This is a genomic window from Shinella sp. G-2, from assembly GCF_050172695.1.
In the GTDB taxonomy this organism is placed as follows: Bacteria; Pseudomonadota; Alphaproteobacteria; order Rhizobiales; family Rhizobiaceae; genus Shinella.
In genome coordinates this window covers 1-56,060 of the sequence record NZ_JBBEYH010000019.1, presented here as the reverse complement: position 1 = coordinate 56,060, position 56,060 = coordinate 1, and the positions used below count along the sequence as shown (strand labels likewise).

Here is a 56,060-nt window from a genome sequence, read left to right as displayed (position 1 = left end):
TGTGAAATCGCAGTAAAACCCGTGGGATTAGACGGTGTTGAAGGCGCAGATCCGGCCTTAGAGTTGTTTCGGCCGGCCGCACCGCGCTGGCGGCCGAAGCTTGAAGCAGGGGGAATAACGACAATGGACGCAATGATGACCGACGTCACGGAAATATCGATCGACAGCTGCCGCAGCATCTGGGAGATGCGCTCCGACAGCTGGATATTGCTGGTCGACGATCTCGGCCGGCTCTCGGCCATCGCCCATGATCACCCCGACTTCGCCGTAACGCTCAAGCGGGTGACGCGCACGATCAAGGCGCTTTCCCCCATCGAGACCTACTGGGCCTTTCCCGGCGAGCGGGTCTTTTCGGAACTGAAGGGAATGGTCGAGCGGCGCGAGCTGGTCCGCGCCCATCTCGTTGCGCGGCGCATCCACCGCATGCTGGCCGGTCAGACCTATCGCCATGAAAGCGTCTCGCTGGAAAACGAGGCGGACCTGCCCTCGCAGATCGAAACCGACGAGGAGCGGCAGGCCCAGCTTTCCCGTCCGTATTTCGAGGTGCTGATCGTCGACGAGATGTCGCCCTCCGAGCAGGACGCATTGCGCCGCCGCGTGCAGCGCAAGCGCAGCGCCGATGACGACTTCGTCTTCGACATCGTCATCGTGCCGAGCTTCGAGGACGCGCTCATCGCGACGCTCGTCAACTTCAATCTCCAGGCCGTGGTCATCCGCTACGGCTTCCCGTTCCGCTCGCAGAACCATCATCTGACGGCGCTACGCCGCCTGCTCGACGGTCTGGACGCCGGCATCGAGGCGCTGCCCGAATCCGAGCGCGGCCCGCTGCTCGGCCGGCAGATCGCGCAGCTTCGCCCCGAGCTCGACCTCTACCTCGTCACCGACGTCAATGTGGAGGACATCGCCGCGCGCATGGGCGAAACCTTCCGGCGCGTCTTCTTCCGCGAGGAGGACCACGCCGAACTCTACCGCTCGATCATGCGCGGCGTCGCCGTGCGCCACCGCACGCCGTTCTTCAACGCATTGCGCGACTATGCCAAGCAGCCGACGGGCGTCTTCCACGCCCTGCCGCTTGCCCGCGGCAAGTCCATCCAGAACTCGAACTGGATCGGCGACCTCGCCCAGTTCTACGGCATGAACCTCTTCATGGCCGAGACGTCTGCCACGTCGGGCGGCCTCGATTCCCTGCTCGACCCCGTCGGCCCCCTGAAGCTCGCGCAGGAATACGCCGGGCGTGCCTTCGGCGCCAAGCGCACCTTCTTCGCCACCAACGGCACCTCGACGGCCAACAAGGTCGTCGTGCAGGCGCTGGTGCGACCCGGCGACGTCGTGCTGGTCGACCGCAACTGTCACAAGTCGCATCACTACGGGCTGGTGCTCGCCGGGGCGCAGGTCGGCTATCTCGATTCCTATCCGCTCAACGACTATTCGATGTACGGCGCCGTGCCCCTGCGGCAACTGAAACAGACGCTGCTGGCCTACAAGCATGCCGGCATGCTCGATCGCGTACGGCTGCTGCTGCTTACCAACTGCACCTTCGACGGCATCGTCTATGACGTCGAGCGCGTGATGATGGAGTGCCTTGCGATTGCCCCGCACCTCGTCTTCCTGTGGGACGAAGCCTGGTTCGCCTTCGCCTATTGCCACCCGATCTACCGCCAGCGCACCGCCATGGGCAGCGCCGCCAAGATCTCTGCCATGCTGCAGGACCCCGACTATGCCGAGCGTTACGAGGCCTTCCGCGCCGAATTCGACGAGGACGCCTGGGACGACGACGAGAGGGTGCTGAACACGCGGCTTCTGCCGGACCCCGCGAAGGCGCGGGTGCGCGTCTATGCGACCCATTCGACGCACAAGACGCTGACGGCGCTGCGGCAAGGCTCGATGATCCACATCTGGGACCAGGACTTCAAGGACAAGACCGAGGAGGCTTTCCACGAAGCCTACATGACGCACACCTCGACCTCGCCGAACTACCAGATCCTCGCCTCGCTGGACGTCGGCCGCCGGCAGGTGGAACTGGAGGGCTACGAGCTCGTCCAGCGCCAGCTCGAACTCGCCATGAGCCTGCGCGAGCAGGTGTTCAGCCATCCGCTGCTCAAGAAATACTTCCGCTTCCTCGGCGTCGGCGATCTCGTCCCGCCGGAATACCGTGAATCGAAGGCTGAATCCTATTTCGACGAGAAGACCGGCTGGAGCAATTTCGAAACCGCCTGGCGGACGGACGAATTCGCGCTCGACCCGACGCGTGCCACGCTGGAAATCGGCGCGACGGGCCTCGACGGCGATACGTTCAAGAACAAGCACCTGATGGATAAATACAATATCCAGATCAACAAGACCTCGCGCAACACCGTGCTGTTCATGACGAATATCGGCAGCACGCGCTCCGGCGTCGCCCATCTCATCGAGGTGCTGGTGAAGATCGCGCGCGACATCGACGAACGGGTGAAGGACCTGTCGATGGTCGAGCGGCGCATCCATGACAAGCGGGTGCGCTCCCTGACGCTCGAACAGCCGCCGCTGCCCGACTTCTCCGCGTTCCATCCGGCCTTCTGCCAGACGGCGCCGACGAGCAACATGGCAACCCGCGACGGCGACATGCGCACCGCCTTCTTCATGTCCTATGACGATACGAGCTGCGAATATATCGGCCTCACCGAAGCCGAGCGGGCGATTGCGGGCGGGCGCGAACTTGTCTCGGCGCTGTTCGTGATCCCCTATCCGCCCGGTTTCCCCATCCTCGTCCCCGGCCAGATCATCAGCGCTGCGATCCTCGAATATCTGCACGCGCTCGATGTGCGGGAAATCCATGGCTTCCGGCCCGAGCTCGGCTTCCGGGTATTCACGGAGAAAGCCCTGGAGTCCTATCGCGGCGCGCAGGACCGACAGGCAACGACATAGGGATGTCTATGCGAGACAAATACCAGTGAAGAACCAATGTTCCATATACAACTAGGCGGCTGGTATGGTCCCGCTGCGGCTTTCCAGCCGGTACCGCTGGCCCGGATAGATGATCCGTGCCGTCGAGACGATTCCGCGATCCGACCAGGTGCGGCGCCGGATCATCAGACAGGGCTCGGTCTTCAGGATCATCAGCAGCTTGCATTCCCAGGGCTGCGGAATGGTGGCTTCGACGACATGCTCGGAGCCGCTCAGAGGCGCGATGGCCGAGAGATAGGCATTGGGCGTGATGACGGAGAAATCCTGACCGAGATAATCGGGCGCGATACCGGGGTGGACGTATCGATCCTCGATCTGGACCGGCACGCCTTCCTCGCTGTGGACGATGAGCGAATGGAAGACGGGCGCGCCGATCTCGAGGCCGAGCGCATCCGCAACATCCGGCGGCGCCGAGGCTTTTGCCAGCGCAACCACCTTGGCTTCATGGACATGGCCGCGCTCGGCGATCTCCTCGGCGATGTTGCGAACCTCGAACAGGGCAGACACGCCCTTGCGTTCGGCGACGAAGGAACCGACCCCCTGGATGCGAACGAGTTCGCCCTCGTTCGCCAGTTCCCGCAGGGCGCGGTTGGCGGTCATCTTGCTGACGCCGAGCTCCATCACCAGCTCGTTTTCCGAGGGGACACGGTATTTCGGCGGCCACTCGCCGCTGTGGATCCTGTCGAGGATGATCTGCTTGACGCCGGCGTAAAGGGGGGTCGCGTCGTTCGCCGCCAGCTCTTTGCGCATTTCGCCGCCACGCTTCATCGTCACAATCCTCACCACCACGATCAATCGTCAAAAACCTAAACTTCCTTCTTGCATAACACAAATTTTTTCTTATGGTACCATATACAACTTCCCCGGAGCGCAAGCGATGGCGGCAAGCCGGCGAAAGATCGGCAGGCAACGACGACCAACAACCTGAGAGGAGCAATCACATGAAACTGCGGAATGTCATTCTTGCAGGCGCGGCCGCTCTGGCCACGCTTACGGCGCCGGCCCTTGCCAAGGACTGGAAGACGGCGACGATCACGCTCGAAGGCGCCTACGCGCCGTGGAACCTCACCAATGCCGACGGCACGCTCGGCGGTTTCGAGCCCGAACTGGCGAAGGTGCTCTGCGAGCGCGCGAAGATCGAATGCACGCTGGTCGCCTCCGACTGGGACGGCATGATCCCGGCGCTGAATGCCGGCAAGTTCGACGTGATCATGGACGCGCTGTCGATCACCGAAGAGCGCAAGCAGATCATCGACTTCACCATTCCCTATGCCGCCACCCCGGCAGCCTTCGCGACGGCGGCCGACAGCCCGCTCGCCAACGCCACCGGAACGGGTGCGATCGTCAAGATGACGCCCGGCCAGACCGGCGTGAAGGAAGTCGACGCCCTGAAGGAAGCCTTCGCCGGCAAGACGATCGGCATCCAGGCGGCGACCGTCTATGCCAAGTTCATCTACGACAATTTCGGCGCGACCTCTGAAATCCGCGAATACAAGACCGGCGCCGAGCGCGATCTGGACCTCCAGAACGGCCGTATCGACCTCGGCTTCGACGACGCCGTCTATTTCGGCAATGCTTTTGCCGCAGCGAACGGCGCGCTTGCCTTCACCGGCCCGGAAATCGTCGGCCCGATCTGGGGCGAAGGCGAAGGTCTCGGCATCCGCAAGGCGGATACGGATCTGCGCGACAAATTCAACGAGGCCATCAAGTCGGCTCTGGCCGACGGCACCGTGAAAGACCTGTCGATGAAGTGGTTCAAGGTGGACGTCAGCCCGCAGGAATAAGGCGGGATACGTCGTCGCGATTTGGGTTTCCGGCGGATCGCCGGAGACCCGGAACGCATTTGTCTTGATGCCGCAATCGACGGGACACGGACATGACAACCTTGGGACTCCTCGGCTTCGGCCAGAATGGGTGGGGCGCGCTGCTTCTGGTCGCCACGCTGATGACCCTCGCGGTGACGGCGACGGCGCTTTTCATCGGGGCCGTGCTCGGCACCCTGGTGGCGATCGCCAAACTGTCGGGCAACCTGCTGCTGGTCAGCCTCGGCAATATCTACACGACCGTGTTTCGCGGCGTGCCGGAACTCCTCATCATCTATCTCATCTATTTCGGCGGCTCGTCGGCTGTCACGGCGGTCGGCCAGTGGATGGGCTATGAAGGGTTCCTCGGATTGCCATCCTTCGCCGCGGGCGCGCTCGCCGTTGGCATCATCTCCGGCTCCTATCAGGCCGAAGTCTATCGCGGCGCCTATCTCGCCATCGCCAAGGGCGAACTCGAGGCAGCCTCGGCGATCGGCATGAACCGCATGCTGCGCCTGCGCCGGGTCGTCATGCCCCAGGTCCTGCGCTTCGCCATTCCCGGCCTCGGCAATGTCTGGCAGCTGACGCTCAAGGATTCGGCGCTGATCTCGGTCACCGGCCTTGCCGAACTGATGCGTACCAGCCAGGTGGCCGCTGGCTCGACCCGGCAATATTTCCTCTTCTACATCGTCGGCGGCATTCTCTACCTCGTGCTGACCAGCCTTTCGGACCGGGTGTTCAACGGTGCCGAACGGCGCGCGAACCGCAGCATGCCGACCGCAGCCATGGGGCAGGCCTGATGGATATCACCTTCCTCGCCTCCGCCATGGGTACGCTGCTCGCGGCCGTGCCCACGACGCTTCTGCTGTTCTCGCTCTCGGTGTTCTTCGGTTGCCTTCTGGCGCTGGTGATCGTGACCATGCGCGTCAGCAGCAACAAACTGCTGTCCGGCTTCGCCAAGGGCTACATCTTCATCTTCCGTGGCTCGCCGCTGCTGATCCAGATGTTCCTCGTCTTCTACGGGCTCGGCCAGTTCGGCGTCATCCGCTACTCCTTCCTGTGGCCGTTCCTGCGCGAGCCTGTCGTCTGCGCCGTGCTGTCGCTGGCGCTCTGCACGGCGGGTTACTCGGCGGAAATCTTCCGCAGCGGCATCCGTGCCGTCTCGCCGAAGGAAATCGAGGCGGCCCGTGCCATCGGAATGTCGGGCTTCCTTCTCGTTCGCCGCATCATCGCCCCCATCGCCTTCCGTCACGCCCTTCCGGCCTATTCGACGGAAATCGTGCTGATGATGAAGTCGACCGCGCTCGCCAGCCTCGTCACCGTCTGGGAGGTCACCGGCGTCGCACAGCGCCTGATCTCGCAGACCTACCGGACGATGGAGGTCTTCCTCTGCGCCGCGCTCATCTATCTCATCCTGAACTTCCTGATCCTGCAGGCCATGGCGCTGCTGGAACGTTCGCTCTCCAAACATCGCCGCGCGGCCCCGCCGGCGGCAGTCAAAGCCTGAGGGAGGCTCGACCGATGCCTGGTGTGACCCGCCTTTCAGTCCGCAACATCCGCAAGAGCTTCGGCAACCACGAGGTCCTGCGCGGCATTTCGCTCGATGCGCAGGATGGCGACGTGATTTCGCTGCTCGGCGCCTCCGGCTCCGGCAAATCGACGTTCCTGCGCTGCATCAACCTTCTGGAGACGGCGACCGACGGCGAGATCTTCGTCGACGGCGAACAGATCCGCATGGTGCACAAGAACGGGCAGAGCCGCCCGGCAAGCCAGAAGCAGGTGGACCATATCCGCTCCGAACTCGGCATGGTGTTCCAGAGCTTCAATCTCTGGTCCCACATGACCATCCTGCAGAACGTCATCGAAGGCCCGGTGCATGTGCTGAAGCGCCCCAAGGCCGAATGCATCGCCGAAGCCGAAGCGCTGCTCGAAAAGGTCGGCATCGCCGACAAGCGCCATGCCTATCCGGCCCATCTGTCGGGCGGCCAGCAGCAGCGCGCGGCCATCGCCCGGGCGCTCGCCATGAAGCCCAAGGTCATGCTGTTCGACGAGCCCACCTCGGCGCTCGACCCCGAACTCGTCGGCGAAGTGCTGCGCGTCATGCGCGCGCTGGCCGAAGAAGGCATGACCATGCTGGTCGTCACCCACGAAATGAGCTTCGCGCGCAACGTCTCCAACCGTGTCGTCTTCATGCGCCAGGGCCTGGTCGACAGCAGCGGCGCACCGGATGACATGTTCGGCAGCGGCGCGTCGCCGGCTTTCCGGCAGTTCATCGGCCATTTCGGAAACGGCCAATGAGCGTCCTTCTCGACGGCGGACTTTCCTGGCGGGAAGTCGCGCGGATCGGTGACGGCGAAGCGCTCGTCCTTTCCGACCGGGCAATCGCCCGTCTCGCACGGGCAAGAGACATCGTCGACGCCATCGTGGCAGCCGGCATTCGCGCCTATGGCGTCAATACGGGCGTCGGCGCGCTTTCCGATACCGTCGTCGACATCGCGTCGCAGAGCCGGCTGTCGCGCAACATCGTGCTGAGCCATGCCTGCGGCGTCGGCCCGCTGCTGGCGCCGCGCGAGGTTCGCGCGATCATCGCCGCGCAGATCGCCAATTTCTGCCACGGCCATTCAGGCGTGCGCCCGGCGGTCGTCAGCCATCTCGCGGCCTTCCTTGCGCAGGACTGCATTCCGGACGTTCCCGCGAAAGGCTCGGCGGGCTACCTCACCCACAATGCGCATACCGCCCTCGTCCTGATCGGCGAAGGCCATGCGCGGGTGCGCGGCGAGCACAGGACCGGGCGCGAAGCGCTTGCGGCCATCGGCCTTGCGCCGCTGGTGCTCGAGGCCAAGGAAGGCCTCAGCCTGGTGAACGGCACGGCCTGCGCCACCGGCCTCACGGCGCTTGCCCTGTCCCGCGCCGAACGCCTCCTCGACTGGGCCGACGCCATCGCCGCGCTCACGCTCGAAGCCGCCGGATGCCAGATGGCGGCCTTTGACGAAGCGGTCCTTGCGCTTCGCCCGTCCGCGGGCATTGCCAAGGTCGGTGCGAGGCTGCGCGCGCGGCTTGCCGGCAGCGGCCTGATCGCGGCGGCCGTCGGCAAGCGGACGCAGGATGCGCTCAGCCTCCGCTCCGTGCCGCATGCGCATGGCGCGGCCTGGGACGTGTTCGATCAGAGCGGCGGCGTCGTCGACCGCGAGCTTGCCTCCGTCACCGACAATCCCGCCGTCTCCGGCACGCCGGATAATCCGGTCGTCTCCTCGCAGGCCCACGCCGTCGCCCCTGCCCTCGGCCAGGCGGCCGACAGTCTGGCGATTGCAATCGCGCAGATCGCAGCGATGAGCGAACGGCGCATGGACCGCCTGGTCAATCCGCTGGTCAGCGGCCTGCCGCCGTTCCTCGCCAGCGATGCCGGCAGCCATTCGGGCTTCATGATCGCGCAATACACCGCAACGGCGCTCAGCAATGACAACCGGCGCCTCGCCGCCCCGGCCGCCACCGATGGCGGCATCACCTCCGGCCTGCAGGAGGATTTCCTCGCGCATCCGACGGCCGCGGCAAACAAGCTGCTGGCGATCCTCGACAATGCGGAGCATATCCTGGCGATCGAATTGATGGCCGCAGCGCAGGCGCATGATTTCCTCACCGGCAAGGGCAAGCGTGCCGCCGGCACGGAAATCCTGCATTCGATGGCCCGCGCCAGGGTGGCGCATTACGAGGACGACCGGCCGCTCGGCGCCGATATCACGGCGCTGAGGGCCTTGATCGCCGGGGAAACGCCGGCCGCATAACGGGAAAGGCAAGCAATGCCCGCAGAGTTCGACGTCGCCGTCATCGGTCTTGGCGCCATGGGAAGCGCGGCGGCGTCCTTCGCCGCCGCGCGCGGCGCGCGCGTCCTGGGGCTGGAAGCGCATTTTCCCGCGCATGCCCTCAGTTCCTCGCACGGCGACAGCCGGCTGATCCGGCTCGGCTACTTCGAGGATCCGTCCTATGTGCCCCTTCTCAAGCGCGCCTATGAAAACTGGCGCGCGCTGGAGGCGCGGCTGCGCGCGGACATCCTCACCGTCACCGGCGTGCTGCAGATCGGCCGTCCCGACAGCAAGATCGTCAGCGGCACCAAGGCGTCCTGCGACCTGCACGGCCTGACCCACGAAATCCTCGACAAGGGCGAAATGGCGCGCCGCTACCCGGCCTTCGCGCTCGAGGACGGCGAGATCGGATTGCTCGATCCGCAGGGCGGCTATATCCGGCCCGAAGCCGCGATCATGGGCTACCTCAAGCTTGCGGCCGAGGACGGCGCGGAACTGCATTTCGGCGAAAAGGTCGTGGCCATCGAGCCGGACGAGCACGGCGTCGATATCCGGACCACGACGGGCGCGTATCGCGCGCGCAAGGTCATCGTGGCGACTGGCGCCTGGATTGCCGAACTCGTTCCCGAACTTCGCCCCCATGCCGTGCCGATCCGGCAGGTCGTTGCCTGGTATCAGCCGGAAGACGGTTTCGTCGCCGCGCCGGGCCGCATGCCCTGCTTCCTGCGCGACGAGGGCGAGAACGGCTCCTATTTCGGCTTTCCGGCCATCGGCATCGACGGCGTCAAGATCGGTCGCCATGCCCATTTCCGCGAGCCGATCGATCCCACCCTCGCCAATCCGCCGGTCAACGACGCCGATACCGCTCTGCTGGACACCTTTGCGCGCAAGCGCCTTCCCATGGCGGCATCGGTGCGCCTGCGCGCCACGACCTGCCGCTACACCATGCTGCCGAGCGAAGATTTCCTGCTCGATTTCAGCCCGTCGCACCGCAATGTCCTCGTATCCTCGGCCTGCTCTGGTCACGGCTTCAAGTTCACCAGCGTGGTCGGCGAAATCCTGTCCGATCTCGCACTCGACGGCGGCTCCCGCCTGCCGACATCCCTGTTCTCGTTCGAACGGCATTTCGGCGTGAAGGCGTGAGGCCTGGCCGGATCGGAAGGCAGGCCGGTACGTTGAAGCCTGTCAGAGTTTTGCCTTCGTCGACCGCGGCGTCGACAGGAGCAGGCTCGTTTCGCTGCCGGTGATACCCGGCACGAGGCGGATCTTGCGCAGGACGGCATCGAACTCGGCAAGGCTCGAGGCGGACAGTTCCACCAGGAGATCCCACCGGCCGTTCGTCGTGTGGATCTGGGAAATCTCCGGGAAGCCGCCGAGCTTGCGGATGACGCGATCCGTCACATGACCCTCGATCTCGATCATCATGACGCCGCGGATGACGTCCTCGAGCGCATCGGCGCGCAGCATCACGGTATAGCCGAGGATGGTGCCGTCCTGCTCCATGCGCTCGATGCGCGCCCGGATGGTTGCCCGCGATGCGCCGGTTTCGAGGGCGAGGTCCGAAACGCTGCGGCGGCCGTTGCCGCGCAGCAGCGTCACGATCTTCTGGTCGAGGTCATCCATGCCAAATTGATCCTCAGGCTTGTCATTTTGGTCATTATGCCCTTCCGACATGCCAAAATTCAATATTCAATCTGCCACTGGAGGCCTCTAAAGTCGGGAAAACCAATCGGGAGTACACCATGGACTGCACGCTGATCGGCGCCCCCTTGCAAATCGGTGCGGGGCAGCTTGGCTGCGAAATGGGGCCAAGCGCCCTTCGCATCGCCGGCCTTCGCGCGGCGCTGGAAGAACTGGGCCACACGGTCAAGGACACCGGCAATCTCACCCCCCGTCCCTTCGACGAGATGCCGCACCCGAACAAGGCCGTCCATCATCTCGGCGAAACGGTCGCCTGGGTCGAGGCGCTGTCGGCAGCAGCCTATGAGCACAGCAAGACCGGCATGCCCATCTTCCTCGGCGGCGACCATGCGATCTCGGCCGGCACCGTCGCTGGTCTGTCGCGCCGGGCGGCCGAAAGCGGCCGGCCGCTCTTCGTGCTCTGGCTCGATGCCCATACCGACTTCCACACGCTTGAAACGACGGTCAGCGGCAACCTGCACGGCACGCCGGTCGCCTACTATACCGGCCAGACCGGCTTTGACGGCTATTTCCCGGCGCTCGCCCATCCCGTCGCCACGGAAAACGTCTGCATGATCGGCATTCGCAGCGTCGACACCGCCGAACAGGCCGCCATCCGCAAGACCGGCATCACCGTGCATGACATGCGCGTGATCGACGAACACGGCGTCGCCGTCCTCGTGCGCACCTTCATCGAGCGGGTCCGCGCCGCAAACGGCCTCCTGCATGTCAGCTTCGACGTCGACTTCCTCGAGCCGGACATCGCGCCGGCCGTCGGCACCACGGTGCCGGGCGGCGCGACCTTCCGCGAGGCGCATCTGATCATGGAAATGCTGCACGACAGCAACCTGGTTTCCAGCCTCGACATCGTCGAGCTGAACCCCTTCCTCGACGAGCGCGGCAAGACCGCAAAGCTGCTCGTCGATCTCGTTTCCAGCCTCATGGGCAAGCGGGTGATGGATCGCCCGACCGTTGCAGGCTGATTGGCTACTGCTGGAGGAAAGCATGAACACCGATCCGAAATTGAACGTCGTCCCGTTCGTCAGCGTCGACCACATGATGAAGCTGGTCCTGAAGGTTGGCATCGACCGGTTCCTGACGGAACTGGCCGCGACCATCGAAGAAGACTTCCGCCGCTGGCCGGTCTTCGACAAGACCCCGCGCGTCGCCTCCCATTCCGAGGAGGGCGTCATCGAACTGATGCCGACGAGCGACGGCACGCTCTACGGCTTCAAATATGTCAACGGTCACCCGAAGAACACGCGTGACGGCCGCCAGACCGTAACGGCCTTCGGCGTTCTCTCCGATGTCGGCAACGGCTATCCGATGCTGCTGACCGAGATGACGATCCTGACCGCGCTGCGCACGGCGGCAACCTCGGCTGTCGCGGCCAAGTATCTCGCAAGGCCGAATGCCCGCACCATGGCCATCATCGGCAATGGCGCGCAGAGCGAATTCCAGGCCCGCGCCTTCAAGTCGCTGCTCGGCGTCGACACGCTGCGCCTCTACGACATCGACGCATCGGCGACCGGCAAATGCGCCCGCAACCTCGCCGGCCTCGGCTTCACCATCGTGGAATGTTCCTCCGTCGAGGAAGCGGTGGAAGGCGCCGACATCGTCACCACCGTGACCGCCGACAAGCAATATGCGACGATCCTTTCGGACAACCATGTCGGCCCGGGCGTGCATATCAACGCGGTCGGCGGCGACTGCCCCGGCAAGACCGAACTCAGCAAGGACATCCTGCTGCGCTCGGACATCTTCGTCGAATATCCGCCGCAGACGCGCATCGAAGGCGAGATCCAGCAACTGCCGGCCGAACACCCCGTCATCGAGCTCTGGCAGGTCATGACCGGTGAGGTCGAAGGCCGCCGGAGCGCGGATCAGATCACGCTCTTCGACAGCGTGGGCTTCGCCATCGAGGACTTCTCCGCCCTTCGTTACGTGCGCGACAAGATCTCGGAATTCGGCATGTTCGCCGAACTCGACCTCCTTGCCGATCCCGACGAGCCGCGTGACCTCTACGGCATGCTGCTGCGCTGCGAGAAGAAGCTCAACGCGGCCTGATATCCGCATGAATTGTCACCGCCCGGTCTGCCGACAGGCAGCTCGGGCGGTGTTTTTACGTCGACCGTCAGCGCTTGCCGGACGACCGCAGCGTGAAGGCGGCCGCAAGGTCCGCCAGCCTGCCGAATGGCGCACGCAGGAGGCCCGGCAGGTTCCAGCGCCCCTGCACGAAGACGCCCTTGGCGTGGCTCATCGCCCGGAACCCCTCGATACCGTGATAGGCGCCCATGCCGCTCGGGCCGATGCCGCCAAAGGGCAGATCGTCCTGCGCGACATGGATCATCGTGTTGTTGATACCGACATTGCCGGACGTGGTGCGCGCGAGAAGACGGGTGCAATCGGCGTCCCTGTCGCCGAAATAATAAAGGGCGAGCGGCCGCGGCCGGCCGTTCACGTAGTCGATCACCTCATCGATCGCGCGATAGGTGCGCACAGGCAGGATAGGGCCGAAAATCTCCTCCTGCATAAGGGCCGCTTCGTCGCCGGCGCCGAGAACGAGCGTCGGCGCCAGCGTACGTGGCCGGTTCGCCGCCGCCTCGGGATGCGCCCCGACGTCGACGACCCGCGCACCGCGCCGCCGCGCGTCGTCCAGCAGTCCCGTCAGTCGCTCAAAATGCCTGTCGCTGACGATGGCGGTGTAGTCCTGCCCCGCCGGGCCCTGCGGATAGGTACGGGCGACCGCCGCGCCATAACCCGTGACGAAGGCCTCCAGATCGTCCTCATGCACGAAGGCATAATCCGGCGCGACGCAGGTCTGGCCGGCATTGGAGAGCTTGCCGAAGACGATGGATCCGAGTGTGCGGTCATTCACCTGGCCGCGCGCGACGACGACGGGGCTCTTGCCGCCGAGTTCCAGCGTCAGCGGCACCAGATTGTCGCTCGCCGCCTTCATCACCTTGCGACCGACACCGGTGCTGCCGGTGAACAGCAAATGATCGAAGGAGAGTCCGCTGAACACCGCGCCGACCTCCGGGCCGCCGAGCACGACGGAAACCTCTCCCGGGGCGAAGATCTCCGCCAGCATATCCCTGATCAGCGCGCTGGTGCGCGGTGTCAGTTCGGAGGGCTTCAGCATCACCCGGTTGCCGGCGGCGAGCGCGGTCGCAAGGGGAATGAGCGAGAGCGAGACGGGATAGTTCCATGGCGCCATCACGCCGACCACGCCCTTCGGCTGGTATTCGACGAAAGCGCGGCCCGAACGGTAGAAGAGGCCGACATGCCGGCGCTCTGGCCGCATGAAACGCGAGAGGTTCCGGCGAAGGTAGTCGATCGTCTGGACCACGCCGAGCAGCTCCATCAGGTCGGTCTCGTGGCGTGAGCGGTGGCCGAAATCCGCACTGACCGCCTCCTGAAACGCGCGGCGGCGGGCAAGGACTGAAGCGCGCAGGCGCGCAAGCTGCGCCTTGCGCAGGCGAATATCCGGCGACCCATCCGCCAGGAAGGCCCGCCGCTGGTTCTCCAGCAAGGCCTGAATGTCGGTTTCCATCGTCGGTGTCATCCTTTCCTCATGCCCGGTCGAGTGCGTCTAGGGGCCGCGGCATATTGAGAACCAGCTGTGCATTCCGGACCACATCCATCCGCAGGAGCGTGCGCGTACCGAGCCCGTCGAGCAACTGGCTCAACGGCCCGCCATGGCGCGTCAGTTGCACGCCCTTCGGGAACAGCGTTTGTGCAAACGAGAGCATATTCCATTGAACCAGCGTCTGATGCCATTGCCCGTCGATCAGGTTGACTGCGATATTGCTCGCCATATGGGATTGCGGCGCGACGTCGCGCAAGGCCGGAAGCGGTGCCTTGAGGACAAGGTCCGGCACGCCCTCAAGGGAGGAGACCCCGGCTTTCACCGTTTCACCGATTTCGAGATCGATGTCCGCACGCCATTTGGGCAGCTGGTAGCCATGAACCCCACGCACCCGGGCGATTTCAGTCGTAACGGGCAGGGCCAGCACATGCGCATGGAAATGCCGCCGCCGCATGGAACGCAACAGTTCCAGCCCCTGCGACCCGCGTGCGCCCGGCTGGCGCAGGATCACGGCAACGGAGGCTTCGTTGTAGGGATCGTTGTCGCAAACCGTGTAGGCATAGAGGGTGAGCGCCACGAGCCCGTATCCGGGCACGGCCCGCAGCGGCTCCAGCGGCATGGGCAGCATCGGCCGCAGGCGCGAGAGCGGCGCAAGGAAGAGAAGCTGAACATTGCTGCTGCGATAATAGAAGTTCGGCGCCCAGACGGGGCCGACCCGCGACGGCACCATCTGCTTGGGAATGCGGCGGAAGAAATCGATATTACCCGCCGCCGGATCGCGCGCCACCACGTCGAGATCCGGGTTCATCCGGAACCGGTCGTAGTAACCGCCGGCGGAAACCCCGACCGTCTGCCCGCCGAATTCCACGTCGGCAATCTGTTCGTCCATGATCCCCTCCCCCACACTCACGCCGCCGCCGTGCGGCGCTCCATCCAGCGGCGATAGCGCCGGGCACGGCAGCGGGTGGCCGCCTGCGAGAGGGCCAGCGCCCAGGCCGGCGAGACGCGGGGCGCCGTGCGACGGCGGCGGGCAAGACGGACCAGCTGATACTTGACGGCCGCCATATGCGCGGTCGAGGCGAGCTGCTTGTTCTTCCAGGCGATGGGCCGCAGGACCGGCACATCCGCGCGGCCGCTGCGCCAGTTGCGGGGAAGGTCGGGCTCGATTGCCAGGGCCGTTGCGATCCCGGCCATCGCGACCCCGCTGGCGATGACGGTCTCGGCAACCTCCCGCCGGCGAATGCCGCCCGTCACCATCAGCGGCATGGTCGCGACCCTCGCGATCTCGCGGGCGAAATCGAGGAAGTAGGCCTCACGGGCCAGGGTCCGCTCGTCCCGCACTGAGCCCATCATCGCCGGCGCCTCGTAGCTGCCGCCGGAGAGCTCGACGAGATCGACGCCGAGGGCGCCGAGCATCGTCACCACCGCCCGCGCATCCTCCGGCGAGAAGCCGCCACGCTGGAAATCGGCGGAGTTGAGCTTAACCGCTACGGCAAAACCGGGACCGACCGCGGCCCTGACGGCGCGCACGATATCGATCAACAGGCGCGCACGGTTCTCGAGGCTGCCGCCCCAGCGGTCCTGCCGGCGGTTTGCCAGCGGCGAGAGGAACTGGCTGAGGAGATAACCATGCGCCGCATGCACCTCGACGCCGGTAAACCCGGCCCGCTCGGCGAGCAGGGCCGTCGCCACGAAGCGACGCTCGATGTCGGCTATATCGTCCGCCGTCATCTCGCGCGGCACCGGGAACTGTTTCGACAGCGCGCCGATATCCATCGCCACCGCCGAAGGCGCCAGCGTCGGCTGCCCGAGCGCGGCCGGCATCTGCCGGCCGGGGTGATTGATCTGCATCCACATCTGCGCGCCGCGCGAACGCCCCGCCCTGGCCCAGGCCTCGAAGCGGTCGAGGTGCCGGTCATCCTCCAGCACCACACCTCCGGGGCCGGTCATGGCGCGGGCATCGACCATCACGTTGCCGGTGATGATCAGGCCCGCCTCCCCCTCCGCCCAGGCCTGGTAGAGGCGCAGCAGTTCGTGGGATGGCGCATGGTCGCCATCGGCCATGTTCTCTTCCATGGCGGCCTTGGCGATGCGGTTGGGAACAAGGGCTCCGTTGGGCAGAACGAGCGGGGAAAAGAGCGACATGAGCAGTCTCCAAAGTTTGATTTGGACACAGCATAACCTTTGAGTTAAGTTTAAGGTCAATCCCATTTCTGCTGGAGAATTGTCACCCATGAATATCGGGGAACTGGCCAAACGCACCGGCCTCAGCAGCTCGCGCATCCGCTTCTACGAGCGGGCCGGCCTGCTGACGGCGGTGGATCGCCGGCCCAACGGTTATCGCACCTACCCACCACAGGCCGCGCTGGTGCTTACCCTGATCGCGACCGCCCAGAATGCCGGTTTCAGCCTGGAGGAAATCCGCAAGCTCCTGCCCTCCGACCTGGAGCGCTGGCACCACGATGCACTGCTGGAGGCGCTTCACCGCAAGGTGGCGGATATCGAGGCGCTGGAGGCAAGGCTTGCCGAGAACAAGGCGCAGCTCGTATCGCTCATCGCGGATATCGAGGCCAAGCCCGACGACATCGACTGCGCCGCCAACGCGCGGCGGGTCCTCTCCCGCATGGTGGGCGCAGAGGCGGAGAGCCAGATCAAGGCCACTGATGACGCGACGTCCATGGGCAAGGCAAAGCCCCGGCGGCAACCGAGGGCCGGTTAGGCAAGGCAGGCAGGCGAACGATCCGTCAGAGCCTCCGGCGACGGCACCCGAACGCCAGAGGCTTTGCTGTCCGGCAATCTCAATCCGGCGTGACGGGGTGGGCCGCCATCAGCTCGAGCGCGCGCACGATGCCGGAATGGTCCCAATCGGCCCCGCCATTGGCCACGCAGGTGTTGAACAGCTGCTGGGCCGTGGCCGTGCTGGGCAGTGCGACGCCGACGGCCTTGGCGCTCGCCAACGCAAGGTTCAGGTCCTTCTGGTGCAGCGCGATGCGGAAGCCCGGGTCGAAGGTGCGCTTGATCATGCGCTCGCCATGGACCTCCAGAATGCGCGACGTGGCAAGCCCGCCCATGAGCGCCTGGCGCACCTTGGCGGGATCGGCGCCCGACTTGGAGGCGAAGACGAGGCCTTCGGCGACCGCCTCGATGGTCAGCGCCACGATGATCTGGTTGGCGACCTTGGCGGTCTGGCCGGCGCCGTTCGGCCCGACGAGCGTGATGTTCTTGCCCATCAGTTCGAAGATCGGCCGCACCCGCTCGAAGATCGCCTCGTCCCCGCCCACCATGATGGAGAGGCTGGCCGCCTTGGCGCCCACCTCGCCGCCGGAGACGGGCGCGTCGAGATAATGCGCACCGAGAGCGTCGATCCTTTCGGCGAACTGCTTGGTCTCCACGGGCGAGATCGAGCTCATGTCGACGACGACCTTGCCGGCCGAAAGGCCCGAGGCGATGCCGTCGGGGCCGAACAGCACCTTTTCGACATCGGGCGTATCCGGCACCATCAGGAGGATGATATCGGCCGCTTCCGCCACCGCCGCGGGGCTGGCGCAGGCGGTGCCGCCGGCGGCGACAAGTTCGGCCGGTACGTCGCGCCGCGTGTTGAGGAAGAGCGTATGTCCACCCTTCAGGAGATGTCCCGCCATGGGCGTGCCCATGATGCCGAGGCCGATGAATCCGATCTTCATGCTTTCACTCCTCTTTCCTTCGCAGGTTGCAGGATAGGACATCGTTCAGCCAGCGAACAACAAACAAAAGCGTGGCCGGTCATCCCGGCCACGCTTTTCCGTCTTCCGTTTCCGGTCGGCGCTGCGCCCCGGCCTACGATGCCCTGTCGCGGTGACGCCCAAGCAGTGAAACGCAAACCAGCGAGATGGCGGCGAGGATGCTGGCGAAGACGGCGAGCGGCCACCATTGTCCCTTGAACGTTTCCGCAAGGACCGTACCGAGCACCGGCGTCAGGCCGCCGGCAAGGGCGCCGCAGAACTGGTAGGCGATGGAGATCGCGCTGTAGCGCACCCGCGCCGGGAAGACCTGCGAGATGTAGCCGGCGATGACGGCGTAGGAGAAGGCGCCGAAGACGATGTTGACGATGAGGCCGATCTGGATCAGCGCATAGTTGCCGGTTTCCACGACCATGAACACCGGATAGGGCGTCAGCATCGCGATCGCGAGGCAGATCTGCAGGAACAGCCGCTCATTGCCCATCTTCTCGGCGATGCGCGCGCCGATAGGCTGGCAGAGAAACTGCGCGACAGCCGTCCAGAACAGGGCGTCGAGAATGGTCGGACGGGCGATCCCGGCATATTGCGTCGCATAGGCGACGAGGAAGGTGTTGTAGAAATAGACCGCTGCGATGCCGAAGGTGTTGGCGCCCATGGCGAGGAAGATCGCGCCGCGCCAGTCACGGAAGACCTCCACCGCCGGCATGGCCGACTGCTGGGCGCTCTTCCTGACCTTCTCGAATTCCGGCGTTTCCTCGATGTTGAGGCGAATGACAAGGCCGACGCCGAGCAGCGCGATGCTGACGAGGAACGGCACACGCCATCCCCAGTCGAGGAACACCTCCTGATCGACGAGGCCGGCGATACGAAATGCCAGCAGCGCCAGGATGAGGCCGGCCGGGCTGCCGAGCTGTGCGAAGGAGGCAAAGAAGGTCTGGCGCCCCTTCGGTGCGTGTTCTGCGGCCAGCAGCACCGCGCCACCCCATTCGCCGCCGACGGCAATGCCCTGGAAGACGCGCAGGACGACGAGGAGGATTGGCGCCCAGATGCCGATCTGCGCATGGGTCGGCAGGAGGCCGATCAGCGCCGTGGCGCAGCCCATCATGATCAGCGTGACCACGAGAATGTTCTTGCGTCCCATGCGGTCGCCGAGATGACCGAAGATCAGACCGCCGAGCGGCCGGGCGAAGAAGCCGACCGCGAAGGTGCCGAAGGCCGAGAGCGTCGCGATATAGGGCGAGGACCCCGTGAAGAAAAGCGGCCCGAAGACCAGCGCGGCCGCAAAGCCATAGATGTAGAAGTCATACCATTCGATGGTGGTGCCGACGAAGGAGCCGAGAGCGGCGCGGGTCGACTGCGATTTCCTGTCTGCCATGTTTCCCCTCCCCCTCTCAGATGGCCCGCAGGCCGCACCAGCGCTGGATGAAATCGGCGATGACGCGGGTGGTCTGCTTCACGCTGTCGAGTTCGACATATTCATCGAAACCGTGCATGCGCTGGCCGGACGGGCCGTAGCAGAGGCTGGGAATATCGTAGTAGCGGCCGTAGAAACGGCTGTCGGTCACGCCGGTGAACAGCCAGTCCTTCGCCTCCTCGCCGGTCGCCGCCTGGTGCGCCGCGCGCACGGCCGCCTCGAAGGCGCTGCCCGGTTCCAGCACGTAGTCGTCGGCCTGGAAGCCGTTCCAGATCACTTCCGGCGGGTTCGGCGCAAGGAAGGGATCGGCGGCGGCGGCCGTCATCACAACATCGAGGATTTCCTGCCGGAAGGCGTCCAGCGGCGTGCCGGGCAGGACGGCGATGCGGCAATCGAGCTCGCACCAGGCCGGCGTGGAGCTGGCCCAGTCGCCGCCGCGGATCTTTCCGGGGTTGAACTTGATCGGCGAGGCGAGGCCCGAATACCACGGATGCGACTTGACGCGTTCGTTGAGGTCGCGCGTGAACTGCTGCAAGGCCTCGATCAGCCGATAGGTGGAGAGGATCGCATTGGTGCCCTGCTCGCTTTCGGCGACATGGGCCGGCATGCCCTTCACCGACAGGCGGAACCACATGACGCCGATCTGGCCGCGACCGATATGCAGGCCCGTCGGCTCGGGAATGAAGCAGGCGTCGGCGCGATAGCCGCGCGCCAGCGTCGAAAGCGCGCCGTTGCCGGTGGATTCCTCCTCCGTCACGGTCTGCACATAGACATCGCTGCCGGGCAAATATCCGGCCGTGCGCAGCGCATCGAGCGCAAAGACCATGGCCGAAACGCCGGATTTCATGTCGCAGGCGCCGCGCCCGAACAGCTTGCCATCGACGATCTCGCCGCCATAGGGCTGCTGCGACCACATGTCGGACGGCCCGACCGGCACGACATCGACATGGCCCTGAAGGATCAGGCTGCGGCCGACCGGCTGGGGCGCGCGGATCGAGGCAACGACCTGCACGGCCTTGTCGTAATCGGTATCGGCAACCGGCGAATAACCCGGCAGATGCGCCATCGCCACGTCCGAAAGCACGTAGCGGTCGACGCTCCAGCCGCGCTCGCGGAAGGAACCGGCGATCCAGTCCTGGCAGGGGCCTTCAAGACCGCGCTGGCTGGGAAATCCGGTCAGGGTCTTCAGCCATTCGACCTGGCGGTCCCAGTTCGCCGCGATGGCGTGGTCCAGTTGTGCTGCGGTGAGCATATGTTTCCTCCTCCACGGGCGTCATCGCCCAATATCCTCCCGAGCCCGTTTTCGGCAGGTTCGGCCCAGCCAGAGACATAGGCCACTCGCAATGATCTGAAAAATATATAATTATGCGCTACATTTTTCATTTTATGGAACATTGATGCGCTCGACCCTGACCCTTCGGCAGTTGCGCTATGTCTGCGAAGTCGCCCGGCTGCAGAATGTGCTCGCCGCCTCCAAGGCCCTGATGATCTCGACATCCTCCATCCTGGCAGCCATCGATGCCGCGGAGGCGGAGGCGGGAACGCGCATCTTCAACCGCTTTCCCGCCAAGGGCATCCGCATCACGCCGGCCGGCGCCCGCTTCGTCGCGGCCGCGACACGGCTGCTGGCGGCGGAGAACGAATTTTCGCGCGCCACCGGCGACATTTCCGCCCGCTTCCCCAAACCCCTTCGTGTCGGCTGTTTTGAACCCTTCGGAACCCTGCTGCTGCCGAACCTGCTACGGCGTTTCACCGTCGGCGAAGAGGCTCCGGAAATCATCCTCAGGGAGGGCGACCAGAACGACCTGAGGGACTGGCTTGCCAGCGGGGAGATCGAATTTGCCGTGCTCTACGACGGCGAGACCATCGCCCCCTTTTCGCCGACGCCCATCTGTCTCATCCCGCCCCATGTCGCCATGCATGCGGACGATGCGCTGGCCAGCGCGCCGGCGGTGCGCATCGAGGATATCGCCCGCCGCCCCTTCGTGCTGCTCGACCAGCCCGAAATCGCGCCGCAGCTTCTGGCGATCTTCCGCATCCTGGCGGAAATGCCGCGCATCAGTTTCCGCGCCCGGACCTATGGCGCGGCGCTTGCGGCCGTCGGCGAGGGCTTCGGCATGTCTATCCTCAACCTGAAGCCCATGACGCGGCTCGACACCGACCGCGGCACCATCGTGCGCAAGCCCATCGCCGACGACCTGCCGCCGGCAAAGCTCGTGGTCGCTGACCTCTATGGTGCTGAGAAGCCCGCGTTCCTGCGGGACTTCATCGGGGTTTTCAAGGCGTATATGCGGGAGATCGGCCCTGCGGGTTTTTCCGTGACCACGCCGGAACGGCAGCACGACCTTCTGCTGTAGGGGCTTGCAATGCCGCTCAGGCCCGGCGTCGCCCCTTTGCCGCCCGCGCGGCAAGCCGACGGCCGATCCAGGAAAGGTAGGAGCAGGACAGCAGGAACCAGACGCCGACGAAGACATAGGCTTCCAGCGCCTGATTGCCCCAGGCAACATCGCTGAAGGCCATGCGGGCGGTGGCGCTCAAGTCATGCAGTCCGAGGATCACGACGAGGGACGTGTCCTTGTAGGCGCCGATGGTGCTGTTGACGAGAGCGGGCATCGCCCGCTCGATCGCCTGCGGCAGGAGAATGAGGCGGGCGGTCTGCCAGAAGCCGAGGCCGAGCGAAGCGGCGGCCTCATGCTGGCCGGCGGGCAGCGCCATCAGGCCGCTGCGCACGTCCTCGGCAAAATAGGCCGCATGGAAGAAGACAAGTGCGACGAGGACCGCGACGATGGGATCGATGGCCATGCCTTTCGGCAAGGTCAGCGGCAGCACGAAGACGCCGACGAAGAGCAGCGTCACCATCGGCACGCCGCGCATGATCTCGACATAGGCGCCCGCGGCCCTGTGCAGCAGCCGGTGGCGCGTCTGGTAGCGGGCGAGCGCCAGCAGCACCCCGACCGGCAGGGCGAGGGCAAGCGCGATGGTGGAGAGGATGAGAAGGATCGGCAGACCGTTCCATCGCGTGGCGTCGACCGGCGCAAGGTCGAGAACGCCGCCGCCCATCAGGACGAAGGACGCAACCATGCCCGCCGCCCACAGTCCGGCGAAAAGGCGCATATCCGGCCAGCGCCCGCTGACGGCCATCTGGCCGGTCGCGACGGAAAGGCCGAGCAGCAGGAGCGAGACCGACATCGGCCGCCACTGCGCCTCGAACGGATAGGTGCCGAAAAGGATGAAGCGCGATTTCTCCACCCAGAAAGGCCAGCAGGCGCCTGCGGCCTCGGCGCAGGCGGCGGGGTCGGCAAAGGGCGATACGGCCGACAGGACGAGCCAATCCACGATGACCCAGAGGATGGCAAGAACGAGGCCGCCGCTGACCAGCGACAGGAGGCTCGCACCCGGCCGGGAGAGGTGTTTCCGCAGCCAAGCGGCAAGGCCGCCGGATACGATGGGTTGCGCCATTTCGCTCATCGCGCACCTCTTCCTTCCCGGGCGCGAATGCGTGCGCTCCAGTGGTTCAGCGCGCCGGTGAGCACAAGGCAGAGCAGCAGATAGATCGACATGGTGATCAGCATGGTTTCGAGCGGCCGGAAGGTCTGGTTGATCGCGGTGCCAGCGACCGACATGAGGTCGGAATAGCCGACGGCGATGGAGATGGAGGTGTTCTTCAGGAGATTGGCGAACTGGTTGTTGAGCGGTGGCACGACGGTGCGCAGCACCTGCGGCACGACGACGAGCCGGGTCGTCTGACCGCCCTTGAGGCCCAGCGCCGCGGCGGCCTCGACCTGCCCCTTCGGCACGGCCTCGATGCCGCCGCGCAGCACCTCGGCGATCTGCGCGCCATGATAGAGGCCGAGCGCGACCGCGACCGTGCAGAACTGGATGGAAAGAGCGATGCCGCCCTCGACGGAAAATCCTTCCAGCACCGGCCAGGAAAGCCCGAGCGGCGCGCCGATGAAGAGGGCGAGCGCCACCGGCACGGCAACACAAAGTCCGAGGGCGACCGGCAGCAGCGGCACGCGCCGGCCGGAAAGGGCCTGCCGGCGTGCGGCGCGGCGCGCCCACAGCCAGATGGCGGCGGGAACGAAGACCAGGCAGGCGGCGAGCCAGAGTGTGTTGCGCGGGTCCTCCGACAGCCAGGGCAGATAGATGGCCCGGTTGGAGATCGTGAAGGGGCCGAGTTGCAGTGCCTGCCGGATGGCGGGCAGACCATTTACCGCGGCGACGAAAATGACCAGCAGCACGAGGATTTTCGGCAAGTTGCGGAAGAGTTCGACATAGGCGAGCGCGAAGAGCCGCGCGACCGGCGAAGCGCTGACGCTGAGAAGGCCGAGCAGCAGACCGGCGAGTGCGGCGAGAACGAGGCTCGCCGCGGCGACGACGATGGTGTTGGCCAGGCCGGCGAGGATCGCGCGCAGATAGCTGTCGTTCGCGCCATAGGGAATGAGCGTCTCGCTGAGGTCGAAGCCGGCCTGCTGGCCGAGGAAGGCGAAGCCCGGCTGGATGCCGGCCGCCGTCATGTTCGAATGGACGTTGAAGGCGACGAATGCCATGGCCGCGAGGATCGCAAGGCCGACACCGATATCGGCGAGGGACACGGACGGCCCTGCCTTGGGCGGACCGTCCTGCACGGGTTGTGGAACTTGCAGCTTCCGGTCCATGGGGCGCCCTCAGGGGTTGGTTTCGACAGGCGCGGCAAAGCGGGCGACGAGCGCCTTCTGTGCCTCGGTTTCCGGCCCGGAGCCGGCGTCGGCGACGCGCGCGGTGGCCTCCGCCGCATCGAGACCGAGCGCACGCAGGATGCAGATCGCGAAGGTGCCCGTGCGGCCGATGCCGGCCGCGCAGTGCACGAAGACCCTGTCACCGGCTGAAAGCGCCTGTGCGGTCTCCCCGGCAAGGGCGAAGAGACCTGCCTCGTCCTCCGGGACACCGAAGTCCATGATCGGGAAGCGGGAGACGGCGATCTCGATCCCATCGGCGAGCGCGGCCGCATAGAGCGGCGACTTCCCTTCGATTTCGGCAAGCGACGTGAGGCTGACGATGCGCATGATCTGCTGGCTCCGCAAAGCCTCCATATCCTCATCGAACGGGCGCAGGCGGCCCGGCATCGGGCCGAGCCAGAGCGTGCCGGCAATGCCGGATGGCAGCCGGAGGGGACGCAGGAAGGGTGTTTCGGTCATGCGGCTTCCAGCGCAAGCGCGGTGAAAAGGGCGGCCGGCGTCTGCGCGGACGCAACCGCCGCGACGGTTGGGCGCAACGCTGAAAAGGCGGCATGGACATCCGCATGCGCAGCCTGCATGCGCCAACGGATCACCCGCCAGTGCAGAGCGGCATGGGCTTCGGCGGCGATGGGATCCTGGACGAGACCGGAGACCAGATCGAGGAACAGCGCGCGGATGGTGAAATAGCTCTCGACGGGCGTTTCGCCGGGATTGGCGGTGAGTTCGGCAATCGTGGCAAGCTGGATGCGGGACGGCATCGCGAAGGCCGGCGCGCAGCAGCGCGTGCAAAGCCGCAGCATGTCCGACAGCATCGAGAAATGCAGGTCGCGCTGGGCGGGATCGAGCGTGCTCACCACCGTGCCGACACCGGATCGCGTTTCGAGCAGGTGCTCGAAGGAGAGCCGTTGCAGGACCTGGCGGATCGGCGTGCGGCTGACGCCGAACTCCTGCGCCAGCTTGCCCTCATGCAGCATCATCGGCGTATCGGGATGGGTCGTGCAGATGCGGAAACGCAGTTCCTGCAGCATATCCTCCGAACGGGGCGGACCGGATCTCGATGTTTGCGGCAAGCTCACGCTTTTCCCTTTCCATTGCTTCGGCGCGCCTGTGCGCAGCCTTTGTCCTGAAGATGCAGCCAGGCTTCCTGAAGCGGGCTTTCGACCGATTCCGGAAAGGCTTGGCGCACCGCCGACAGGGCCTCTTCCACCGGAAGGCCCTGTCCGTTGAGAATATGGGCGGCGACCATGCCGCTCCGCCCCGCGCCGTAGCTGCAGCAAAGAGCGATGGCCCGGCCGCCGGCAAGCAGTGCGGAAATCCGCCCCTCCAGCCGCCGCCACGCCCGCATCCACGCCGCGCCGGGCGCGGAGAAATCGTCGATCGGCAGGGCGGCGAAGACGATCCCGGCCTGTCTGACCCGTTGCCGCAGCATGGGCCGGAAACCGGGCGGGCAATCGCCGTCGCGCGCCAGGAAGAGGAAGAGAGCGGCCCCGCCAGCGACAAGCGCCTGAAGCGTCTCATCGATCCCATCGGGATCGATCCAGGCTTCGCCGCGATGATCGATCGTCACGCCGGGCGCGCCGAGGGTCACAAGACGCCCTCCGCCGGGACAATCGACGGTGGCGCGGATGGATATGGTCTCCTCGATATCCGCCACGCCGCTGCTCCTCCTCCTTGCCGTTCGCCTCACCGTATCGGATAGGCGTACATCAGGCCACCTTTGCTGGCGGGCGCGTTCTGGCTGCCTTCGCGCTTCAGGTTGAAGGGCGTCGCAGGGCCAAGATGACGGTCGAACACCTCGCCGTAGGAGCCGACCTGCTTGACCACCTGATAGGCCCAGTCGGCGGGCAGTTTCATCTTCGCGGCCATGTCCGCGGTCGCGCCATCCTTGGCGAAGAGGCGCTGCACGGCCTTGGGCTGCTTGTCGAGATCGGCGACGGCGGCATCGACATTGGTCGAGTTGATGCCGAGTTCGTCGGCATTCAGCATCACCTGGAAGGCCCAGCGAACCGCCTTTTCCAGCGTTTCGTCCGGCTGCGTCACCAGTGTCAGCGGCTCGGCCGAGATGACATCCGGCAGCAGTTCGTAGTCGTCGGGAGTCTTGGCGAGGCGACGGTCGGCGGCGAGCGCCGTCATGTCGGAGGCATAGGCGTCGCATTTGCCGGCGAAGAAGGCCTGCAGGCGTGCCGTCTTGTCGGCGATGTTCTCGACCTTGTAGTCGAGGCCTTCGGCAGCGAACCAGTCGGCGATATTGAGCAGCGTTGTCGAGCCATCCTCGGCGCAGATCGTCGCGCCCTTCAGTTCCTTGGCGGATTTCACGCCCAGCGCCTTCGGCACCATGAAGCCCTGTCCGTCATAGAAGGTCGTCGCAACGAAGGCGAGACCCGGATCGGCCGAGCGCGTGCCGGTTTCGGTGACAGAACGGGACGCCATGTGCGCCTGGCGGGAAACGAGGCTCTTCAGCGAGTCGGAAAAGCCGATGCCGCGGATATCCGCCTTGTTGGCATCGCCGAGGATGGCGGCCGCCGCCATACGGCAGAAATCGGCATTGAAGCCCTGGAAGACGCCGGCGCTGTCGGGCACCGAGAAACCCGGCGCGCTGGGGCTGACCAGGCAGACGAGCTTGCCGCCCGAGATCACCTCGTCGAAGACCGGGCCAGCCTGAGCATGGGACGTGACTGTGAGGGCGGCGGCGCAGGCAAGCGCTGCCGCGAAATAGGACCGAAGCATGAAATTCCTCCCTGAACAGGTAAAGACACCTATACCTGTATACAGGTGTACCATATGAGTGGTTTTTATCGCTGTCAACGCGACGGCGGCAAAAACCACTCTGCTCCCGCAAGCGCGAAGGTTGGACGGATCGACCGGCATGAGATGCAAGCCCTGTGAACTTCCGTTGCAGCCGATTGCTGCCATCCTGAAATTCACATACATTGACCAAACGGTAAAAAAGACGCCTTTCAAAAACGCGCAATCAACCAGAGGGGAAGTAAATGCACAGCAATTCCTGCAGTTTCGGCATTTCCAGACGAACCCTGATCAAGGCCGCCGGCGCCTCCGCCCTGGTTGCCGCGACGGGCCTGCCCGGCCGGCTCCTTGCGGCCGAGCCGATCAAGGTGGCGGCGATCTATACGGTTCCGGTCGAACAGCAATGGGTCAGCCGTATCCACAAGGCCGCGAATGCGGCCAAGGAGCGCGGCGACATCGAGTATGTCTATTCGGAAAATACCGCCAACAACGACTATGAGCGCGTCATGCGCGAATATTGCGAGGCCGGGCACAAGCTCATTCTGGGCGAAGTCTTCGGCGTCGAGGACGCGGCCCGCGCCGTCGCCCGGGATTATCCCGACGTCGCGTTCCTGATGGGGTCGAGCTTCAAGCCGGATGCCGCCCTGCCGAACTTCTCCGTTTTCGACAACTACATCCAGGATGCCTCCTATCTCTCCGGCCTCGTCGCCGGCGCACTGACCAAGTCGAAGAACATCGGCATGGTCGGCGGCTATCCGATCCCCGAGGTCAACCGCCTGATGAACGCCTTCATGGCCGGCGTGAAGGAAGTTGCCCCGGACACCAAGTTCCAGGTCGCCTTCATCGGTTCGTGGTTCGATCCGCCCAAGGCCAAGGAAACCGCCTTCGCCCAGATCGACGGTGGCGCGGACCTGCTCTATGCCGAGCGCTTCGGCGTCTCCGATGCCGCCAAGGAGAAGAAGGTGCTTGCCATCGGCAACGTCATCGACACCCAGGCGGACTATCCCGATACCGTCGCCGCCTCGGCGCTGTGGCACTTCGAGCCGACGCTCGACAAGGCCATCGCCGAAGTGAAGGCGGGTTCCTTCAAGGCCGACGACTACGGCGTCTATTCCTTCATGAAGAACGGCGGCTGTTCGCTCGCCCCGCTCGGCACCTTCGAGGGCAAGGTGCCCGACGAGATCAAGGCCAAGATCGCCGAGAAGGAAAAGGCCATCAAGGACGGTTCGTTCACCGTCGCCGTCGACGACACCGAACCGAAGTCGAGCTAAGCGCCTTTCGCTGCGGGGAGAGCGGACGTTCGCCTCTCTCTCCGCGGCATCGCCGACATTCGCCCTCACCGTTCCTCCCGGTCCGCATCGCCGTGTCCAGCAATCCTGTCCTTCGCCTTTCCGGCATCAGCAAGCGTTTCGGCCCGCTCCGGGCCAATGACGGCATCACCTTCGAATTGAAGCGCGGCGAGGTCATCGCCCTGCTCGGCGAAAACGGCGCCGGCAAGACGACGCTGATGAACATTCTGTTCGGCCACTATGTCGCCGACGAGGGGACCGTCGAGGCCTTCGGCAAGCTGCTCCCGCCGGGCGATCCGCGCGCAGCGCTCGATGCCGGCATCGGCATGGTGCATCAGCACTTCACGCTTGCCGACAACATGACGGTGCAGGAGAATATCGCGCTCGGCACGCAAAGCCTCTGGCGCCCGCGGCTCGACAGGGCGACGGCGCGCCGGCGCATTGCGCAGCTTGCGGCCGACTTCGGCCTCGCCGTCGATCCCGCGGCGACCGTCTCGACCCTGTCCGTCGGCGAACGCCAGCGCGTCGAAATCCTGAAAGCGCTTTACCGCGATGCCCATGTCCTGATCCTCGACGAGCCGACGGCCGTCCTGACGCCTGTCGAAACCGACGCCCTGTTCCGGACGCTCAAGCTGCTCGTCGCCAACGGCCTGTCGATCATCTTCATCTCCCACAAGCTGCATGAGGTGATGGCGGTCAGCGATCGCGTGCTCGTGCTGCGCGCCGGCCGGCTTGCCGGCGAGCGCGAAACGAAGACGACCGACCGCAAGGAACTGGCCGCCCTGATGGTCGGGCAGGAGGTCAAGCCGGCGGAGGTGAGCCCGCTCACGCTCGGCGCGCCGCTGCTCGCGCTCGACCGGGTCTCCACCGCGCCGTACAACGGAGCCGGTCTCGACGCGGTCTCCCTCACGCTGACGGCCGGCGAGATCACCGGTCTTGCCGGCGTCTCCGGCAACGGCCAGGCCGCCCTTGCGGCGCTGCTCGCCGGCACTCGCCGTCCGACAGGCGGGCGCATCTCGATCGCGGGGCGCGACGTTTCCGACTGGTCGCCGCGGGCGGCGCTTGCCAACGGCATCGCGCGCATCCCGGAAGACCGCCACGCGGTCGGCACCATCGGCGACATGAGCGTCACGGAGAATGTCATTGCCGAGCGCTACGCCAGCCCGCGCTTCAGCCACATGGGCTTCCTGAACTGGAAAGCCGCCCGGCAGTTCGCCGAAGCGATCATCGCCGACTACGACGTCAAATGTCCCGCGCCGGAAGCGCGCATCCGCCTGCTTTCGGGCGGCAACATGCAGAAGCTCATTCTCGGCCGCGCGCTCGATCCCGATCCGGCGGTCGTTCTCGCCAGCCAGCCGACCCGCGGCCTCGATGTCGGCGCGGTCGCCTATGTCCATCGCATGCTGCTGGCCGCACGCGACCGGGGCGCGGCGGTACTGCTGATTTCGGAAGACCTCGAGGAGGTCCTGGCGCTGTCCGACCGGATCGTCGTCATGTCGCAGGGCCGCCTCTCCACGCCGTCCGCGCGCGGCGAACGCAGCATAAGGGAACTGGGGGAACTGATGGCAGGCCATAGCGGGGAGCACAGCGATCATGCGGCTTGAGCCGAAGCCCGCACCGTCTCTGGCGGTCCTCGTCCTGTTTCCGCTGGCGGCCGTCGTGACGACGCTGGCGCTGACATCGATCCTCGTCCTCGCCGCCGGCGCCTCGCCACTGTCGGTCTTCTATCTGGTCGCCAAGGGAGCGGCCGGCTCGCAATTCGCCCTTTTCGAAACGCTGACCCGCGCGACGCCGCTGATCTTCACCGGCCTTGCCATCGCCGTCGCCTTCCGCGCCAAGCTGTGGAATATCGGCGCCGAAGCCCAGCTCTATATGGGCGGCGTCATGACCGTGGTGCTCGGCACCGGCGCACTGCCGCTGCCATCCGTCATCCTCATTCCCGTTCTGATGATCGCAGCCATGGTGGCCGGCGCCCTCATGCTGCTCGGCCCGGCCGTGCTGAAGACGCGCTTCGGGGTCGACGAGGTCGTGACGACCCTGCTTCTCAACTTCATCGTGCTCCTCTTCGTCTCCATGCTGCTCGAAGGCGTGCTCAAGGATCCGATGGGCCTCGGCTGGCCGCAGTCGCAGAAGGTGATCGCCGACGCCCAACTGCCGCGCCTCATCCAGGGCAAGCGCCTGCATTACGGTTTCGTCATCGCCATCGCGGCCGCCGTGTTCATCTGGGTCGTCACCAAGAAGACGATTCTCGGCTACGAGATGCGCGCCGTCGGCCACAATGCCGAAGGCGCCCGCTTCGTCGGCATCCCCGTCAATCGTGTCCTGATGAAAACGGCCCTTCTCTCCGGCGGCCTTGCCGCCCTTGCCGGCTTTTCCGAAGTGTCGGGACTGAAAGGCAACCTGACGCTCGACCTGTCGCCCGGCTATGGCTACACCGGCATCGTCGTCGCCATGCTGGCCATGCTCAATCCGCTCGGCGTCGTCGCATCGGCCATCTTCGTCGCCGGCATCTTCGTCGGTGCGGACGCCATGAGCCGCGCCGCCAAGGTGCCGAGCTACATTGCCGACGTGATGGTCGCCACCTCGCTTCTGACCATGGTGGTCGCGATCCTTCTGACGCGCTTCAGGGTAAGGTGGAAGTGACATGGACGCACTCGACATCCTCTTCTCCGCCTCCTTCTGGGTCGCCGCCATCCGCATCGCCTCGCCGCTGATCTTCGCCACCATGGGCGAACTGATCTGCGAACGCGCGGGCGTGCTCAACCTCGGCATCGAGGGCATCATGACGGCGGGCGCCTTTGCCGGCTGGTTCACCGTCTATGCCGGCGGCGACCTGTGGACCGGCCTTCTGGTCGCAGCGCTTGTCGGCGCGCTGTTCGGTCTCCTGCATGCCACGCTCACCGTGCCGCTGGGCCTGTCGCAGCATGTGGTCGGCATCGGCGTGACGCTGCTGGCGACGAGCCTTACCTATTTCACCTACCGGCTCCTGCTGCCCGAAGTGACCTCGCCGCCGAAGATCGAGCCGTTCCAGCCGCTGCCCATTCCCGGCCTGTCGCAGATTCCCGTCATCGGCGAAGCACTGTTCACCCAGACGCCGCTCACCTATCTCGCCTTCCTCACGGTCGCGGCCGTCGCCTGGATCCTCTATCGCACGCCCGTCGGTCTCGCGGTGCGCGCCGCCGGCGAGAACCCCTCCTCCGTCGAGGCGCAGGGCATTTCCGTGACCGGCATCCGCATCGGCGCCGTCGTTGCCGGCAGCGCGCTGATGGCGGTAGGCGGCGCCTTCCTCACCACCTCGGCCTTCAACTCGTTCTTCTTCCAGATGATCAATGGCCGCGGCTGGATCTGCATCGCGCTCGTCGTCTTCGGCTCCTGGCGGCCGGGCAAGGCGCTGATCGGCGCCATCCTCTTTGCCGCCTTCGATGCCTATCAGGTGCGCCTGCAGCAGATTTCCGGCGGCATCGTGCCCTATCAGGTCTTCCTGATGATGCCCTATGCGCTGTCGATTCTGGCGCTGATCCTGGTCGCGCGTCGCGCCACCTATCCCAAAGCTTTGATGATCCCCTACCAGAAAGGCGAAAGATGAGTTTCGACCTGATCGTGAAGGGCGGTACGCTGCCCGACGGCACCATCGCCGACATCGGCATCAAGGGCGAGACGATCGCCGCGATCGAACCGCGCCTCGAGGCCGAGGCCGGCCGGACCATCGATGCCACGGGCAATCTCGTCAGCCAGCCCTTCGTCGATCCGCATTTCCACATGGATGCAACGCTCTCCTATGGCCTGCCGCGCATCAATGCCTCCGGCACGCTGCTGGAAGGCATCGCGCTCTGGGGCGAACTTAAGCCGCTGCTGACGCACGAGGCCGTCAAGGAACGGGCACTCGCCTATTGCGACTGGGCCGTCTCGATGGGCCTCCTGGCCATCCGCACCCATGTCGACACCTGCGACGACCGGCTTCTCGCAGTGGAAGCGCTGCTGGAAGTGCGCAAGGAAATCGCCCCCTATATCGATCTCCAGCTCGTCGCCTTCCCGCAGGACGGCCTCTACCGCTCGCCGAATGCGCGTGAAAACACCATCCGCGCCCTCGACATGGGCGTCGACGTTGTCGGCGGCATTCCGCATTTCGAGCGCACCATGGCGGACGGACGGCGCTCCGTCACGGAGCTCTGCGAAATCGCGGCCGAACGCGGCCTGATGGTGGACCTCCACTGCGACGAGACCGACGATCCCCATTCGCGCCATATCGAGCAGCTTGCCTATGAGAGCCAGCGGCTCGGCCTGCATGGCCGGGTGGCCGGCTCGCATCTCACCTCGATGCATTCGATGGACAATTATTACGTCTCGAAGCTGCTGCCGCTGATCGCCGAGGCTGGCGTCTCGGCCATTCCCAATCCGCTGATCAACATCATGCTGCAGGGCCGGCATGACAGCTATCCCAAGCGGCGTGGCCTGACGCGCGTGCCGGAAATGCTCAAGGCCGGCATCCGTACCGGCTGGGGCCAGGACTGCGTGCTCGACCCCTGGTACTCGCTCGGCACGGCCGACATGCTCGACGTCGCCTTCATGGGCCTGCATGTCGCCCAGATGTCCTCGCCGGCGGACATGCGCACCTGCTTCGACATGGTGACCAAGGTCAATGCCGAGATCATGGGTCTCGACCATCTCGGCCTCGCGGTCGGCAAGAGGGCAAGCCTCGTCGTGCTCGATGCGGGCAATGCCATCGAGGCGGTGCGCCTGCGCGCCGAGCGGCTCTGCGTCATCGCCAGGGGCAAGGTCGTGGCCGAGCGCGAAAAACGCGACACCTCTCTCTCCATCCATGGGCGCCCGGCAACGATCAACCGGCGCCACGTCCTGCCGCCGCAAGCCCGATAGCGGCGCGTCCTTCCCTCGCGGAATCGACGGGGCGCGTCACAGAAAATCGTCGCGCCGCGGTGTGAAGGTATCGATCAGGAGGCCTGGAGCGAGAGCGACGACGCCGTGCACGAGGTTCGGCGCCACGATGAAGCTGCTTCCGGCGTCAAGCCGCGTGGTAACACCGTCCACGGTGACGTCGAACGTGCCTTCGGCGACGTAGCTCACCTGCGTATGCGGGTGGGAATGCAGGGCGCCGATGGCGCCTTCTTCGAAGCGGAAGGCGACGAGCATCAGTTCCGGGCGATGGCTCAGCACCGCGCGGCGGTTGCCGGGGGCGACTTCTGTCCAGGTGATGTTTTCAGGCAGGGTGTAGGGCTGCATTGGCTCTCTCATCGGGCGAGCCATCCGCCGTCGACCGGCAGGATGGCACCATGAACGTAATCGGAAGCCGCGCTGGCGAGAAACACCGCGGCCCCGGCCATATCTTCCGGCCGTGCCCAGCGGCCGGCCGGAATACGCTTCAGGATATCGGCATTGCGCTCCGCATCGGCCCTCAGCGCCGACGTATTGTTCGTCTCGACATAACCGGGTGCGATGGCGTTGACATTGATGCCGCGCGCCGCCCACTCGTTCGCCAGAAGTTTGGTGATGCCGGCAAGGCCGCTCTTGGCCGCCGTATAGGACGGAACCCGGATGCCGCCCTGGAAGGAGAGCATCGACGCGATGTTGATGATCTTCGCCGGGCGTTCCGCCGCAATCGCCGCCCGGGCAAAGGCCTGGCAGAGGAAGAAGGCGGACTTCAGGTTGGTATCGAGCACCGCGTCCCAGTCCTCTTCCGTGAAATCGAGCGAATCCGCACGCCGGATGATCCCGGCATTGTTGACGAGGATGTCGGGCGTCGCGCCGGCCGCCAGCGCCTCGGCGATGATTGAGGGCGCGATGCCCGGCGTGGCAAGATCTGCCGCCACGCCGACGAAGCGACGGCCGGCGGCCGTCACGTCCGCCTCGGTTTCCGCCATGCCGGAGCGCCCGACACCGACGATATCGGCGCCGGCCTGCGCAAGCCCCACCGCGATGGCGCGGCCGATCCCGGTATTGGCGCCGGTGACGATAGCCCAGCGGCCGGAGAGATCGAAGAGGCTCATCGCAGCGCTTCCATCGGCACCTTGTCCATGTCGGTGAAGCTCATGTTATCGCCCGCCATGGCCCAGATGAAGGCGTAGCGGCCCGTGCCGGCACCGGAATGGATCGACCAGCCGGGCGACAGGACCGCCTCGTGGTTCTTCAGCACGACATGGCGCGTCTCGCCGGGCTCGCCCATGAAGTGGAAGATACGTGTCGCGTCCTGCATGCCGAAATAGAGATAGACCTCCATGCGCCGGTCATGCACATGCGCCGGCATGGTGTTCCAGACGGAGCCCGGCTCGAACATGGTGAGACCGACGAGAAGCTGGCAGCTCTCGCAGACATCCGGGTGCACATACTGGTTGATCGTGCGGGCATTGGATTCCTCCGCCGAGCCGACAACGACCTTCTTCGCCTTCTCGCGCGTAATGTGCACGGTCGGGCAGGCGCGATGCGCCGGCGCGCTGAGAAGGTAGAAATGCGCCGGCGCTTCCGGGTCGTCGCTGACAAAACCGAGCGCACCCTCGCCCATGCCGACATAGAGTGCCTCCTGGAAGCCGAGCGCGTGGCTCCTGCCGCCGACGCTAACCGTGCCGGCACCGCCGATATTGACGATCGCCGCCTCGCGGCGCTCGAGGAACCGGTCCGTGCCGGTTTCGGCCACGCTGTCGATCACAAGCGTTTCGGCCACCGGCACGATGCCGCCGACGATCATGCGGTCGAGATGGCTGTAGGTGAGGTTGACCTTGCCCGGCTGGAACAGCTCCTCGATGACGAAGCCGTCGCGCAGGCCCTGCGTGTTGCGCCTTGCGGCATCTTCGGGGCCTACCACCTGGCGTACGGATACGGAAATAGTCACGGCACTGCCTCTTTGCTTTCAGGAACGGGGATCAGGTGAGCACGACATAGTCGGTCAACTGGTTGATCGTCGTGTCGGCCTTGGCAACGTCGAAGACCTTCGTGCCGTGGCTCATGATCACGAAGCGGTCGCAGACCTGGTAGGCGTGGTAGATGTTGTGCGTCACCAGCACGCTGGAGACATTCTCGGCCTTCAGCTTCAGGACCTGGCTCAGAAGCGCCTCCGTCTCGCGCACGGAAAGCGCCGACGTCGGCTCGTCGAGCAAAAGCACACGCTTCTTGAAATAGACGGCGCGGGCAATGGCGACGGCCTGCTTCTGGCCGCCGGAGAGATTGCCGACGAGCGTATCGGGGGAATCGATGCCGGAAATGTGCACGGCGTTCTGCAGCACCTCCATGGCGATCTCGCGCATCTCGGCCTGCCGCAGGAAGCCGAAACGGTCCGTCAGCTCCCGCCCCATGAAGATGTTGCGGGTGATCGACAGGCTGTCGACCAGCGCGGTGTGCTGGTAGATCGTCTCGATGCCGGCATCGGCCGAATCCGAACGGCAGGTGAAGAGCGTCTTCCTGCCGTCGACGCTGAGATAGCCGTCGCTCGGCTTGTGGATGCCGGAGATCAGGTTGACGGTGGTCGATTTTCCGGCGCCGTTGTCGCCGAGAAGGCCCACGACTTCCCCCTCGCCGATATGGAAGCTGAGATTGCGCAGCGCCGTGAGCGCACCGAAGCTCTTGGAGATGTTGTGCAGTTCGAGGAGATGAGACATCACGCAAGCCCTCGCCGCTCGATGAGATGGTTGAAGATGGCGGCCAGCACGATCAGCGTGGCGATGAACATGTCGAGGTAGAAGCCCGGCGCGCGCAGCAGCAGCAGCACGTCGGTGATGGTGTGGATCAGCAGCACGCCGAGGAAGACGCCCACGATCGAGCCACGACCGCCCCTCAGCGACAGGCCACCGATCACGCAGGCGGCGATCGCCTGCAGCTCGAGGCCCGCGCCCTGACCGGGCTGGACGCTGCCGACGCGGGCCGTGGCGAGGATGCCGGCGACCGCCGCCATGCCGCCGGCAATGGCGAAGGCGACGAGCTTGACGCGGCCCGTATTGATGCCGATCGCCTCGGCCGCGCCGCGGTTGCCGCCCGTCGCGAAGACGTGATTGCCGAAGCGGTGGCGGTGCAGCAGGAAGTGGAAGCCGGTGACGAGGAGCACGATCCAGATGAAGGCGGCGTTGATGCCGAGGACCGTACCGGAAACGAGGCTGGTAAAGGCCGGATCCGGATCGAACCGCACCTGTACCGCGCCATTGTAGAGCAGCACCGCGCCGCGCCAGAACAGCAGGCCGCCGAGCGTGACGATGAAGGACGGCAGGCCGAAACGCAGGGTGATGTGGCCATTGAGAAGCCCGATCATCACGCCGGCGAGAATGCCGAGCGGAGCGGCGAGGAAGGCGCTGACGCCGGCCCCGACGAGGCTGGCCATCAGCACGGCGGTGAAGGTGTAGACCGAACCGATGGAAAGATCGAACTCGCCGGCGATCATCAGCACGCCGGCCCCGAGCGCCAGGCACCCGAGCACGGGAATGGCCTTCATCAGGATCGTCAGGTTCTGCGGCGAGAGATAGCGGAAGGTATCGGGATAGAGGAGCGCACCGGCGATGCAGACGATCTGCAACGTCATGAAGACGAGGAAGATCGCCCCCGCGGGCATGCCCATGATCTGCTTGAGGACGGATTGTCTTTGCGTGCGCGAACGGGGCGCGACGCTGTCGGCTGGAATAGGGGTCACGGTCTGGCACTCGATCGTTGGGGAACGGGAGACCCGCCGGGTAATGCCGGCAGGTCTCCTCTGGACACGATTAGCGGAAGCTGCCGATCAGCGGCTTGACCGAACCGATGCGCGACTTGTCGAGGAAGGCGCCCTGCCCCGTATCGATGTCAGTCGGCGTCAACCCGTACTTCTTGGAAAGCGCGATCTGGGCGATGGGATAATAGCCCTGCAGGTAGGGCTGCTGGTCCATCGTCGCGAACATTGCGCCCGTTTCCACCGCATTGACGATCTCGACTGCAAGATCGAAGCCGCCGAAGGGGATATCGACGCCGGCATCCTTGATGGCGCCCGCGCCGACCGTGGAGGTGACGGAGCCGGTGCCGAACAGCGCCTTGACGGTCGGATTGGCGATGAGGAATTGCGCGATGATGTTCTGCGCCTCGGCCGGATCGAGACCGGCGCGCACCGTTTCCACCTTGATGCCGGCTTCCGTCATCGCCTTCTCGATGCCGCCGCCGCGGGCGACCGCGAAGCTCGCTTCGGGAATCTCGCGGGGATTGAAGACGACGTCGCCGGATTTCAGGCCGAATTCCTTGATCATGCGGTTGCCGAGCTCGTAGCCAGAGGCGAACTCGTTCATGCCGACATAGGCCTGGCGGCAATTGCCCTTGGCGCCATCGAGGTCGTCGTTGTTGAAACCGATGACGACGATGCCGGCCTTGACTGCGGCGCAGATGCTCTCGTCGAAGGCGTCCGACGAGGAGATCGCCACGGCGATGCCGTCGACGCCACTCGCCGTGGCGCTTTCGATCAGGTCGTTCTGGCGCACCGGATCGTTGTTGGCATATTGCACGTCGAGATCGACGCCGAACTGGGCGGCGGCGTCTTGTGCGCCCTTCACGACGGGATTAAAGAACTGGACACTGGGATCGAGGTAGATGATCATCGTGGCCTTGACGTCGGCGGCCAGCGCCGTCGATGTCAGCATGGTGGCAAGGCCCGCGGCCAGGGCCGCGGTTCTGAACCTGGTCAACGTCATTTGCGTATCCTCCCTTTGGATGTGCAATGCGGGTCCAAAAGACCCAAATCTCGGCTGGCGGGCTCCGACCAAAGATCACGCCAGCCGAGAATTTCCTCCCGGGACTTTCCGCGTCTCCACGAAACGCGAACGCCCTATCTCCTTGTTGTTCTGCAGCTCCATGCGCTGCGCAGCGTCAGGCTCCGACCGGCGTTGCCGCCGATCATGCGAACCAGCGTGCCGGGCGGCCCAGCGTGACGTGCACGCCCTTGAACTGGGAATACTCGTCGAAACCGTAGCGGCCGAGCTCACGGCCAAGGCCGCTCTTCTTGTAGCCGCCGATCGGCAGCTCCGGCGTGCCGTCGATGACGCTATTGATCCAGCAGCGGCCGGCGCGGATGCGGCGGATGCTCTGCAATGCGTTTTCCAGATTGGTGGACCAGACGGATGCCGACAGGCCGAACTCCGTGGCATTGGCCATCGCCACCGCCTCATCAGCCGTCTTGAAGGTCAGCGTCGAGAGCACCGGCCCGAAAATCTCCTCCCGGGCGATCGCCATGTCGGGCGTCACGCCGGCAAACACCGTCGGCGCGTAATAGAGGCCGGCCTCCCGGCCGATCCTCTCGCCGCCGAGCAGCAGTTCGGCGCCGGCGGCGACACCCGCCTCCACATAGGAATGCACTTTCTCGGCATGGGCTTCCGAGATCATCGCGCCGATTTTGGTGCGCTCGTTCAGCGGGTCGCCGAAGGTGACCTTGCGGGAGATGTCGAGCAGGCGCTCCATCAGCGCATCGCGAATGCCGTCCTCGACCAGCAGCCGGCTGCCGGAAATGCAGCACTGTCCGGCATTGTGATAGACGCCGTAGGCGATGCCGTCGGCCGCCGCATCGAGATCGGCGTCGGCAAAGACGATCTGCGGCCCCTTGCCACCAAGCTCCAGCCCGACGCGCTTGACGCTGCGCGCCGCGATCTCGCCGAGCTTCGTGCCGACGCGCACCGAGCCGGTGAAGGCCACCATGTCGATACCGGGATCTTCCGCCAGGACCTGGCCGGCCGGATCGCCATAACCGGTGACGACGTTGAACACCCCGTCGGGAATGCCGGCCTCGCGCGCCAGCTCGGCCATGCGGATGGAGGTGCCCGAGGTGAATTCCGACGGCTTCAGCACCACCGTACAGCCGGCGCCGATGGCCCACGGCACACGCTCCGAGGCGATGATGAAGGGGAAATTCCAGGGCGTGATGATGCCGACGACGCCGACCGGCTCGCGCAGCACGAGGCCGAGGCGGTCATCGCCGATATTGTTGTGGCTCTGCCCCTCGAGCGCCCGCGCCTGGCCGGCGGCATAGGACCAGAGATCGGCGCAGAAGCCGATCTCGCCCCGCGCCTGGGCGATCGGCTTGCCGACCTCCAGGCTTTCCGCCAGCGCCAGCTCTTCCTGATGGGCAAGGATGAGGTCCGCCACCTTGAACATCAGACGCGAGCGCTCGGCGCCCGACATGCGCGGCCAGGGGCCGGTATCGAAGGCGCGGCGGGCCGCGACAATCGCCAGGCGCACATCGTCTACCGAGGCCTCTGGCCAGGTGCCGACCACGGCGCCGGCATGACCGGGGCTGATCCGGTCGATCGTCCGGCCCGAGGCCGCATCGACGGACTTGCCATCGACAAGCATCCGGTAGCGGGATTTAATATTCAGCCGCGGGTCACGGGAATCGGGTGCAATGAAATTGGACAGCAATATCGTCTTCAGGCCGGCCGATGGGCGCCAGCCCCTCCCTGTTGATCCGGTCTTCAGGCCACCGGATTTCTGTTGCGCATGAATTGTATGGTACTGTATGGTGGCTTCAAATGGATGTCAACGCATGACGGCGGCAAAAGAGATGAACCTTGAATCCCTCAAGATCGATACCGGCGAAACCGCAGCGGCGCAGGTCGAGCGAGACCTCAGGGAATCGATCATCCGCCTCGAACTCGCGCCCGGCATGCGGCTTTCCGAACAGGAGATCGCCACGCGCATGGGCGTCTCGCGCCAGCCGGTGCGCGAGGCGCTGATCGCGCTCGGCAAGTCGAAGCTGGTGGATATCCGCCCCAACCGGGGCACGGTCGTCGTGCGCATTTCGGCGCGGCAGATGATGGAGGCGCGCTTCGTGCGCGAGGCCATAGAGACCGCCGTCGCCCGCCGCGCCAGCGAGACCTTCGACAGCTGGACGCGGCGCAAGATCGACACGATCCTCGCCCGCCAGAAGACGGCGATGGAGGCGCACGACCATAATGCCTTCCGCCGCGAGGACGAGCAGTTCCACATCGCAATTGCCGAGGGGGCCGGCTGCGGCCTTGCCTGGAGCGCCATATCGGACATCAAGGCGCATATGGACCGGGTCTGCAATCTCCAGCTCCGCCACCCCGATTCCATGATCCGGCTGATTGCCGAGCACGAGGCGATCATCAACGCCATCGACACGCGCAATGCCGATGCGGCGGAGGGCGCCATGCGCAGCCACCTTAACGGCATCCTTACGGACCTGCCGCAGATCGAGGCCGACAACCCCGACCTCTTCGAATAGGGCTAGGCCTTCCGGGTAGCACCCGTGGTTTCGCGCACCACCAGGGGGCCGTCGACCTTGATGGTCATGGGGCGCATCGGCTTGTCGTGGATCGCCATGTCGATGAGGATCTCGGCCGCCCTCTGCCCCATCTCGTAGTTCGGCAGCACCAGCGTCGAAAGCGGTGGATGGGTATAGCGGGCGAGTTCCTGGTCGTCGTAACCCATGACGGAGATGTCGTGCGGCACGCGCAGCCCCTTTTCCTGGACTGCCTCCATGACGCCGATGGCCATCAGGTCGTTGCCGCAGAAGATCGCCGTCGGGGGATTGTCCATCGAGAGAAGCTCGAGCCCCGCCTCGTAGCCGCGCAGCGGCAACCAGTCACCATCGCGCACCAGCGTCTCGTCGAAGGCGATGTCGGCGGTGGCAAGCGCCTGCTTGTAGCCCTTGAGACGGTCCATCGCCGCATCCATCCAGGGCTCGCCGTTGATGAAGCCGATCCGCTTGTGCCCGAGCGACGTCAGATGCGCCGTTGCCGTAAAGCCGCCCGCCACTTCCCCCGGCACGATCGCCACATGCTGGCGCGGCTCGCAGTAACAGTTGAGCAGCACCGTGGGGATGGATTTCAGCGCCGGCGGCACCGAAACCTTGCGCGTGAAGATGGTGGCGTAGATGACACCGGCAATCGCCGGGTCCCGCAGCACGGAGCGCAGCACCGCCTCTTCAAGGTCGGGATTGGAGCGTGTGGCATGCGCCGACACCAGAAGCCCCTGCTCGAAGGCATAGTCACGGATGCCGTCGAGGCTGACGACAGGATGCGGGCTGGTGGAGATTTCGTCGACGATGAAGGCGATCGTATCCTTTTCCACCCGCGGGGCGGTCGCCACCGGACTGCGGGTCGCCGGTAATTGATAACCGATTTTATGAGCAGCCTCGCGCACCTTCTGCTGCGTCTCGGCGGAAATGCGCGAACCGGACATCTCGTTGAGCACGAGCGAGACGCTGGATTGGGAGACGCCGGCGATGCGGGCGATATCCGTCATTGTCGGGCGGCCACTGCCCTGCCTGTCCGAATTGCGTCCGTTTCCCCTGGCCATGCACTGTTCCTCGCCCTCGGCGTGCTTTGCACCGCACGCGGATTTTTTGCAAGTGCTCATAATTTTGGCCCTTGACTGCTAATATTATTAGCGCAAGATTTGCACATGTGAAGCAGGAATTTGCTCACGTCCGGTAGAGGAGCACCGGCCAGAACCTGGGAGGAGAACCCGCTCATGACCATGATTTCCCGTCGCACTTTCATGCTCGCGGCAACGGCCGTCGGCGCGCTCGCCGTTGCAGGCGTCGCGATTGCCGAAGTGCCGAAGCTGGCGCAGAAGGACACCTACAAGGTCGGCTTCGCGCAGACCGAATCCAACAATCCCTGGCGCATCGCCCAGACGAACAGCATGAAGGCCGAGGCCGAGAAGCTCGGCTACCAGCTCGTCTATACGGATGCCGCCGGCTCGGCCGCCAAGCAGGTCGCCGACGTCAACTCGATGATCGCGCAGGGCGTCGACGTCATCTTCCTCGCGCCGCGCGAGGAAAAGCCGCTGATCCCTGCCGTCATGGCCGCGAAGAAGGCCGGCATCCCGGTCATCCTGCTCGACCGCTCGGTCGATCCCTCGCTCGCCAAGGCCGGTGAGGACTACCTGACCTTCATCGGCTCGAACTTCGTCGAGGAAGGCAAGCGCGTCGCCGAATGGCTCGCCAAGAACGCCAACGGCAAATCGAAGATCATCGAGCTGGAAGGCACGACCGGCTCCTCGCCTGCCAATGACCGCAAGAAGGGCTTCGACGAGGCGATCCAGGCCGCCGGCGGCTTCGAGATCGTCGCCTCGCAGACCGGCGACTTCGCCCGTGACAAGGGCCGCCAGGTGGCCGAAGCGCTGCTTCAGGCCCACCCCGATGCCGATATCATCTACGCCCACAATGACGAGATGGCGATGGGCGCCATCGCGGCACTGGAAGCGGCCGGCAAGGTGCCCGGCAAGGATGTGCTGGTTCTCTCCATCGACGGCGGCAAGGAAGCCGTGCAGGCGGTGGTCGACGGCAAGATCGCGGCGGTCGTCGAGTGCAACCCGCGCTTCGGGCCGAAGGCCTTCGAGACGATGCAGCGCTACGCCAAGGGCGAGGCCATCGATCCGATCCTCGTCAACGAAGACAAGTTCTACGACGCCTCCAACGCGGCCGCCGAACTCGCCAACGCCTACTGATCGTAACTCCCAAGCCTTGTGCGGCCGGGGCGGCATCGCCGTCTCGGCCGTTTTTGAACGACCTTCATCCGGTTCGGGTGTAGGCTCGTCATGCGGTTGGGATAGAGGAGGAACCGATGCTTCTGTCCATGCAGGGCATTTCCAAGGCGTTCGCCGGCGTCGCGGCGCTGAAATCCGCCTCGCTCGAAGTCGAGCCAGGAGAAGTCATGGCGCTTGTCGGCCAGAATGGCGCCGGCAAGTCGACGCTGATCAAGATCCTGACCGGCGTCTACCGCCGCGACGAAGGCAGCATCGCCTTCGATGGCAGGCCGGTCGACTTTTCCATGCCTGCCGAGGCGCAAGGCGCCGGCATCGCGACCATCTACCAGGAGATCAACCTTGCCCCGCAGCGTTCGGTGGCAGAAAACATCTACCTCTCCCGCGAACCGAAACGCTTCGGTCTGATCGATCACGCCGCCATGCGCCGCGGCGCCGAGGCCGTGCTGAAGACCTTCAATCTTTCCATCGACGTCGACCGTCCCGTCGCGCATTTCGATGCCGCGACCCGGCAGATGGTGGCCATCGCCCGCGCCGTCACCCAGAACGCCCGGCTCGTCATCATGGACGAGCCGACCTCCTCGCTCGACGAGCGGGAGGTCGCGGTGCTGTTCGAGACGATCCGCACGCTGAAGCGCTCGGGCGTCGCCGTCATCTTCATCGGCCACCGGCTCGACGAACTCTATGCGATCTGCGCCCGCGTGACGATCATGCGGGACGGCCAGACGGTGGCGAAAAGCCCGATGGCAGACATGCCCAAGATGGCGCTGGTGCGCCACATGCTCGGCAAGGAACTCGCCGCCTTCCAGACGATGGCGCCGGACGAAGAGGTGCCCGACCACCCCGTCCGCCTTGCCGTCGAGAACGCGGGCGCAGGCGTGCGCGTGCGCGATGTGAGCTTCGATGTGCGCGAAGGCGAGATTTCGGGCCTCGCCGGCCTGCTCGGCTCCGGCCGCACGGAGACCGCCCGGCTGATCTTCGGCGCCGACAGGATGCAACGCGGCACGATCCGCATGGACGGCCGGGATCGCGCCTATCGCGAACCGGCGGATGCGATTGCCGACGGCATCGGCCTCGTCTCCGAGGATCGCAAGATCGACGGCATCGTGCCCGACATGAGCATCCGCGAAAACATGACCCTGGCGCTGCTGCCGAAGCTGAAGAAGGCCGGCATCGTCGACCGCGCGCGGCAGGACGAGATCGTCACGCGCTATATCCGCGCGCTCGGCGTCAAATGCGCCTCGCCCGACCAGCCGATCAAGGAGCTGTCCGGCGGCAACCAGCAGAAGGTGCTTCTCGCCCGCTGGCTCGCCACCGATCCGCGCGTGCTCATCATCGACGAGCCGACCCGTGGCATCGATATCGGCGCGAAGTCGGAAATCCTCAAGCTCCTGCGCAGCCTCGCCGATGAAGGCCTCAGCGTGTTGATGATCTCCTCCGAGCTGGAGGAACTTCTGGCGGCCGCCGACCGCGTCACCGTACTCAGCGACGGCACGTCGGTCGCAACCCTCCCACGCAAGGACTTGAGCGAGGCGGCGCTGCTTTCCGCCATGGCCCATCAGCTGGGCCCATCAGGTGAAACGGCATGACGACGATCGAGACCCCCGCCCCGCAGCCGTCGGGCACCCTTTCCTCCGGCAGCCGGCTGTTCATGCTGGCCGGCCGCTACGGCACCTTCGTCGCCTTCCTGGCGCTTATCTTCTTCAACATCGCGGTGACGCCGAACTTCCTGTCCTGGCAGACGCTCAACGTGAACCTGACGCAGGTCGCCACCATCGTCATCGTCGCGACGGGCATGACGCTTGTCATCGCCACCGGCGGCATCGACCTGTCCGTCGGCTCGCTGATGGCGATATCGGGGGCTCTCGCGCCGATGATCTTCATGGGCCAGTTCTTCCCGGTCGGGAACATGGCCTTTGCCGTGGCGCTCGCACTGCTACTGCCCGTCGTGGTCGCCAGCCTGTTCGGCCTCTTCAACGGCCTGCTCGTCACACGCTTCGCCATCCAGCCAATCATCGCGACGCTCGTGCTCTTCATCGCCGGCCGTGGCATCGCGCAGGTCATGACCAACGGCAACCTGCAGGTCTTCAAGAACGAAGGCTTCCAGTTCATCGCCCTGGGCCGCATCGTCGGCATTCCCGCGCAGGTCGTGCTGATGGTCGTCATCGCCGTCATCGCCTCGGCCATGATCCGTTACACCGTCATCGGCCGCCAGATCATCGCGGTCGGGGGTAACGAGAAGGCGGCACGACTGACGGGCATTCCGGTCAGGCGCGTCAAGCTGCTCGTCTACATGATCAGCGGGGCGCTTGCCGGCCTTGCCGGCCTCGTCGTGGTGGCGCGCAATTCGGCGAGCGATGCCAATCTCGTCGGCCTCGGCATGGAGCTCGACGCCATTGCCGCCGTCGCCGTCGGCGGCACGCTGCTGACGGGCGGTCGGGCGAACATCGTCGGCACCGTGCTCGGCGCCTTCGTCATCCAGCTCGTGCGCTACACGCTGCTGGCCAATGGCGTACCGGATGCCGCCGCCCTCATCGTCAAGGCCGGGCTGATCGTGCTCGCCGTCTTCATCCAGCAGCGCGCCGACAAGCACTGAGGAGCCCCTTCATGCATGCCCTCCTCCGCCCCTTCGCCATCAAGTCGTCAGGCGATCTCGCCCGCATCGGCGTCATCCTGGCGCTCGCCGGCCTCATCCTGTTCGGCGCACTGCGCTACGACAACTTCCTCTCCCCGTTCAACATCCTGAGCTTCCTGCGCTACAATTCCATGTTCGCGCTGATCGCGCTGGGCATGGCCTTCGTCATCATCACCGGTGGCATCGACCTTTCGGTCGGCGGCACGGCGGCCATGGCAAGCGTGGTAGCGGCACTGCTCTCGCCCTACCACTGGGCGGCCGGTCTCTTCGGCGGCATGGCGGCGGGCCTTGCGGTCGGGGCGCTCAACGGCTTCATCATCACGAAGATGCGCATCCAGCCCTTCATCGCGACACTCGCGACCATGCTGGCGGCCTATGGCACGGGACTGCTGCTCGCGGACAACCAGTCGGTTTCCGTTTCCTACGACACCGGCTTCACCGTCATCGGCCAGGACGATTTCCTCGGCTTCCCCATTCCCGCCTGGATCGGACTTGCGGTCTATGTCCTCGGCTGGCTGGTGCTCGAAAAGCTGCCGGTCGGCCGCCATATCCTGGCGATCGGCGACGGCGAGGCGACGGCCGGACTGATGGGCCTCAAGGTCGAGCGCACGCTCGCCGCCGTCTATCTCGCGTCCGGCACGCTCGCCGGCCTTGCCGGCGTCATTCTCGCCTCGCAATTCGGTGCGGGCCAGCCGACGGAGGGCGTGGGTTGGGAGCTTTTCGCCATCGCCTCCGTCGTCGTCGGCGGAACCTTGCTGACGGGCGGCTCGGGCTCCGTCGGGGCGACGCTCGCCGGCGCGCTCCTGCTCGCCATGGTGTTCAACATCCTGAACTTTGAAAACGGTCTCGGCTGGATTTCCCTCTCCGCCTACTGGCAGTCCGTCATCCGCGGCGCCTTCCTGCTCGTCGTCGTCGTGCTGCAGGCCAAATTGATGGCACGGCACCGCAGCACCTGATCTGACCGGCGCAAAAACAAGAACGCCCGCGTTTCAAGGAAACGCGGGCGTTCTTCGGTTCAAGCCGTGCTTTCAAGGCTTACTTTGCAAGATCGTGCTTCCGGATGCACAGGATCGTGAGGACAACCGCGCAGAATTCCACGGCGGCGATGGTCGTGAGGCCGGTGGTGAACTGTCCGGTGCTCTGCTTGAAGTAGCCGAGGAGCTGCGGAGAGAAATAACCCGCCAGGTTCGCGACCGAGTTGATGATGGCAAGGCCGGCGACGATGGCCGTTCCAGACATGTAGTAGGACGGCAGCTTCCAGAAGACCGGGATGGCACCCATCGTTCCGGCGGCGGAGACGGCAAGACCGAAGATGACGCCGGCAAGGCTGCCGTGGCCGATGGCGAAGGCGCAGATCAACAGGCCGGCCGCGCCGAGGAGAGCCGCGACGGCGGTGTGCCAACGCACTTCCTGAGTCTTGTCCGACAACCAGCCATTGCCCACCATGCCGAGCCAGCCGCAGAGATAGATCCCGGACATGATCCAGCCGAGCGTCGAGATATCGGTAATACCGGCTTCCTTGACGAGGCTCGGGCCATAGAAGACGAGGGTCGCGTTGCCCGCCACGATGCAGAAGAAGATCCCGATGAGCGCCCACATGGCCGGGCTGCTCAGCGACTTCCACACATTGTGCTCGCGGTGAGACAGGGTCTTGTCTTCCGCCGACATCTCCTCGTGGACATGCTGCTTCTGGGTTGCCGTCAGCCAGCGCGCATTTTCCGGCTTGTCGCTGAGGATGAAGTAGGCCGCGATGCCGGCGATGATCGACGGAATGCCCTCGATGATGAACAGCCACTGCCAGCCGCTGTGACCCGCCGCGCCGTTGAAGTGCGACATGATGAAGGCGGCGATCGGGCTGCCGAGCATCAGCGAAAGGGCCGAAGCGGAGATGAAGAAGGCGAGCGCCTTGCCCCGGCGGTGCGAGGGAAGCCAGTAGGTGAGGTAGAGAATGACGCCCGGCTGAAGACCGGCTTCAAACGCGCCCATAAGGAAACGCAGGAGATAGAACTGCCACGGGCTGACGACGAACGCCATCAGGACACAGGTCACACCCCAGCCGAGGGCGATGCGCATGATGGTCTTCGGCGCGCCGATGCGCTGGAGCACGAGATTGCTCGGCAGCTCGAACAGGAAATAGCCAAGGAAGAAGATACCGGCGCCCGCGCCATAGACCGCGTCGGACCATTGCAGTTCGTCCATCATCGTCAGCTTGGCGAAGCCGACATTGACGCGGTCGATCCATGCAAGGAACCACACGAGGGTGAGGAACGGGATGAGACGCCAGATTATCTTGCGAAAGGTGGCGTCGCGCTCGCCGGCATTGGCGCGCGAAATGCTCGTATCAAGGTTGTCCATAGGCGGAAGCCCCCCATAAGTAGGCCGTGTTTCATCGAGGTCGTTATTATGCTGCCTGGCGGCAGGGACGGCCGAAGGGGAGATTTCGGACCTTGCTGAAAGGTCCACTCTTTGATGCGACATTGCAAGTTATGGGTAGCAATAGTAGATATAACAGATCATTATGACCAACCAGATGGATCATAAGCTACCCCTTCTCGACACGCAGACCTTGCAGGTGCTCCACACGCTGCTGGTCGAGCGCAGCGTCACGAAAACGGCCGTGCGGCTGGACCAGTCGCAACCGGCGATCAGCATCGTCCTGAAACGCCTGCGCACGTTGTTCGGCGACGAATTGCTGGTGCGCACCGGCAACCGGATGGTGCCGACGGCGCGCGGCGAGGCGTTGCAGCCGATCCTGCGGGACGCGCTCGACAGCCTCTCCAGGATCTTCGCGACGAAGGAAGCGTTCGATCCGGCGACGTCCCGTGCCTCCTGGCATATCGGCTGCCCCGACTACCTTGCGACGGTCTATCTGGCGGAAGTCGTCGGCATCCTGCGCAAGGAGGCGCCCAACACCCGCATAACAGTTTTTCCGCTGGGGAAAGATTTGCGCGTCGCGGACGCACTCTCGGACGGCACGCTCGACCTCGTGATCGGCAACTGGCCGGAGCCGCCGGAGAACCTCCACACGGCGCCGCTCCTGGCGGACGATCTCGTCTGCCTCCTGGCTAAGGATCATCCGCTCGCCGGCGGCATGACCGCCGAACAATATTTCGAGGCCGGGCACATCGTCCCCTCGCCCTTCGCAACAGCCCATCGCGGCGTGATCGACCAGCATCTCAGCCGGATGAAGGCGACGCGCAATGCGATGATCACCGTGCCGTTCTTCAGCATGGCGCCGCATATCCTGGCCAATACGGATCTCATCTTCACGATCAGCCGGCACTTCGCCAAATACTATTCCGACCTTCTCCCGCTTTCCATCTGCCCCTGCCCCATCGATTATCCCAAGATGGAATTCTACCTGCTGTGGCACGCCCGCAGCCAGCGGGACGATGCGCACAAGTGGCTGCGAAGCGTTCTCACCCGCGCCTCCCAGAAGCTGAACATCAGCCCCGGGGGTACGGGTTAAGTCCCGGCTGCACCTCCGCTATTTCAAGTCCCGACGCTGGCTGAATCCTCCGCGGCCCGGCGCGCGGCGCGGCCTGTCGCACCCTAGCAGAAAGGGCCGGTGCGGAGCGGTGCCGGTCCCCTGCCCCGAGGGTCATACCTGTACGGAGGATGTATTTACTCCCCACCCCCCTGCTTCCTAGCCTGACGCATATCCCCGCCGTTGCGTACCGGCGGTGGGAGGAACCAGACGCATCATGGAAGGGAGGGGAAATGGGGACGTTGATTCCGCTTCTCCGCGCCGGCTTTGCCGCAGCGCGCAACGGAGGCCTGTCGTAGTGGAGATTTTTGCAACAGCAGCCCTCAACGCCCTGACGGTCATCGGCATTCTCGCCCTGATCGGCCTCGGCCTCACCATCAGCTTCGGCCTGATGAACGTCACCAACCTCGCCCATGGCGAATTCGTCACGGTCGGCGCCTTCACCGTCTACTTCGTGCAGAGCCTTGGCGGCTCCTTCTGGCTCGGCCTCGTCATCGCGCCGTTCTCGGCCGCCATTGCCGGCATGCTGCTGGAATGGCTGGTGCTGCGCCATCTCTACGAGCGGCCGGCGGCGGTGATCCTCGCCACGCTCGGCGCCAGCCTCGTCCTCCAGCAGAGCCTGGAATTCCTGTTCGGCCACGGCGCAAAGCCGGTTTCCGCGCCCTTTTCCGGCACGGTCGACCTCGGCTTCACCGCCTATCCGGCCCACCGGGTGCTCGTCATCCTCGTGTCCTTCGCCGCGCTTGCCGGTGTGCATTTCATCATGCGCCGCACCGGCTTCGGCCTCGACATGCGCACCGTCATCCAGAACCGTGACATGGCCGAAGCCGTGGGCATCAACACGCGGCGCACCTTCGCCGTGGCCTTCGCCTTCGGTGCGGCGCTCGCCGGTCTTGCCGGCGCGCTGATCGCCCCGCTCGCCTCGGTGCTGCCGCAGATGGGCGTCTCCTATCTCGCCAACGCCTTCTTCGTCGTCATCGTCGGCGGCGCGGGCTCGGTGGGCGGGGTCGTTGCCGGCAGCTCCTTCATCGGCGGGCTCACCACCTTCTTCAACTACCAGCTCGATCCGTCGCTGTCGCAGGCCCTGGTGCTGCTCGCCGCCATCGTCATGGTGCGGCTGCGCCCGCACGGCATCGTCGCCATCAAGGGGCGCCAGTCATGAGAGCCTATCGCTGGGTTTCGGTTTTCGCCGCCGGGCTTGCCTTCCTCGCCCTCTATCCTGCCTTCGCCGGTTCCTATGACCTGACGGTCATGCGCGACGCGCTGATCTTCGCCATGTTCGCGGTCGGCCTGGATCTGTTCTGGGGCCGCACCGGCATTCTCTGCTTCGGTCACGCCGCCTTCTTCGGCGTCGGCGGCTATGCCATGGCGCTCGTCACACTTTCGCCGGACATGCCGGCTCCCGCCGTGCTCGGCCTGCTGGCCGCCGTTGCCCTGCCGGCGCTGCTGGCCGCCATCGTCGGCTACTTCCTGTTCTATGGCGGCGTGCGCGGCAGCTATTTCACCATCGTCACACTGGCGCTCTCGGTCATCGCCCAGCAGGTGGTGATCGCCTGGAGTTCGGTGACCGGCGGCGATACCGGACTGCTCGGCATTCCACCCCTCGCCTTCGGTTCGTTCGATCTTTCGGGCGACCTTGCAAGCTACGGGCTCGTCGCCGTGCTGCTCGCCCTGCTGCTCGCCGGCCTGCGTCTCCTGACGCGCGGCCGCTGGGGTCAGGTGCTGAAGGCCATCGGCGACAATGAGGTGCGCGCCGCCGCCCTCGGCCACGACGCTCCGGCGCGCCTGACCGTCGCCTTCGTGCTGTCTGCGGCCATCGCCGGCTTTGCCGGCGCCCTCTACGTCTCCGCCTCGGGCGTCGTCGCGCCCGACATGATCGGCCTCGCGCTCTCCACCGAAGCCGTCGCCTGGGTGGTCATCGGCGGACGCGGCACGCTCATCGGCCCCGTCATCGGCGCCGTGCTGGTGCAGCGCGCCCAGCAGGAGATCAGCAGCTTCAACCCGGTCGTCTGGCCGATGATCATCGGCCTGATGTTCGTCGCCGTCGCCTTCCTGCAATCGGAAGCGGTCGAGCGTTTCGCCAGGCGCCTCGCCAGCCGCAAGAGCGAGGTCGCACCATGAACGCCATCCTGTTGCAAGCGGACGGCATCGGCATGCGCTTCGACGGTTTCCAGGCGCTTGCCGAGGTCGACTACGACGTGAAGGAAAATTCGGTCGCCTGCATCATCGGCCCGAACGGGGCGGGCAAGAGCACGTTCCTCAACATCATCACCGGGACCCTGGCGCCGACAGCAGGCAGCGTGCGCTTCGCCGGCCATGCCATTGCCGGCCTGCCGCCACACCGCATCGCGCGGCTCGGCATCGCCCGGAAGTTCCAGATCCCCTCCGTCTTCCCGACCATGACGGTGGAGGAGAACATCGACGTGGCGCTGTGGGGCGGCCGGGCAACGGAGAGCGCGGCCGAGATGCTCGAGATGATCGGCCTTTCCACCCGGCGGCAGACGCTCGCCGGAGACCTTGCCCATGGCGAGAAGCAATGGCTGGAAATCGGCATGGCAATCGCGACCGGCCCGAAGCTGCTACTGCTCGACGAGCCTACCGCCGGCATGACGCCGGAAGAAACCCGCGCCACCGCCGATCTCGTGCACCGCTTGAGCAGCCGCTGCGCCATCGTCGCCGTGGAGCACGACATCAACTTCGTGCGCGCGCTCGACGCCGATACGCTGGTGCTGCACCAGGGCCGGTTCTTCCGCCGGGCGCCTTTCGCCGAGATCGAAGCCGACGATGCCGTGCGCGACGTCTATCTGGGGAGGCGCTGACATGCTGCAGTGCAAGGATATCCGCTCCGGCTACGGCCACCTGCCGGTGCTGCACGGGGTCGATCTTGAGGTTTCGGCCGGCGAGGTCGTGGCCGTGCTCGGCCGCAACGGCGTCGGCAAGACGACGCTCCTGAAGACTCTCGCCGGCGCGCTTGCCTTGCGATCCGGCAGGCTGGACCTCGACGGCGAGGATGTGAGCCGCCTCGTCGCCCATCGCCGGGCGCGCGCCGGCATCGCCCATGTGCCGCAGGGCCGCGGTATCTTCGGCCGGCTGACGGTGGAGGAAAACCTGACCGTCGGCACCCGCGCGGCAGGCAGCCGGGCGCGCAAGACCGTGCTCGACGAGGTCTTTTCCTTCTTCCCCGTGCTGCGCGACCGGCGCGGCGAGACCGCCGGCAATTTCTCCGGCGGCCAGCAGCAGCAGCTCGCCATCGCCCGCGCGCTCTGCGGCGCGCCGAAGGTACTGCTCCTCGACGAACCCTCGGAGGGCATCCAGCCCAACATCGTGCACGAAATCGGCGCGCTCATTCCCAAGCTCGCGCAGCAATACGGCATCGCCGTGCTGCTGGTCGAACAGAACCTCGATCTCGTGGCGCATGCCGCCACGCGCTGCCTGTTCATGGACAAGGGGCGGATCGTTCACGCCGTTCCGACATCCGCGCTGTCAGACGAAAACCTGCTGAAGAACCTGCTCGCCCTGTAACTCGCCTTGCAACTCGCCAAGCAACTCGCCCGCAACTCGCCTTGTAACGACCATCGACCAAGAAGGGGAATGACCATGACCTATTCCATCACCCGCCGAACCATGTTGAAGGGCGGCGCCGCCGCTGCCTTCGCCGCCACCGGACTTGGCGCACCGGGCATCCTGCGTGCCGCCGACACGGTCAAGGTCGGCCTGTCGATCCCGATCACCGGCCTTCAGGCCATCCTCGGCGAAACGCTGCTCAACTGCTACAAGATGGCCGCCGATGAGCTGAATGCCAAGGACGGCATCGGCGGGCGCAAGATCGAACTCATCGTCGAGGACAATCAGACCAGCACCAAGGGCTCGATCGACAAGGCGCGCAAGCTGATCGGCCAGGACGAAGTCGACGTGATCATGGGCAACATCATCTCCGTCGAGCGCAGCGCCACGCTCTCCGTCACCAAACGCGCCAAGAAGCTGTTCTTCTACCCCACCCAGTTCGAAGGCGGCGAGTGCGATCCCTACTTCGTCGCCATGGGCGCCATTCCGCCGCAGGAAGTCGATCCCGTCGTGCCGTGGATCGTCGAGAACATCGGCAAGAGCGTCTATATCCTCGGATCCGACTACGCCTGGCCGCGCAAGATGACCGAGGCGATCACCGCCGCACTCGACAAGGCCGGCGGCAAGCTGGTCGGCGCCGATTTCTATCCCTTCGGCACGCAGGACTTCGGCCCCGCCTTCCAGAAGATCAAGGACGTGAACCCCGACTTCGTCTGGAGCATGGTGGTCGGCAACGACGGCCTCGCCCAGCTCAAGCAGTATCGCAGCTTCGACATCAAGCCGCCGATGGTCGGCCCGTCCGATGACGTGATGATCCAGGAAACGCCGGAGCTTGCAGCAGGCACCTACGCCGCCCACTCCTATTTCATGGCCGTCGACACGCCGCAGAACAAGCGTTTCATCGAGAGTTACCGCGCCCTCTACGGCGCCGAGAAGATGGTCAACACCATCGGCGAGTCCGGCTACAACAGCCTCTATCTCTACGCAGCCGCGGCCGCCAAGGCTGGCTCCGTCGAGGACGCCAAGGTGCTGGAAGCCCTGCCGACCGTGGAATTCGAGGCGCCGCAAGGGCTCGTGCGCATCGACAAGAGCAACAACCACTGCGTCCTGCACTCGTTCTTCGCCAAGGTGGACGACAAGGGCCGTCAGTTCGAGGTGGTGAAGGATTTCGGCGCGATCACGCCCGTCACCCCCTACTGCACGCTCTGATTCCAGAAGCCTGCGGCGGCGTGCCGCCGCAGGCATTCCTCCCTGCCAGCCGAGAAGAAAACCGCCATGCAAGCCTCCACCGTCATCCGCAATGCCCGCGTGCTCACCATGGACGAAGCAAAGCCCCGCGCGGAAGCCATCGCCATTGCCGGCAACCGCATCCTGGCCGTCGGCAGCGATGCCGAGATCGCGGCTCTTGTCGGCCCGCAGACGCGTGAGGTCGATGCCCGCGGCGCGACGGTCCTGCCCGGCTTCAACGAAAGCCATATGCATATCTTCGGCGGCTCGGCCGGGCTCAACACGCTCTCGCTCTTCGGCCTGCGCGGCTTCGACAAGCTCAAGGCCGCCCTGCAGCGCTTTGCCGCCGAGCATCCGGACAGCAAGCTCATCGTCGGCATGTCCGCCGAATACACGATCATTTCCGAAACGGACAATCTCACGCGGCACGACCTCGACGCCATCATCGCCGACCGGCCCGTCGTCCTGATGGCGCCGGATCACCACACCGCCTGGGCCAATACGCTGGCGCTGAAAATGGCCGGCCTGCTCGAGGGGCGCGATGTCGGCGTCGGCAACGAGGTGGTCATGGCGGCGGACGGCCTTGCCCATGGGGAACTGCGCGAAATCAACGCCATGGGTCCGGTCTTCGCGCTCGGCGACACGGGCGGGCGCGAGGGTCTCGGCGTCGAGACCGGCGGCGAGCCCGACCATGTGACGGACGCGGATCGCGCCGCCGATATCGCCGTGCTGAAGCGAGGCCTTGCCTATTGCGCCTCGCTCGGCATCACCTCGCTCCAGAACATGGACGGCAATCTCTACCAGCTCGAACTGATGGAGGAGATCGAGAAGACCGACGGCCTTCCCGTGCGCGTGCGCATCCCCTTCCACATGAAGAGCTTCATGCCGCTCGCCGACCTCGAAACCAAGGCCGCCGCCTGGCATGCCCGCTTCACCTCAGACCGGCTGCGCTGCGATTTCGTCAAGATGTTCATGGATGGCGTCGCCCAGTCCGGCACGGCGCTCTTCATCGAGGATTATGCCAACCGTCCGGGCTGGACGGGTACCCCCCTCTTCACCCAGGCGCATTTCGACGAGATCTCGATTGCCGCCGACAAGCTCGGCCTGTCGATCGCCGTGCACGCCATCGGCGACGGCGCGGTGCGCATGGTGCTGAACGGCTATGAAGCGGTCATTGCCGCAAACGGCCCGCGCGACCGGCGCAACCGGATCGAACATGCCGAGATCGTGCATCCCGACGACACGGAACGCTTCGGCACGCTCGGCGTCGTCGCCTCCATGCAGCCGACCCATCCGCCGGGCAGCGCGGGCACGCCGCTGGAGCCCTATGTCTCCTGCGTCGGCGAGGCGCGCTGGCAATATTGTTTCCCCTGGCGCAAGCTCGTCGATACCGGCGCGAAGATCGTCTTCGGCACGGACTGGCCCGTTTCGCCGCTCTCGCCGATCAGCTGCATCTACGACGCCATGAACCGCAAGGTCTGGCGGGCCGATGTTCCCGATCACCGTCTGACACTTACCGAGACACTCGCCGCCTATACGCGCACCAGCGCCTGGCTCGAATATATGGAAGACCGCAAGGGCATTCTGCGCGCGGGTTATCTGGCCGATATCGTCGTGTTGTCGGGCGATATCGAGGCCGTGGGCGTGGACAGGATCAACACGCTCACGCCCGTCCTGACGCTGTGCGACGGTCGCGTCACCTATGAGGCCTAGAGCAGCAGGAACGGCGCGCGGGATCGCCTGCAACCGACGGGACGGGCCGTTTGCGCGCCCTTACTCAGTTCAGGTAGTGCTCCAGCGGATCGTCGTAGAGATTGGGCGCCGCGGATACGGAGGCGATGAAAAGCGAGAAGAGTTCGGTCTGCGAGGTGATGTCGAGCTTGGCGTAGAGGTTGCTGCGATGCAGCTTCACCGTCGTCTCGGAGATCGACAGTTGCTCCGCGGCCCCCTTCAGCGAGTAGCCGCGCAGGATCAGCCGGGCGATTTCGCATTCCCGCTCGGTGAGCACGCTGGTGCCGAACCGGCTCATCGCATGCTGAAGCGCCGGGCCGAGCGGATTTGCCGAGGGCGTGTCGCTTGCCGGGTTGAGATCGCTCCAATGGCGCGCCACCGCCGAACGCAGCAATGGTTCCAGGTCCTGCAGGACGCCGATATCCCCGGCCTCGAAGGGACCGTTGACCGCCTGCCGGCTCAACGAAATGGCGAAGGTGACGTGTTCGTCCATCCTGAAAAGGTAGTTGAACTCATCGCCGAAACCGACGTCGCGATAATATTCCCGGTAATATTGGGTATGGGTGAAATTCGAGGGTGCGATTTCGCTCAGCGCATAGAGCCCGTCCACCGGCTCTTCGACCGCGATCCCGTAGAAGGGATCGCGCAGATAGGGGCCGCCGAGATATTTCTGCAGGCCGAGTATGCCGCGCTTCGTCGTCCAGTCATGGAAGAGCAGCCGGGGGCTGCGGTCCTTCTGGTAGATCAGCAGCAGGGCAGCGTCGATGGGCAATTCCCGCTTCAGGGCCGTCGTCAGCTCCGTCTCGAAACTGGCACGACCCGCGCAGCCGATCAGGCGTGTCGCCAGATCGTATTTCCCCGCAACGGGCAGGGTTTCCCCCCTCATGGCCATGGATGCGGATCTCCCCAGAACGCACTGCCGGCACCGCGCCGAATGAGCGCGCGATATCTGCCTCGAACTATAGAACGTGGCCGGAGCGCTGGCAAATTTTTACCGAACCGGCGGCAATGCGCCCGGCCGACAGGAGGCTTTCAATGACCGTTGTAGACAGCACGATCTCTGCATTGCGTGGTGCGCTTGAGGCTGGGGAGGTTTCGAGCGTCGGGCTTGTTGCGGCGTATCTGACCCGCATCGCCCGCTACGACCGCCACGGCATCGCCCTCAACGCCGTGCCCGTCCTCAACCCCGCCATGTTCGCAGAAGCCCATGCTTCCGATCTCCGGCGCGCCCGCGGCGAATGCCTCGGCCCCCTCGACGGCATC

General features: G+C 65.3%; 52 protein-coding genes and 1 pseudogene. 29 read left to right on the top strand and 24 right to left on the bottom strand.

Annotation, left to right across the window (positions count from 1 at the left end; genetic code table 11):
- Positions 1-123 precede the first annotated feature (123 nt).
- Positions 124-2,904, top strand: a complete 2,781-nt coding sequence (locus V8U06_RS21860; RefSeq protein ID WP_427142498.1) for an aminotransferase class I/II-fold pyridoxal phosphate-dependent enzyme — start codon at positions 124-126, stop codon at positions 2,902-2,904.
- A 51-nt stretch (positions 2,905-2,955) separates the two neighbouring features.
- Here V8U06_RS21860 and hutC read toward each other — a convergent pair whose 3' ends face one another.
- Entirely contained in the window at positions 2,956-3,711 is a 756-nt protein-coding gene (hutC, locus tag V8U06_RS21855; RefSeq protein ID WP_427142531.1) for a histidine utilization repressor, read from the bottom strand.
- A 173-nt stretch (positions 3,712-3,884) separates the two neighbouring features.
- Here hutC and V8U06_RS21850 point away from each other — a divergent pair, with 173 nt between their 5' ends.
- The 6 genes from V8U06_RS21850 (at position 3,885) to solA (ending at position 9,688) form a co-directional block, all read left to right on the top strand.
- Entirely contained in the window at positions 3,885-4,727 is an 843-nt protein-coding gene (locus V8U06_RS21850) for a transporter substrate-binding domain-containing protein (protein WP_226922175.1), read from the top strand.
- A 92-nt stretch (positions 4,728-4,819) separates the two neighbouring features.
- Positions 4,820-5,545 carry an ABC transporter permease gene (locus V8U06_RS21845; RefSeq protein WP_226922176.1) on the top strand — a complete coding sequence of 242 codons (726 nt, stop codon included), beginning with the start codon at positions 4,820-4,822 and terminating at the stop codon, positions 5,543-5,545.
- Positions 5,545-6,252 (top strand): ABC transporter permease, encoded by a 708-nt coding sequence (locus V8U06_RS21840; RefSeq protein ID WP_226922177.1) that lies wholly within the window; start codon positions 5,545-5,547, stop codon positions 6,250-6,252. Before V8U06_RS21845 ends, V8U06_RS21840 begins: the two co-directional genes overlap by 1 nt.
- Before the next feature lie 14 nt (positions 6,253-6,266).
- Positions 6,267-7,043, top strand: coding sequence for an ABC transporter ATP-binding protein (locus V8U06_RS21835; RefSeq protein ID WP_226922178.1), 777 nt, complete (start codon positions 6,267-6,269; stop codon positions 7,041-7,043).
- Entirely contained in the window at positions 7,040-8,527 is a 1,488-nt protein-coding gene (locus tag V8U06_RS21830; protein WP_427142497.1) for an HAL/PAL/TAL family ammonia-lyase, read from the top strand. The genes V8U06_RS21835 and V8U06_RS21830 overlap by 4 nt, the downstream gene beginning before the upstream one ends.
- Before the next feature lie 15 nt (positions 8,528-8,542).
- The gene (gene solA, locus V8U06_RS21825) at positions 8,543-9,688 is read left to right on the top strand and encodes an N-methyl-L-tryptophan oxidase (RefSeq protein ID WP_427142496.1); all 1,146 of its coding nucleotides are present in this window, start codon (positions 8,543-8,545) and stop codon (positions 9,686-9,688) included.
- Positions 9,689-9,730: 42 nt separating this feature from the next.
- On the opposite strand, the gene V8U06_RS21820 is transcribed toward solA, so the two are convergent.
- Positions 9,731-10,168, bottom strand: a complete 438-nt coding sequence (locus V8U06_RS21820; protein ID WP_427142495.1) for an Lrp/AsnC family transcriptional regulator — start codon at positions 10,166-10,168, stop codon at positions 9,731-9,733.
- 119 nt (positions 10,169-10,287) lie between these two features.
- Between V8U06_RS21820 and rocF the strand changes: the two genes are divergently transcribed.
- Together rocF and ocd are read left to right on the top strand one after the other, a co-directional pair.
- The gene (rocF, locus tag V8U06_RS21815; RefSeq protein WP_427142494.1) at positions 10,288-11,208 is read left to right on the top strand and encodes an arginase; all 921 of its coding nucleotides are present in this window, start codon (positions 10,288-10,290) and stop codon (positions 11,206-11,208) included.
- Positions 11,209-11,230: 22 nt separating this feature from the next.
- Positions 11,231-12,292 (top strand): ornithine cyclodeaminase, encoded by a 1,062-nt coding sequence (gene ocd, locus V8U06_RS21810; RefSeq protein ID WP_427142493.1) that lies wholly within the window; start codon positions 11,231-11,233, stop codon positions 12,290-12,292.
- A gap of 67 nt (positions 12,293-12,359) precedes the next feature.
- Here the strand turns inward: ocd and V8U06_RS21805 are convergent, their stop codons facing one another.
- The 3 genes from V8U06_RS21805 to V8U06_RS21795 are packed head-to-tail and all read right to left on the bottom strand — an operon-like array spanning position 12,360 to position 15,959.
- On the bottom strand, positions 12,360-13,790 hold the full coding sequence (locus V8U06_RS21805; RefSeq protein WP_427142492.1) for a coniferyl aldehyde dehydrogenase: 1,431 nt from the start codon (positions 13,788-13,790) through the stop codon (positions 12,360-12,362).
- 7 nt (positions 13,791-13,797) lie between these two features.
- Positions 13,798-14,703: a hypothetical protein gene (locus V8U06_RS21800; protein WP_427142491.1), complete on the bottom strand. Its 906-nt coding sequence runs from the start codon at positions 14,701-14,703 to the stop codon at positions 13,798-13,800.
- A 17-nt stretch (positions 14,704-14,720) separates the two neighbouring features.
- Entirely contained in the window at positions 14,721-15,959 is a 1,239-nt protein-coding gene (locus V8U06_RS21795; protein ID WP_427142490.1) for an NADH:flavin oxidoreductase/NADH oxidase family protein, read from the bottom strand.
- An 88-nt stretch (positions 15,960-16,047) separates the two neighbouring features.
- Between V8U06_RS21795 and V8U06_RS21790 the strand changes: the two genes are divergently transcribed.
- Entirely contained in the window at positions 16,048-16,533 is a 486-nt protein-coding gene (locus V8U06_RS21790; protein WP_427142489.1) for a MerR family transcriptional regulator, read from the top strand.
- A gap of 79 nt (positions 16,534-16,612) precedes the next feature.
- Here the strand turns inward: V8U06_RS21790 and glxR are convergent, their stop codons facing one another.
- From glxR to V8U06_RS21775, 3 genes are all read right to left on the bottom strand, one after another.
- On the bottom strand, positions 16,613-17,497 hold the full coding sequence (gene glxR / locus V8U06_RS21785) for a 2-hydroxy-3-oxopropionate reductase (protein ID WP_427142488.1): 885 nt from the start codon (positions 17,495-17,497) through the stop codon (positions 16,613-16,615).
- A gap of 133 nt (positions 17,498-17,630) precedes the next feature.
- Positions 17,631-18,908 carry an MFS transporter gene (locus tag V8U06_RS21780; protein WP_427142487.1) on the bottom strand — a complete coding sequence of 426 codons (1,278 nt, stop codon included), beginning with the start codon at positions 18,906-18,908 and terminating at the stop codon, positions 17,631-17,633.
- 16 nt (positions 18,909-18,924) lie between these two features.
- Positions 18,925-20,199 (bottom strand): ArgE/DapE family deacylase, encoded by a 1,275-nt coding sequence (locus V8U06_RS21775; RefSeq protein ID WP_427142486.1) that lies wholly within the window; start codon positions 20,197-20,199, stop codon positions 18,925-18,927.
- 145 nt (positions 20,200-20,344) lie between these two features.
- Here V8U06_RS21775 and V8U06_RS21770 point away from each other — a divergent pair, with 145 nt between their 5' ends.
- Positions 20,345-21,304 carry a LysR substrate-binding domain-containing protein gene (locus V8U06_RS21770; RefSeq protein WP_427142485.1) on the top strand — a complete coding sequence of 320 codons (960 nt, stop codon included), beginning with the start codon at positions 20,345-20,347 and terminating at the stop codon, positions 21,302-21,304.
- A 16-nt stretch (positions 21,305-21,320) separates the two neighbouring features.
- Here V8U06_RS21770 and V8U06_RS21765 read toward each other — a convergent pair whose 3' ends face one another.
- The 6 genes from V8U06_RS21765 to V8U06_RS21740 form a co-directional block, all read right to left on the bottom strand.
- Positions 21,321-22,415 (bottom strand): amino acid ABC transporter permease, encoded by a 1,095-nt coding sequence (locus V8U06_RS21765; protein ID WP_427142484.1) that lies wholly within the window; start codon positions 22,413-22,415, stop codon positions 21,321-21,323.
- The gene (locus V8U06_RS21760) at positions 22,412-23,542 is read right to left on the bottom strand and encodes an ABC transporter permease subunit (protein ID WP_427142483.1); all 1,131 of its coding nucleotides are present in this window, start codon (positions 23,540-23,542) and stop codon (positions 22,412-22,414) included. Before V8U06_RS21760 ends, V8U06_RS21765 begins: the two co-directional genes overlap by 4 nt.
- A gap of 72 nt (positions 23,543-23,614) precedes the next feature.
- Positions 23,615-24,124 (bottom strand): protein-tyrosine phosphatase family protein, encoded by a 510-nt coding sequence (locus V8U06_RS21755; RefSeq protein ID WP_427142482.1) that lies wholly within the window; start codon positions 24,122-24,124, stop codon positions 23,615-23,617.
- The gene (locus tag V8U06_RS21750; RefSeq protein ID WP_427142481.1) at positions 24,121-24,693 is read right to left on the bottom strand and encodes a GntR family transcriptional regulator; all 573 of its coding nucleotides are present in this window, start codon (positions 24,691-24,693) and stop codon (positions 24,121-24,123) included. The genes V8U06_RS21755 and V8U06_RS21750 overlap by 4 nt, the downstream gene beginning before the upstream one ends.
- A 44-nt stretch (positions 24,694-24,737) precedes the next feature.
- Complete coding sequence (locus V8U06_RS21745; RefSeq protein ID WP_427142480.1) at positions 24,738-25,319, bottom strand: protein-tyrosine phosphatase family protein; 582 nt, start codon at positions 25,317-25,319, stop codon at positions 24,738-24,740.
- A gap of 29 nt (positions 25,320-25,348) precedes the next feature.
- Complete coding sequence (locus V8U06_RS21740; protein WP_226922197.1) at positions 25,349-26,392, bottom strand: transporter substrate-binding domain-containing protein; 1,044 nt, start codon at positions 26,390-26,392, stop codon at positions 25,349-25,351.
- A gap of 263 nt (positions 26,393-26,655) precedes the next feature.
- Here V8U06_RS21740 and V8U06_RS21735 point away from each other — a divergent pair, with 263 nt between their 5' ends.
- The 5 genes from V8U06_RS21735 (at position 26,656) to V8U06_RS21715 (ending at position 32,574) form a co-directional block, all read left to right on the top strand.
- Positions 26,656-27,681, top strand: coding sequence for a BMP family protein (locus V8U06_RS21735; RefSeq protein ID WP_427142479.1), 1,026 nt, complete (start codon positions 26,656-26,658; stop codon positions 27,679-27,681).
- Positions 27,682-27,773: 92 nt separating this feature from the next.
- Complete coding sequence (locus V8U06_RS21730; protein ID WP_427142478.1) at positions 27,774-29,303, top strand: ABC transporter ATP-binding protein; 1,530 nt, start codon at positions 27,774-27,776, stop codon at positions 29,301-29,303.
- On the top strand, positions 29,293-30,342 hold the full coding sequence (locus V8U06_RS21725) for an ABC transporter permease (RefSeq protein WP_427142477.1): 1,050 nt from the start codon (positions 29,293-29,295) through the stop codon (positions 30,340-30,342). The genes V8U06_RS21730 and V8U06_RS21725 overlap by 11 nt, the downstream gene beginning before the upstream one ends.
- A 1-nt stretch (position 30,343) precedes the next feature.
- Complete coding sequence (locus V8U06_RS21720; RefSeq protein ID WP_427142476.1) at positions 30,344-31,285, top strand: ABC transporter permease; 942 nt, start codon at positions 30,344-30,346, stop codon at positions 31,283-31,285.
- Positions 31,282-32,574, top strand: coding sequence for an amidohydrolase family protein (locus V8U06_RS21715; protein ID WP_427142475.1), 1,293 nt, complete (start codon positions 31,282-31,284; stop codon positions 32,572-32,574). Before V8U06_RS21720 ends, V8U06_RS21715 begins: the two co-directional genes overlap by 4 nt.
- Before the next feature lie 36 nt (positions 32,575-32,610).
- Here the strand turns inward: V8U06_RS21715 and V8U06_RS21710 are convergent, their stop codons facing one another.
- From V8U06_RS21710 to V8U06_RS21680, 7 genes are all read right to left on the bottom strand, one after another.
- Positions 32,611-32,937 (bottom strand): cupin domain-containing protein, encoded by a 327-nt coding sequence (locus tag V8U06_RS21710; RefSeq protein WP_427142474.1) that lies wholly within the window; start codon positions 32,935-32,937, stop codon positions 32,611-32,613.
- Positions 32,938-32,945: 8 nt separating this feature from the next.
- Positions 32,946-33,701, bottom strand: a complete 756-nt coding sequence (gene kduD, locus V8U06_RS21705; protein WP_427142473.1) for a 2-dehydro-3-deoxy-D-gluconate 5-dehydrogenase KduD — start codon at positions 33,699-33,701, stop codon at positions 32,946-32,948.
- Entirely contained in the window at positions 33,698-34,540 is an 843-nt protein-coding gene (kduI, locus tag V8U06_RS21700) for a 5-dehydro-4-deoxy-D-glucuronate isomerase (RefSeq protein WP_427142472.1), read from the bottom strand. Before kduI ends, kduD begins: the two co-directional genes overlap by 4 nt.
- A gap of 31 nt (positions 34,541-34,571) precedes the next feature.
- Positions 34,572-35,303 (bottom strand): ATP-binding cassette domain-containing protein, encoded by a 732-nt coding sequence (locus tag V8U06_RS21695; RefSeq protein WP_226922208.1) that lies wholly within the window; start codon positions 35,301-35,303, stop codon positions 34,572-34,574.
- Complete coding sequence (locus V8U06_RS21690; RefSeq protein ID WP_427142471.1) at positions 35,303-36,322, bottom strand: ABC transporter permease; 1,020 nt, start codon at positions 36,320-36,322, stop codon at positions 35,303-35,305. Before V8U06_RS21690 ends, V8U06_RS21695 begins: the two co-directional genes overlap by 1 nt.
- Positions 36,323-36,392: 70 nt before the next feature.
- Positions 36,393-37,343: a substrate-binding domain-containing protein gene (locus V8U06_RS21685; protein ID WP_427142470.1), complete on the bottom strand. Its 951-nt coding sequence runs from the start codon at positions 37,341-37,343 to the stop codon at positions 36,393-36,395.
- Between the two features lie 202 nt (positions 37,344-37,545).
- Complete coding sequence (locus V8U06_RS21680) at positions 37,546-39,060, bottom strand: aldehyde dehydrogenase family protein (RefSeq protein WP_427142469.1); 1,515 nt, start codon at positions 39,058-39,060, stop codon at positions 37,546-37,548.
- A gap of 124 nt (positions 39,061-39,184) precedes the next feature.
- On the opposite strand from V8U06_RS21680, the gene V8U06_RS21675 reads away from it, so the two are divergent.
- Entirely contained in the window at positions 39,185-39,886 is a 702-nt protein-coding gene (locus tag V8U06_RS21675) for a GntR family transcriptional regulator (protein WP_427142468.1), read from the top strand.
- Positions 39,887-39,888: 2 nt separating this feature from the next.
- Here V8U06_RS21675 and V8U06_RS21670 read toward each other — a convergent pair whose 3' ends face one another.
- Positions 39,889-40,962: a LacI family DNA-binding transcriptional regulator gene (locus V8U06_RS21670; protein ID WP_226922221.1), complete on the bottom strand. Its 1,074-nt coding sequence runs from the start codon at positions 40,960-40,962 to the stop codon at positions 39,889-39,891.
- A gap of 174 nt (positions 40,963-41,136) precedes the next feature.
- Between V8U06_RS21670 and V8U06_RS21665 the strand changes: the two genes are divergently transcribed.
- The 4 genes from V8U06_RS21665 (at position 41,137) to V8U06_RS21650 (ending at position 45,744) form a co-directional block, all read left to right on the top strand.
- On the top strand, positions 41,137-42,117 hold the full coding sequence (locus tag V8U06_RS21665; protein WP_226922222.1) for an ABC transporter substrate-binding protein: 981 nt from the start codon (positions 41,137-41,139) through the stop codon (positions 42,115-42,117).
- A 116-nt stretch (positions 42,118-42,233) separates the two neighbouring features.
- Entirely contained in the window at positions 42,234-43,742 is a 1,509-nt protein-coding gene (locus tag V8U06_RS21660; RefSeq protein ID WP_427142467.1) for a sugar ABC transporter ATP-binding protein, read from the top strand.
- Entirely contained in the window at positions 43,739-44,749 is a 1,011-nt protein-coding gene (locus V8U06_RS21655) for an ABC transporter permease (protein WP_427142466.1), read from the top strand. The genes V8U06_RS21660 and V8U06_RS21655 overlap by 4 nt, the downstream gene beginning before the upstream one ends.
- Positions 44,750-44,760: 11 nt before the next feature.
- The gene (locus tag V8U06_RS21650) at positions 44,761-45,744 is read left to right on the top strand and encodes an ABC transporter permease (RefSeq protein WP_427142465.1); all 984 of its coding nucleotides are present in this window, start codon (positions 44,761-44,763) and stop codon (positions 45,742-45,744) included.
- Between the two features lie 79 nt (positions 45,745-45,823).
- Here V8U06_RS21650 and V8U06_RS21645 read toward each other — a convergent pair whose 3' ends face one another.
- Complete coding sequence (locus tag V8U06_RS21645) at positions 45,824-47,143, bottom strand: MFS transporter (RefSeq protein ID WP_427142464.1); 1,320 nt, start codon at positions 47,141-47,143, stop codon at positions 45,824-45,826.
- A 163-nt stretch (positions 47,144-47,306) separates the two neighbouring features.
- Here V8U06_RS21645 and V8U06_RS21640 point away from each other — a divergent pair, with 163 nt between their 5' ends.
- From V8U06_RS21640 to V8U06_RS21610, 7 genes are all read left to right on the top strand, one after another.
- Positions 47,307-48,257 (top strand): LysR family transcriptional regulator, encoded by a 951-nt coding sequence (locus tag V8U06_RS21640; protein WP_427142463.1) that lies wholly within the window; start codon positions 47,307-47,309, stop codon positions 48,255-48,257.
- A gap of 316 nt (positions 48,258-48,573) precedes the next feature.
- On the top strand, positions 48,574-49,437 hold the full coding sequence (locus V8U06_RS21635) for a branched-chain amino acid ABC transporter permease (RefSeq protein WP_427142462.1): 864 nt from the start codon (positions 48,574-48,576) through the stop codon (positions 49,435-49,437).
- Entirely contained in the window at positions 49,434-50,396 is a 963-nt protein-coding gene (locus V8U06_RS21630; protein ID WP_427142461.1) for a branched-chain amino acid ABC transporter permease, read from the top strand. Before V8U06_RS21635 ends, V8U06_RS21630 begins: the two co-directional genes overlap by 4 nt.
- Positions 50,393-51,094, top strand: a complete 702-nt coding sequence (locus V8U06_RS21625; protein ID WP_427142460.1) for an ATP-binding cassette domain-containing protein — start codon at positions 50,393-50,395, stop codon at positions 51,092-51,094. The genes V8U06_RS21630 and V8U06_RS21625 overlap by 4 nt, the downstream gene beginning before the upstream one ends.
- Before the next feature lies 1 nt (position 51,095).
- Positions 51,096-51,797 (top strand): ABC transporter ATP-binding protein, encoded by a 702-nt coding sequence (locus tag V8U06_RS21620; protein ID WP_427142459.1) that lies wholly within the window; start codon positions 51,096-51,098, stop codon positions 51,795-51,797.
- Positions 51,798-51,872: 75 nt separating this feature from the next.
- The gene (locus tag V8U06_RS21615; RefSeq protein ID WP_427142458.1) at positions 51,873-53,048 is read left to right on the top strand and encodes a substrate-binding protein; all 1,176 of its coding nucleotides are present in this window, start codon (positions 51,873-51,875) and stop codon (positions 53,046-53,048) included.
- Positions 53,049-53,114: 66 nt separating this feature from the next.
- Complete coding sequence (locus tag V8U06_RS21610; RefSeq protein WP_427142457.1) at positions 53,115-54,779, top strand: amidohydrolase; 1,665 nt, start codon at positions 53,115-53,117, stop codon at positions 54,777-54,779.
- A 64-nt stretch (positions 54,780-54,843) separates the two neighbouring features.
- Here the strand turns inward: V8U06_RS21610 and V8U06_RS21605 are convergent, their stop codons facing one another.
- Complete coding sequence (locus V8U06_RS21605) at positions 54,844-55,689, bottom strand: helix-turn-helix transcriptional regulator (RefSeq protein WP_427142456.1); 846 nt, start codon at positions 55,687-55,689, stop codon at positions 54,844-54,846.
- A gap of 143 nt (positions 55,690-55,832) precedes the next feature.
- Here V8U06_RS21605 and V8U06_RS21600 point away from each other — a divergent pair.
- Positions 55,833-56,060, top strand: a pseudogene (locus tag V8U06_RS21600) (amidase); the annotation flags it as partial.

What these genes read in the sequence shown, in the direction of transcription:
- V8U06_RS21765 (WP_427142484.1), bottom strand. Translation starts at nt 22,415, where the DNA reads ATGAGCGAAATGGCGCAACCCATCGTATCCGGCGGCCTTGCCGCTTGG.
- solA (WP_427142496.1), top strand. Translation starts at nt 8,543, where the DNA reads ATGCCCGCAGAGTTCGACGTCGCCGTCATCGGTCTTGGCGCCATGGGA.
- V8U06_RS21830 (WP_427142497.1), top strand. Translation starts at nt 7,040, where the DNA reads ATGAGCGTCCTTCTCGACGGCGGACTTTCCTGGCGGGAAGTCGCGCGG.
- V8U06_RS21650 (WP_427142465.1), top strand. Translation starts at nt 44,761, where the DNA reads ATGCATGCCCTCCTCCGCCCCTTCGCCATCAAGTCGTCAGGCGATCTC.
- V8U06_RS21820 (WP_427142495.1), bottom strand. Translation starts at nt 10,168, where the DNA reads ATGGATGACCTCGACCAGAAGATCGTGACGCTGCTGCGCGGCAACGGC.
- hutC (WP_427142531.1), bottom strand. Translation starts at nt 3,711, where the DNA reads ATGAAGCGTGGCGGCGAAATGCGCAAAGAGCTGGCGGCGAACGACGCG.
- V8U06_RS21675 (WP_427142468.1), top strand. Translation starts at nt 39,185, where the DNA reads ATGACGGCGGCAAAAGAGATGAACCTTGAATCCCTCAAGATCGATACC.
- rocF (WP_427142494.1), top strand. Translation starts at nt 10,288, where the DNA reads ATGGACTGCACGCTGATCGGCGCCCCCTTGCAAATCGGTGCGGGGCAG.
- V8U06_RS21640 (WP_427142463.1), top strand. Translation starts at nt 47,307, where the DNA reads ATGACCAACCAGATGGATCATAAGCTACCCCTTCTCGACACGCAGACC.
- V8U06_RS21610 (WP_427142457.1), top strand. Translation starts at nt 53,115, where the DNA reads ATGCAAGCCTCCACCGTCATCCGCAATGCCCGCGTGCTCACCATGGAC.
- V8U06_RS21780 (WP_427142487.1), bottom strand. Translation starts at nt 18,908, where the DNA reads ATGGCAGACAGGAAATCGCAGTCGACCCGCGCCGCTCTCGGCTCCTTC.
- V8U06_RS21655 (WP_427142466.1), top strand. Translation starts at nt 43,739, where the DNA reads ATGACGACGATCGAGACCCCCGCCCCGCAGCCGTCGGGCACCCTTTCC.
- V8U06_RS21720 (WP_427142476.1), top strand. Translation starts at nt 30,344, where the DNA reads ATGGACGCACTCGACATCCTCTTCTCCGCCTCCTTCTGGGTCGCCGCC.
- V8U06_RS21710 (WP_427142474.1), bottom strand. Translation starts at nt 32,937, where the DNA reads ATGCAGCCCTACACCCTGCCTGAAAACATCACCTGGACAGAAGTCGCC.
- V8U06_RS21625 (WP_427142460.1), top strand. Translation starts at nt 50,393, where the DNA reads ATGAACGCCATCCTGTTGCAAGCGGACGGCATCGGCATGCGCTTCGAC.
- V8U06_RS21775 (WP_427142486.1), bottom strand. Translation starts at nt 20,199, where the DNA reads ATGCTCACCGCAGCACAACTGGACCACGCCATCGCGGCGAACTGGGAC.
- V8U06_RS21740 (WP_226922197.1), bottom strand. Translation starts at nt 26,392, where the DNA reads ATGCTTCGGTCCTATTTCGCGGCAGCGCTTGCCTGCGCCGCCGCCCTC.
- V8U06_RS21845 (WP_226922176.1), top strand. Translation starts at nt 4,820, where the DNA reads ATGACAACCTTGGGACTCCTCGGCTTCGGCCAGAATGGGTGGGGCGCG.
- V8U06_RS21695 (WP_226922208.1), bottom strand. Translation starts at nt 35,303, where the DNA reads ATGTCTCATCTCCTCGAACTGCACAACATCTCCAAGAGCTTCGGTGCG.
- kduD (WP_427142473.1), bottom strand. Translation starts at nt 33,701, where the DNA reads ATGAGCCTCTTCGATCTCTCCGGCCGCTGGGCTATCGTCACCGGCGCC.
- V8U06_RS21615 (WP_427142458.1), top strand. Translation starts at nt 51,873, where the DNA reads ATGACCTATTCCATCACCCGCCGAACCATGTTGAAGGGCGGCGCCGCC.
- V8U06_RS21800 (WP_427142491.1), bottom strand. Translation starts at nt 14,703, where the DNA reads ATGGACGAACAGATTGCCGACGTGGAATTCGGCGGGCAGACGGTCGGG.
- V8U06_RS21835 (WP_226922178.1), top strand. Translation starts at nt 6,267, where the DNA reads ATGCCTGGTGTGACCCGCCTTTCAGTCCGCAACATCCGCAAGAGCTTC.
- ocd (WP_427142493.1), top strand. Translation starts at nt 11,231, where the DNA reads ATGAACACCGATCCGAAATTGAACGTCGTCCCGTTCGTCAGCGTCGAC.
- V8U06_RS21755 (WP_427142482.1), bottom strand. Translation starts at nt 24,124, where the DNA reads ATGACCGAAACACCCTTCCTGCGTCCCCTCCGGCTGCCATCCGGCATT.
- V8U06_RS21685 (WP_427142470.1), bottom strand. Translation starts at nt 37,343, where the DNA reads ATGACGTTGACCAGGTTCAGAACCGCGGCCCTGGCCGCGGGCCTTGCC.
- V8U06_RS21670 (WP_226922221.1), bottom strand. Translation starts at nt 40,962, where the DNA reads ATGGCCAGGGGAAACGGACGCAATTCGGACAGGCAGGGCAGTGGCCGC.
- V8U06_RS21770 (WP_427142485.1), top strand. Translation starts at nt 20,345, where the DNA reads ATGCGCTCGACCCTGACCCTTCGGCAGTTGCGCTATGTCTGCGAAGTC.
- V8U06_RS21850 (WP_226922175.1), top strand. Translation starts at nt 3,885, where the DNA reads ATGAAACTGCGGAATGTCATTCTTGCAGGCGCGGCCGCTCTGGCCACG.
- V8U06_RS21750 (WP_427142481.1), bottom strand. Translation starts at nt 24,693, where the DNA reads ATGCTGCAGGAACTGCGTTTCCGCATCTGCACGACCCATCCCGATACG.
- glxR (WP_427142488.1), bottom strand. Translation starts at nt 17,497, where the DNA reads ATGAAGATCGGATTCATCGGCCTCGGCATCATGGGCACGCCCATGGCG.
- V8U06_RS21735 (WP_427142479.1), top strand. Translation starts at nt 26,656, where the DNA reads ATGCACAGCAATTCCTGCAGTTTCGGCATTTCCAGACGAACCCTGATC.
- V8U06_RS21605 (WP_427142456.1), bottom strand. Translation starts at nt 55,689, where the DNA reads ATGGCCATGAGGGGGGAAACCCTGCCCGTTGCGGGGAAATACGATCTG.
- V8U06_RS21805 (WP_427142492.1), bottom strand. Translation starts at nt 13,790, where the DNA reads ATGACACCGACGATGGAAACCGACATTCAGGCCTTGCTGGAGAACCAG.
- V8U06_RS21725 (WP_427142477.1), top strand. Translation starts at nt 29,293, where the DNA reads ATGCGGCTTGAGCCGAAGCCCGCACCGTCTCTGGCGGTCCTCGTCCTG.
- V8U06_RS21860 (WP_427142498.1), top strand. Translation starts at nt 124, where the DNA reads ATGGACGCAATGATGACCGACGTCACGGAAATATCGATCGACAGCTGC.
- V8U06_RS21645 (WP_427142464.1), bottom strand. Translation starts at nt 47,143, where the DNA reads ATGGACAACCTTGATACGAGCATTTCGCGCGCCAATGCCGGCGAGCGC.
- V8U06_RS21630 (WP_427142461.1), top strand. Translation starts at nt 49,434, where the DNA reads ATGAGAGCCTATCGCTGGGTTTCGGTTTTCGCCGCCGGGCTTGCCTTC.
- V8U06_RS21795 (WP_427142490.1), bottom strand. Translation starts at nt 15,959, where the DNA reads ATGTCGCTCTTTTCCCCGCTCGTTCTGCCCAACGGAGCCCTTGTTCCC.
- V8U06_RS21620 (WP_427142459.1), top strand. Translation starts at nt 51,096, where the DNA reads ATGCTGCAGTGCAAGGATATCCGCTCCGGCTACGGCCACCTGCCGGTG.
- V8U06_RS21790 (WP_427142489.1), top strand. Translation starts at nt 16,048, where the DNA reads ATGAATATCGGGGAACTGGCCAAACGCACCGGCCTCAGCAGCTCGCGC.
- V8U06_RS21665 (WP_226922222.1), top strand. Translation starts at nt 41,137, where the DNA reads ATGACCATGATTTCCCGTCGCACTTTCATGCTCGCGGCAACGGCCGTC.
- V8U06_RS21840 (WP_226922177.1), top strand. Translation starts at nt 5,545, where the DNA reads ATGGATATCACCTTCCTCGCCTCCGCCATGGGTACGCTGCTCGCGGCC.
- V8U06_RS21660 (WP_427142467.1), top strand. Translation starts at nt 42,234, where the DNA reads ATGCTTCTGTCCATGCAGGGCATTTCCAAGGCGTTCGCCGGCGTCGCG.
- V8U06_RS21715 (WP_427142475.1), top strand. Translation starts at nt 31,282, where the DNA reads ATGAGTTTCGACCTGATCGTGAAGGGCGGTACGCTGCCCGACGGCACC.